The sequence below is a fragment of the Mesorhizobium sp. B2-3-15 genome (genome assembly GCF_006442875.1).
Lineage (GTDB): Bacteria > Pseudomonadota > Alphaproteobacteria > Rhizobiales > Rhizobiaceae > Mesorhizobium > Mesorhizobium australicum.
This window is the reverse complement of record NZ_VFVO01000016.1, coordinates 1-57,201: the sequence shown is the minus strand read 5'-3', so window position 1 is coordinate 57,201 and position 57,201 is coordinate 1. Positions and strand designations below refer to the sequence as shown.

General features: G+C 62.4%; 53 protein-coding genes and 1 pseudogene (1 of these 54 only partly in view). 33 read left to right on the top strand and 21 right to left on the bottom strand.

Annotation, left to right across the window (positions count from 1 at the left end; translation table 11 throughout):
• The 3 genes in view from FJ954_RS27255 to FJ954_RS27245 are tightly spaced (at most 19 nt apart) and all read right to left on the bottom strand, a layout consistent with a single transcriptional unit that may run on beyond the window.
• On the bottom strand, positions 1-706 hold the 5' portion of the coding sequence (locus FJ954_RS27255; protein WP_140664684.1) for a 23S rRNA (adenine(2030)-N(6))-methyltransferase RlmJ. The gene continues 161 nt to the left of window position 1, outside the view; the window shows 706 of its 867 coding nt (coding positions 1-706); its start codon is at positions 704-706; its stop codon lies beyond the left edge, outside the window.
• Positions 703-1,314: a hypothetical protein gene (locus FJ954_RS27250; protein ID WP_140664681.1), complete on the bottom strand. Its 612-nt coding sequence runs from the start codon at positions 1,312-1,314 to the stop codon at positions 703-705. Before FJ954_RS27250 ends, FJ954_RS27255 begins: the two co-directional genes overlap by 4 nt.
• Positions 1,315-1,333: 19 nt before the next feature.
• Complete coding sequence (locus FJ954_RS27245) at positions 1,334-2,011, bottom strand: TetR/AcrR family transcriptional regulator (RefSeq protein ID WP_140664679.1); 678 nt, start codon at positions 2,009-2,011, stop codon at positions 1,334-1,336.
• A gap of 85 nt (positions 2,012-2,096) precedes the next feature.
• On the opposite strand from FJ954_RS27245, the gene FJ954_RS27240 reads away from it, so the two are divergent.
• The 3 genes from FJ954_RS27240 to galE all read left to right on the top strand — a co-directional run bounded on the left by FJ954_RS27240 (position 2,097) and on the right by galE (position 5,784).
• Positions 2,097-2,567 (top strand): carboxymuconolactone decarboxylase family protein, encoded by a 471-nt coding sequence (locus FJ954_RS27240; RefSeq protein ID WP_015318481.1) that lies wholly within the window; start codon positions 2,097-2,099, stop codon positions 2,565-2,567.
• Between the two features lie 1,142 nt (positions 2,568-3,709).
• A complete protein-coding gene (locus FJ954_RS27235; protein WP_140664676.1) occupies positions 3,710-4,756 on the top strand; it encodes a UDP-glucuronic acid decarboxylase family protein in 1,047 nt (348 codons plus the stop codon).
• On the top strand, positions 4,753-5,784 hold the full coding sequence (gene galE, locus FJ954_RS27230) for a UDP-glucose 4-epimerase GalE (protein ID WP_140664673.1): 1,032 nt from the start codon (positions 4,753-4,755) through the stop codon (positions 5,782-5,784). The genes FJ954_RS27235 and galE overlap by 4 nt, the downstream gene beginning before the upstream one ends.
• A gap of 870 nt (positions 5,785-6,654) precedes the next feature.
• On the opposite strand, the gene FJ954_RS27220 is transcribed toward galE, so the two are convergent.
• Positions 6,655-7,281: a DUF995 domain-containing protein gene (locus tag FJ954_RS27220; RefSeq protein ID WP_167331129.1), complete on the bottom strand. Its 627-nt coding sequence runs from the start codon at positions 7,279-7,281 to the stop codon at positions 6,655-6,657.
• A gap of 192 nt (positions 7,282-7,473) precedes the next feature.
• Between FJ954_RS27220 and FJ954_RS27215 the strand changes: the two genes are divergently transcribed.
• The 3 genes from FJ954_RS27215 (at position 7,474) to FJ954_RS27205 (ending at position 11,253) form a co-directional block, all read left to right on the top strand.
• Positions 7,474-9,099: a glycosyltransferase family 39 protein gene (locus FJ954_RS27215; RefSeq protein ID WP_140664667.1), complete on the top strand. Its 1,626-nt coding sequence runs from the start codon at positions 7,474-7,476 to the stop codon at positions 9,097-9,099.
• A gap of 181 nt (positions 9,100-9,280) precedes the next feature.
• A complete protein-coding gene (locus FJ954_RS27210) occupies positions 9,281-10,207 on the top strand; it encodes a lysylphosphatidylglycerol synthase domain-containing protein (RefSeq protein ID WP_140664664.1) in 927 nt (308 codons plus the stop codon).
• 44 nt (positions 10,208-10,251) lie between these two features.
• Complete coding sequence (locus FJ954_RS27205) at positions 10,252-11,253, top strand: glycosyltransferase family 2 protein (protein WP_210241783.1); 1,002 nt, start codon at positions 10,252-10,254, stop codon at positions 11,251-11,253.
• Between the two features lie 262 nt (positions 11,254-11,515).
• Here the strand turns inward: FJ954_RS27205 and FJ954_RS27200 are convergent, their stop codons facing one another.
• Positions 11,516-11,932, bottom strand: a complete 417-nt coding sequence (locus FJ954_RS27200; protein WP_140664658.1) for a hypothetical protein — start codon at positions 11,930-11,932, stop codon at positions 11,516-11,518.
• Between the two features lie 342 nt (positions 11,933-12,274).
• A complete protein-coding gene (locus FJ954_RS27195; protein WP_140664655.1) occupies positions 12,275-14,143 on the bottom strand; it encodes a cellulose synthase catalytic subunit in 1,869 nt (622 codons plus the stop codon).
• A gap of 614 nt (positions 14,144-14,757) precedes the next feature.
• On the opposite strand from FJ954_RS27195, the gene FJ954_RS27190 reads away from it, so the two are divergent.
• Positions 14,758-15,681 carry a glycoside hydrolase family 26 protein gene (locus tag FJ954_RS27190; protein WP_140664653.1) on the top strand — a complete coding sequence of 308 codons (924 nt, stop codon included), beginning with the start codon at positions 14,758-14,760 and terminating at the stop codon, positions 15,679-15,681.
• 131 nt (positions 15,682-15,812) lie between these two features.
• Entirely contained in the window at positions 15,813-16,331 is a 519-nt protein-coding gene (locus FJ954_RS27185; protein ID WP_015318492.1) for a DUF995 domain-containing protein, read from the top strand.
• Positions 16,332-16,474: 143 nt separating this feature from the next.
• On the opposite strand, the gene FJ954_RS27180 is transcribed toward FJ954_RS27185, so the two are convergent.
• Positions 16,475-16,924 carry a DNA polymerase III subunit chi gene (locus FJ954_RS27180; RefSeq protein WP_140664650.1) on the bottom strand — a complete coding sequence of 150 codons (450 nt, stop codon included), beginning with the start codon at positions 16,922-16,924 and terminating at the stop codon, positions 16,475-16,477.
• Between the two features lie 9 nt (positions 16,925-16,933).
• Complete coding sequence (locus FJ954_RS27175; protein ID WP_015318494.1) at positions 16,934-18,481, bottom strand: leucyl aminopeptidase; 1,548 nt, start codon at positions 18,479-18,481, stop codon at positions 16,934-16,936.
• A gap of 363 nt (positions 18,482-18,844) precedes the next feature.
• On the opposite strand from FJ954_RS27175, the gene lptF reads away from it, so the two are divergent.
• The 6 genes from lptF to rsmA all read left to right on the top strand — a co-directional run bounded on the left by lptF (position 18,845) and on the right by rsmA (position 26,451).
• Positions 18,845-20,047, top strand: coding sequence for an LPS export ABC transporter permease LptF (lptF, locus tag FJ954_RS27170; RefSeq protein WP_015318495.1), 1,203 nt, complete (start codon positions 18,845-18,847; stop codon positions 20,045-20,047).
• The gene (gene lptG / locus FJ954_RS27165; RefSeq protein ID WP_181171237.1) at positions 20,044-21,129 is read left to right on the top strand and encodes an LPS export ABC transporter permease LptG; all 1,086 of its coding nucleotides are present in this window, start codon (positions 20,044-20,046) and stop codon (positions 21,127-21,129) included. The genes lptF and lptG overlap by 4 nt, the downstream gene beginning before the upstream one ends.
• Positions 21,129-23,567, top strand: a complete 2,439-nt coding sequence (locus tag FJ954_RS27160) for an LPS-assembly protein LptD (RefSeq protein WP_181177929.1) — start codon at positions 21,129-21,131, stop codon at positions 23,565-23,567. The genes lptG and FJ954_RS27160 overlap by 1 nt, the downstream gene beginning before the upstream one ends.
• Before the next feature lie 88 nt (positions 23,568-23,655).
• Positions 23,656-24,588: a peptidylprolyl isomerase gene (locus tag FJ954_RS27155; RefSeq protein WP_181171225.1), complete on the top strand. Its 933-nt coding sequence runs from the start codon at positions 23,656-23,658 to the stop codon at positions 24,586-24,588.
• Positions 24,589-24,601: 13 nt separating this feature from the next.
• Entirely contained in the window at positions 24,602-25,618 is a 1,017-nt protein-coding gene (pdxA, locus tag FJ954_RS27150; RefSeq protein ID WP_181177928.1) for a 4-hydroxythreonine-4-phosphate dehydrogenase PdxA, read from the top strand.
• A complete protein-coding gene (gene rsmA / locus FJ954_RS27145) occupies positions 25,615-26,451 on the top strand; it encodes a 16S rRNA (adenine(1518)-N(6)/adenine(1519)-N(6))-dimethyltransferase RsmA (protein ID WP_140664642.1) in 837 nt (278 codons plus the stop codon). The genes pdxA and rsmA overlap by 4 nt, the downstream gene beginning before the upstream one ends.
• A gap of 49 nt (positions 26,452-26,500) precedes the next feature.
• Here the strand turns inward: rsmA and gmk are convergent, their stop codons facing one another.
• The 8 genes and pseudogenes from gmk to fabD all read right to left on the bottom strand — a co-directional run bounded on the left by gmk (position 26,501) and on the right by fabD (position 33,252).
• Complete coding sequence (gene gmk, locus FJ954_RS27140; RefSeq protein WP_023773399.1) at positions 26,501-27,157, bottom strand: guanylate kinase; 657 nt, start codon at positions 27,155-27,157, stop codon at positions 26,501-26,503.
• A 21-nt stretch (positions 27,158-27,178) separates the two neighbouring features.
• A complete protein-coding gene (locus FJ954_RS27135) occupies positions 27,179-28,069 on the bottom strand; it encodes a YicC/YloC family endoribonuclease (protein WP_140664639.1) in 891 nt (296 codons plus the stop codon).
• Positions 28,070-28,229: 160 nt separating this feature from the next.
• Positions 28,230-29,540 (bottom strand): endolytic transglycosylase MltG, encoded by a 1,311-nt coding sequence (mltG, locus tag FJ954_RS27130; protein ID WP_140664637.1) that lies wholly within the window; start codon positions 29,538-29,540, stop codon positions 28,230-28,232.
• A gap of 102 nt (positions 29,541-29,642) precedes the next feature.
• Positions 29,643-30,905: a beta-ketoacyl-ACP synthase II gene (gene fabF, locus FJ954_RS27125; protein ID WP_023773396.1), complete on the bottom strand. Its 1,263-nt coding sequence runs from the start codon at positions 30,903-30,905 to the stop codon at positions 29,643-29,645.
• Between the two features lie 33 nt (positions 30,906-30,938).
• The gene (locus FJ954_RS27120; protein WP_006203723.1) at positions 30,939-31,175 is read right to left on the bottom strand and encodes an acyl carrier protein; all 237 of its coding nucleotides are present in this window, start codon (positions 31,173-31,175) and stop codon (positions 30,939-30,941) included.
• 212 nt (positions 31,176-31,387) lie between these two features.
• A complete protein-coding gene (gene fabG, locus FJ954_RS27115) occupies positions 31,388-32,125 on the bottom strand; it encodes a 3-oxoacyl-[acyl-carrier-protein] reductase (RefSeq protein WP_140664634.1) in 738 nt (245 codons plus the stop codon).
• A gap of 31 nt (positions 32,126-32,156) precedes the next feature.
• Positions 32,157-32,279 (bottom strand): annotated as a pseudogene (locus FJ954_RS32165) (type II toxin-antitoxin system RelE/ParE family toxin); the annotation flags it as partial.
• Between the two features lie 22 nt (positions 32,280-32,301).
• Complete coding sequence (gene fabD, locus FJ954_RS27105) at positions 32,302-33,252, bottom strand: ACP S-malonyltransferase (protein ID WP_140664628.1); 951 nt, start codon at positions 33,250-33,252, stop codon at positions 32,302-32,304.
• 243 nt (positions 33,253-33,495) lie between these two features.
• Here fabD and FJ954_RS27100 point away from each other — a divergent pair, with 243 nt between their 5' ends.
• Positions 33,496-35,457: an LTA synthase family protein gene (locus FJ954_RS27100; RefSeq protein ID WP_140664625.1), complete on the top strand. Its 1,962-nt coding sequence runs from the start codon at positions 33,496-33,498 to the stop codon at positions 35,455-35,457.
• Positions 35,458-35,509: 52 nt separating this feature from the next.
• Here FJ954_RS27100 and FJ954_RS27095 read toward each other — a convergent pair whose 3' ends face one another.
• Positions 35,510-35,758: a hypothetical protein gene (locus tag FJ954_RS27095; protein ID WP_140664622.1), complete on the bottom strand. Its 249-nt coding sequence runs from the start codon at positions 35,756-35,758 to the stop codon at positions 35,510-35,512.
• 275 nt (positions 35,759-36,033) lie between these two features.
• On the opposite strand from FJ954_RS27095, the gene rpsF reads away from it, so the two are divergent.
• From rpsF to FJ954_RS27030, 13 genes are all read left to right on the top strand, one after another.
• Complete coding sequence (gene rpsF / locus FJ954_RS27090; RefSeq protein ID WP_015318508.1) at positions 36,034-36,522, top strand: 30S ribosomal protein S6; 489 nt, start codon at positions 36,034-36,036, stop codon at positions 36,520-36,522.
• Complete coding sequence (gene rpsR / locus FJ954_RS27085) at positions 36,522-36,770, top strand: 30S ribosomal protein S18 (protein ID WP_006203718.1); 249 nt, start codon at positions 36,522-36,524, stop codon at positions 36,768-36,770. Before rpsF ends, rpsR begins: the two co-directional genes overlap by 1 nt.
• A 214-nt stretch (positions 36,771-36,984) precedes the next feature.
• Positions 36,985-37,569, top strand: a complete 585-nt coding sequence (rplI, locus tag FJ954_RS27080; RefSeq protein ID WP_015318509.1) for a 50S ribosomal protein L9 — start codon at positions 36,985-36,987, stop codon at positions 37,567-37,569.
• Between the two features lie 177 nt (positions 37,570-37,746).
• Positions 37,747-39,039, top strand: a complete 1,293-nt coding sequence (locus FJ954_RS27075; RefSeq protein WP_015318510.1) for a cyclopropane-fatty-acyl-phospholipid synthase family protein — start codon at positions 37,747-37,749, stop codon at positions 39,037-39,039.
• Positions 39,040-39,128: 89 nt separating this feature from the next.
• On the top strand, positions 39,129-39,452 hold the full coding sequence (locus tag FJ954_RS27070) for a YnfA family protein (protein ID WP_015318511.1): 324 nt from the start codon (positions 39,129-39,131) through the stop codon (positions 39,450-39,452).
• A gap of 3 nt (positions 39,453-39,455) precedes the next feature.
• Positions 39,456-40,421: a small ribosomal subunit Rsm22 family protein gene (locus FJ954_RS27065; protein WP_140664619.1), complete on the top strand. Its 966-nt coding sequence runs from the start codon at positions 39,456-39,458 to the stop codon at positions 40,419-40,421.
• Positions 40,422-40,667: 246 nt separating this feature from the next.
• Positions 40,668-42,158, top strand: coding sequence for a replicative DNA helicase (locus tag FJ954_RS27060; RefSeq protein WP_015318513.1), 1,491 nt, complete (start codon positions 40,668-40,670; stop codon positions 42,156-42,158).
• 139 nt (positions 42,159-42,297) lie between these two features.
• Positions 42,298-43,701, top strand: coding sequence for a DNA repair protein RadA (gene radA, locus FJ954_RS27055; RefSeq protein ID WP_140664616.1), 1,404 nt, complete (start codon positions 42,298-42,300; stop codon positions 43,699-43,701).
• Between the two features lie 47 nt (positions 43,702-43,748).
• Positions 43,749-44,408 carry a CvpA family protein gene (locus FJ954_RS27050; protein WP_015318515.1) on the top strand — a complete coding sequence of 220 codons (660 nt, stop codon included), beginning with the start codon at positions 43,749-43,751 and terminating at the stop codon, positions 44,406-44,408.
• A 104-nt stretch (positions 44,409-44,512) separates the two neighbouring features.
• A complete protein-coding gene (gene purF, locus FJ954_RS27045; protein ID WP_015318516.1) occupies positions 44,513-45,982 on the top strand; it encodes an amidophosphoribosyltransferase in 1,470 nt (489 codons plus the stop codon).
• A gap of 48 nt (positions 45,983-46,030) precedes the next feature.
• Positions 46,031-46,771, top strand: a complete 741-nt coding sequence (locus FJ954_RS27040; RefSeq protein WP_015318517.1) for an SDR family NAD(P)-dependent oxidoreductase — start codon at positions 46,031-46,033, stop codon at positions 46,769-46,771.
• 77 nt (positions 46,772-46,848) lie between these two features.
• Positions 46,849-47,490, top strand: a complete 642-nt coding sequence (locus FJ954_RS27035) for a hypothetical protein (RefSeq protein WP_181177927.1) — start codon at positions 46,849-46,851, stop codon at positions 47,488-47,490.
• Positions 47,491-47,660: 170 nt separating this feature from the next.
• Complete coding sequence (locus FJ954_RS27030; protein WP_127278756.1) at positions 47,661-47,879, top strand: hypothetical protein; 219 nt, start codon at positions 47,661-47,663, stop codon at positions 47,877-47,879.
• A 50-nt stretch (positions 47,880-47,929) separates the two neighbouring features.
• Here FJ954_RS27030 and FJ954_RS27025 read toward each other — a convergent pair whose 3' ends face one another.
• Entirely contained in the window at positions 47,930-48,433 is a 504-nt protein-coding gene (locus tag FJ954_RS27025; protein ID WP_015318520.1) for an OsmC family protein, read from the bottom strand.
• 195 nt (positions 48,434-48,628) lie between these two features.
• On the opposite strand from FJ954_RS27025, the gene FJ954_RS27020 reads away from it, so the two are divergent.
• The 3 genes from FJ954_RS27020 (at position 48,629) to FJ954_RS27010 (ending at position 52,588) form a co-directional block, all read left to right on the top strand.
• A complete protein-coding gene (locus tag FJ954_RS27020) occupies positions 48,629-50,146 on the top strand; it encodes an alpha/beta hydrolase (RefSeq protein WP_140664613.1) in 1,518 nt (505 codons plus the stop codon).
• A 162-nt stretch (positions 50,147-50,308) separates the two neighbouring features.
• The gene (gene aguA / locus FJ954_RS27015) at positions 50,309-51,415 is read left to right on the top strand and encodes an agmatine deiminase (RefSeq protein WP_140664610.1); all 1,107 of its coding nucleotides are present in this window, start codon (positions 50,309-50,311) and stop codon (positions 51,413-51,415) included.
• A 69-nt stretch (positions 51,416-51,484) separates the two neighbouring features.
• Positions 51,485-52,588, top strand: coding sequence for a polyamine ABC transporter substrate-binding protein (locus FJ954_RS27010; protein ID WP_140664607.1), 1,104 nt, complete (start codon positions 51,485-51,487; stop codon positions 52,586-52,588).
• A 13-nt stretch (positions 52,589-52,601) separates the two neighbouring features.
• Here FJ954_RS27010 and FJ954_RS27005 read toward each other — a convergent pair whose 3' ends face one another.
• From FJ954_RS27005 to FJ954_RS26995, 3 genes are all read right to left on the bottom strand, one after another.
• A complete protein-coding gene (locus FJ954_RS27005) occupies positions 52,602-53,309 on the bottom strand; it encodes a LuxR C-terminal-related transcriptional regulator (RefSeq protein WP_224593915.1) in 708 nt (235 codons plus the stop codon).
• A 166-nt stretch (positions 53,310-53,475) separates the two neighbouring features.
• Entirely contained in the window at positions 53,476-54,321 is an 846-nt protein-coding gene (locus tag FJ954_RS27000; RefSeq protein WP_140664602.1) for a glutathione S-transferase family protein, read from the bottom strand.
• 26 nt (positions 54,322-54,347) lie between these two features.
• A complete protein-coding gene (locus tag FJ954_RS26995; RefSeq protein ID WP_015318526.1) occupies positions 54,348-54,929 on the bottom strand; it encodes a VOC family protein in 582 nt (193 codons plus the stop codon).
• Positions 54,930-55,267: 338 nt separating this feature from the next.
• On the opposite strand from FJ954_RS26995, the gene FJ954_RS26990 reads away from it, so the two are divergent.
• Positions 55,268-56,155, top strand: a complete 888-nt coding sequence (locus FJ954_RS26990) for a DMT family transporter (protein WP_140664599.1) — start codon at positions 55,268-55,270, stop codon at positions 56,153-56,155.
• A gap of 60 nt (positions 56,156-56,215) precedes the next feature.
• A complete protein-coding gene (locus FJ954_RS26985) occupies positions 56,216-57,121 on the top strand; it encodes a DMT family transporter (RefSeq protein WP_140664596.1) in 906 nt (301 codons plus the stop codon).
• Positions 57,122-57,201 lie beyond the last annotated feature (80 nt).

The following is a 57,201-nucleotide window of genomic DNA, read 5'->3' as shown; positions in this document are numbered from 1 at the left end:
TGGGATCGGAAGAGGCTGGCCTGATCTCGAATTCTATGTCGAGGATTTTCGAGATGCCGGATTGCTTCAGCGCTTTCCTGAAGGCGATCACCGCCTTGCGGTCCTTGATTGGATACCACAGCGCGTAGATGCCACTGGGCCAGCGCCTGTGCGCCTTCACCAGCCCGTCGACGAGGCGGCCGAACTCACCCTCTTCCTCGAAGGGGGGATCGATGAGCACCAGGCCGCGCTTTTCCTTCGGCGGCAGGTGCGCTCCGAGCGCAAGCCAGCCGTCCAGTTCCATCACCTTTGTCTGAAAATCGCCGGCGAACTCGATCTTCAGCCTGGCGGCGTCTTTCGGGTGCAGTTCGATCGCCGACAACCGGTCCTGCTTGCGCAGGAGATTGCGCGCGAGCAGCGGCGAGCCCGGATATTTCTTTACGCCGCCCTCCGGATTGAGCGAGCGCACCGCCGCCAGATAAGGCGTCAGCAGCGCTGCCGCCTTCGCATCGAACGCGGCATCTATCAGCCTGCCGATGCCGCCCTGCCACTCGCCTGTCTTGTGCGCTTCGAGTGACGACAGATCGTAGCGGCCAATGCCGGCATGAGTGTCGATGACGCGAAACGCCTTGTCCTTCTGCTTCAGGTAGTCGAGCACGCGCGTCAGCACGACATGCTTGACGACATCGGCAAAATTGCCGGCGTGGTAGGCGTGGCGATAGTTCATGTGGGACCCCTGCCCCAACGTGGCGGCGGCGGCTGCGAGTTCGGATTTTCCGGTCGCCCGCCAGGAGAACGCAAGGACAGCAAGAAACCGATCAGGCCGACCGCCATCAGCGAGAAGCCTATCGGCCGCGCGCGGCCGTCGATTTCCCCGACACCGGAGCGCAAGACAAGGTCGACCGCTCGCATCGGTATGTCCTCGGCATCGCCCGGGCCGACCGTGAAGACGTAAGCGCCAGGGCTGACGGTGGCGATCAGGCCAGCCTCGTCGCGAAAGATCTTGTCGGGCAGCTGTGGGCTGGCCTGGCGCGGATTGTCCACATGGTTGAACTGCAGCGTCGAGGCAAGCACCGTGCGGCCATTGGTGGCCGCGGTCAGCGTCAACACAGTGCGCTGCTGCGAAACGATGCGTTCGGCCCTCGCGGTCAGGTCCACCAGCACCCGCACCGGCGCATCGCGATCCCTAAGCGATACGGTCAACGGCTTGAATCGGCCCTGCTCGTAGACCCGCCAGGTGCCGATTTCGCGGCCGGAAAAATTGGCCGTCGCCCAGGGATAGATGAGACCGATGCCGGTGCCGGCCAACAGGATCAGGACGAAGAGAAAGCGCATTCAGGCGGTCACCTTGCAATCAAACCCTGCCGGACGGTCGGCTTATATCGGCGCCGTCGCGCAGGCGTTCCATTTCGTCCAGCAGCATGTCGAGGCCGAGTTCGAAGGTCTTGTCGAATTCGGCGGCGCCAAAAAAGCGCCCGGCCTCCACGACGTTTGGATAGTCCCTGGCCAGTTGCTCGTCGCTGACGGTGTTCACCGCGGACGGGCCTCTGGAATAGCCCGCGTTCTCGTCCAGCACCGCGCCCATCAGATAATAGCCCACGGCGCGGAAGAGCCGCGCACTGAGTTCCGCGTCGAAGCCGCCATCCTTGAACAAGCCGATAATGCCGTTCAACCAGGCAAGGCAAACCGGCGAATTCATCCGGTAGGTAACAATGAAAGTGGAATAGGCGGGATGCTCGCGGCCGATGCGGCGGAAATCGTCGACGGCAACACGCATTCTTTGCCGCCAGGGAAGGCTGGTGTCAGGCACTTCAAGGGCGCCGATCAGCCGGTCGATCAGCGCCTCGTGCAGATGCGCCACCGAGGGAAAGTGATGATAGATGCTCATGGCCTCGCAGCCGAGCGCGGCGGCGAGCTTGCGCATCGAAAAGCCGAAAAGGCCCTCCCTCTCGATCACCTCGAAAGCCGCGTCCTCGATCATTTCGCGCGACAGACGCCCGCGCGCTCTCTGTTTCGTGATTGGCTGATCCATAGCGCCGCTTGACAACTTACAGTGTAAGGTTCATTTTCGCCGTCACCTTACATCGTAAGGCTAACAAAGACCAGAGGAGAAAACCATGTCGTACCATCGCATCGTCAAATCCGTGCAGTCTTCATCCCAGCATGTGTTCCTGTCCGCCGCAGCAGCCTGTGTCCTGTCGCTTGGCTCCGCACCTGCCCATGCCGACGACTATGATGCAACCCTCAAGGACATACAGTCGACCATGGGCGGCGTCCCAAGCTTTGTAAAACAGTTTCCCAAAACCGGTCTGCCCGGTGCCTGGGCCGAGGTCAAGGCCATCGAGCTCAGCGACAAGACGGCGTTGCCGCCCAAGGTCAAGTCGCTGATCTCCTTGGCCGTGGCGGCGCAGATTCCTTGCACCTACTGCATCTGGTCGGACACGCAGGACGCCAAGCGCGCCGGCGCTACCGACGAGGAGATCGAGGAAGCCGTGGCGATGGCGGCGCTGACGCGCCACTGGAGCACTATCTTCAACGGCATGCAGGTCGATTTCGACACATTCAAGAAGGAAATGGGCGGGCAGTAAGCCCGCCGGCAAGAAGGAAATGGGCGGGCAGTAAGCCCGCCGGGCGGGCAGTCCCGCCGGGAGTAACATAGCCAAGCTGGAGCATCGCGCCGCGTCAGGAGCGGTCTGCCACACGATAACAGGCGTCCCTGTTTTGTGGTTGCCTGAACGAGATGGCCCGCTGAGAAACGGACCATCTCGACCATTTTTGCGGCCCGCGCGCCAGTGCGGCGGTCAACCTGGATGCGTGGTCGCGCCATGGACAGCAGCTAGCCTATGCCCTCAAATGCCATTGCCGAGATGGTCGGCATTCCACTATGACTTCGATGCGCCTGCAGGCGAGAAGGGGATGTCGACTCATACCTTGGCGGATGAGGAACCTCGAATGCACAGAGGACACGGGCGGCCCGACAGAGAGAAATCGGCGTTAAAAGTCATTCCTGCGGGCCGATTTTGCCTTCTAACTTTGACTCTTGGTCTGCTCTGCGCCGCTGCCAGTTGCGACGTGGATTTCGTCAGCAGAGAGATACTGGCAAAGTATTCACGGCCAAGCGTTTATGTCTGCAGTCCCAGCGGATTTGGGCAGCAATCTCATTGCAACCTGAAGATTTGACGCCTTCTGAATCGCTCTTCATTTCAGACAGTGCCCAGGGGCTACCCACCCCAATGATCTCACAAGGACACTCCGCCCTGTTCCTCGACATCAGGCTTTTGATGGCTCCCGAGAAGAGATCGCGGCAGCCTGTGAAATTTGCTTGGATCGAGCCAATATGCTGATTCAAAATGAAGAACCCCGGCCGTGGCCATCCGCGCCCGCGCCGGGAACGCGTCGGCCATGATTAACCAATGGCAAACACAATTGGTTAAGGAATCTCTAATTTAGTTGACTTGAATTTCCACAGGTATATTTTCAGGGCGTTGGGATGTGCAATTTGGGCGAGCAATCGGCGATGATGGCATGGGGCGCGTGATCGCGATCTTGGGGCGCATGGACTGCTGAACGGCAGATACAAGCCGGGCGGCAGCGGCCTCGTAACTCAGCTAGTGACAAGCGCACATCAGTGATGGCGATCCGCGGATGCGGAGATTGCCGCGTTTAAGGACGTGGCCGGGCAGTGCTTTGCCCTGCCCGGCGGTAGCGTGTGCGGTGCGTGGAGGAAAGCATGAGTAAGGTCATCAAGGTTCTGAAACTTGGTTCCAGAAACGATCAAAGGGGCAACGGCAACGACCATAACCGAGGCCGTGCGCTGGTCGCTGGAGGCGCGGGCTTCCTGGGATCGCATTTGTGCGAACGACTTTTGCAGGACGGATACGACGTCGTCGCACTGGACAATTTCCATACCGGCAAAAGATACAATCTCAATACGCTGCTGCGCGATCCGAGATTCAGCTGCATGGAGCACGACATCGTCGATGCATTGCCTTTGGACCTTCGGTTCGACGAGATCTACAATCTAGCCTGCCCTGCTTCTCCGCCACATTATCAGGCAGATCCGATCCATACCTTCAAGACCAGTGTGCTTGGCGCGCTGAACCTGTTGGAACTCGCGCGTCGGAACAATGCCAAGATATTCCAGGCCTCGACTTCCGAGGTCTACGGCGATCCGTTCGTGCACCCGCAGCCCGAAAGCTATTTCGGCAATGTGAACACGCACGGACCGCGCTCCTGCTATGATGAAGGCAAGCGTTCGGCCGAAACCCTTTTTTTCGACTATTCGAGGACGTATGGCCTCGACATTCGCGTAGCCCGTATCTTCAACACCTACGGTCGCCGCATGCAACCCGATGACGGGCGCGTCGTCTCGAACTTCATCGTCCAGGCGTTGCGTGGCGAAGACCTGACCGTCTATGGCAGCGGCCTGCAGACCCGCTCCTTCTGCTACGCCGACGACCTGATCGAGGGTTTCATGCGGCTGATGAATGCGCCGAGTGCGCCTGCCCATCCGGTCAACCTCGGCAATCCCGGCGAATTCACCATCATGGAACTCGCGACACTGGTTGTCAGCTATACCAACTCCAGATCGAAAATCGTGCATCGGCCATTGCCGATCGACGATCCCAAACAACGCAAGCCGGATATTTCCTTCGCCAGAAGCAATCTCGGTTGGGAGCCGAAGATCAGCCTGGCCCAAGGGCTCGCGCATACCGTCGACTATTTCGACGCCCTGCTCTACGGGAGCCGGATTACCAAAGGGGCCGCGGCTTCATGAGCCAGCCGGCAGTCCTGGTGACAGGGGGAGCCGGCTTTATCGGCAGCCATACGTGCAAGCTGCTTGCCGCGGCCGGTTATCTGCCGGTGGCATTCGACAACATGTCCCGCGGCAATCGGAAATCCGTCGCCTGGGGTCCGCTTGTCGTCGGCGATATCCGCGACCGGGATGCATTGCGGGCGGCGATCGAAGCCTATCGGCCCGCATCCATCATCCATTTCGCGGCGCTCGCTTATGTTGGAGAGTCCGTCAATCAGCCGGCCGAATACTATTCCACCAATGTCACGGGCACCATCGCCGTACTCGACGCCGCACGCGCGCATTCGATCGAGAACATCATCTTCTCCAGCAGCTGCGCCACCTACGGCGTTCCGGAAGCACTGCCTATTCGTGAGACCTCTTCGCAAAATCCGATCAGCCCGTACGGGCGCACCAAGCTGATAGGCGAACAGATCATCAGCGACTATGCCAACGCATACGGAATGAAGTTCGCCATCCTGCGCTACTTCAATGCCTGCGGGGCCGATCCCGACGGGGAGCTCGGCGAGTGGCATTCGCCGGAAACGCATCTGGTTCCCAGGGTGCTGATGGCGGCGTCAGGCATCATCGACGAGATCGAGGTCTTCGGCACGGATTATGAGACATCGGACGGGACTTGCGTGCGCGACTATATCCACGTCAGCGATCTGGCCCGCGCCCATTTGAAAGCTCTTCAACATTTGGAGGGCGGGGGACAAAGCCTGGCGGTCAACCTCGGCACCGGGCGAGGCGTGTCCATCAAGGAGATTGTCCAGGCGGTCAGCCGGATGACTTCAAGACCGGTTCCGGCCGTCTTCAGGGCCCGGCGCCCGGGAGATCCGGCCGAACTCTATGCCGATCCGAGCAAGGCGCGCGCGCATCTTGGCTTTGTGCCGCAGCTTTCCGACATCGACACGATCGTCAGGACCGCCGCCCCATTCTTCGGGCTGCGGACGAAACCGGTGATACTGCCACCAAGCGACCGCGCGGTAGCGGTCGCTGCTCGATAGATCAGAGATAGCGCGGGTGGCAGCTTGCGCGTTGGCCAAATCCGCTGGGGCTGCAGATGTAAGGCGAGCCTCCTAACAACTCACCTTCATCGACAGGACTGAAAGCGACCTTCACGGGTCCCGTTGTGCGGATCGCGATCGGCGGTGGCGGAGCAAAAGCGTAAGTTCTTTCAGTGGTGCGGATAGTCCTTGTCATCAGCACCTCAGGCTCGATCCTGAGCGAACGCACGATGAATCCAGCCTGGACCGGTCGGGCTGAAGGCTTGCTCCGGAGCGGATGCGCGACCGGTGCAATGAGGACGGAACCGGTTCTGGTCGTATCCATCCCCTGACATCCTGCAACCAGAGAGGTCATCGCCACCACAACAATAGAGAGAGCTTTCTTGCTTAGGCGAGAAGCGCCCATTGCGGAATTGTTCCCCATGTGTCCCTTGCCTTTGAGTATAAGCTGGGGCGCGTTGCGACACCTGCGCCGCTTCACGCCGTTTCAGTGACCACTCGCACATCACACACAAATATTAGACATCACTAATTATTAAATTTCATGAAAACCATATGGTGTTGGATCCATCGTCTCGTCGTCTGTCAGAGAGAAGTGATTGCGCCAATCGGCGGTCGGTGCGCCGACAATTCCAGCCGGACTGCTCAGCGTTTTATAAGCGATTCGCAAGCTTCTTCACAGGCCTGGCAAAAGCGGCCTGCCTGAATCCGCCCCTCCGGACACGCCGTCACCGATGTGGTATCGGGAGGGGCCAACGGAGCCAGGAACGGCGCCTGCCGCGGCGAATAGGATTCGCCCGACCTGCTGTAAGCTTCTGATTTCGTGCATGTCGTTGTCCCGGAACCGAGGACACTTCCGAGCCATATGCATCAGTTCTTGGAGTCGATCAACTTGCGGGCCTCTTCGAACCGCGCGGCCTTGGTATCACCAGATTCGAATTTTCGGTATTCGTCGGAAGGACCTTCGGGAGTTCGTTTGAAACTGTACCATTCTCCGTCCGGATCCTTGCGTTGCTCGATCGTTCCATCCTTGATTCGGTGGCTGTAGCAGGTGCGGCGCTGTTTGCCCTTGTAGCTGTTGGACCGCCAAGCGACATCCATGCACATCTTGCCGTCTTTGGTCACCAGCCACCTGCCCTCTGCGACAGACGCTGAATCCTGCCCCGACGTCCAGGCCTCAAGGCGCCGATTGCCCTTCGCGAAATAGGCCGCTCCATTTTCCCATATCCATGTGCGATCGGCATACAGAAGCTGCAGCTCATAGGCAGTTGGAACAGTGGCGGCAATTGGAGCAATAGCGCTATCCGCTTTTGCAGGTGCGCTGTCCTTGGCGGCAGCCGCGTGGGACGTTCCCGGGAGGGCCACCTGGCCGCAGAGGGCCAGGACAAACAGGAGCAGCGTGAAACGTGCGGACCGACGACGTTCCCTGCGCCGCAGACGATCTACGCCATGCGGCGGCGACCTGGTCGGAGCTATCGGTACAATCAGCGTTGGCATGTCTGTGCGGCCCAGGGCAGCGCTATCGGCGCGACAGCCTTTGCGAATTATTTAACAGCCGCGGGAGCTGCGATGTCAACTTTCGCGGCGCCCGCTGTCGCCAAAATTAAGGATCGCGTCGTATACTCCCTCGCCTTTGACAATCGCGCGCAAAAGCAACATCCGCAGACGTCAGAGAGGACGCGGTTCCAAATGGGCGACGATCCGGAATTGAATCAGGCCGAGGTTCAGCAATACCTGCAGCAGCCGATCGCTCGGGACCCGGCTGCTCGCAATTACCTGAACCTCGACACGGCGGTCTTGCTGGGGATCCTGTTCATCGCGGTCGTGTTCAGGTTCCACAACATAACCTTGCCACTGGTCGACGCTTTCAGCTGGCGCGAGACAAGCACGGCAATGATGGCCGACAATTTTCAACAGCGCAGCTGGAATATCTTCTTCCCGGAGGTAAGTTGGACCGGGCCGGGCCCGAGTTATCAGGGCCGCGAGTTCCAGATCGTCAGCTATCTGACCGCCCTGCTCTACCAACTCTTCGGCTGGCACGACTGGTTTGGCCGCGTGGTTGCGGCCTTCTTCGGTCTGGTGACGGTGTTTTCGCTGCACAGGTTGACGGCGCTGTGCTGGGGCCAAACGCAAGCCCATGCGGCGGCGCTCGCCTACGCGCTGATGCCTGCGGCGATCATGATCGACAGCTCGTTCCTGCCCGATCCGTCGATGCTGGCGCTGGTGACAACAGGCGTTTGGCTGTTCGCCAAATACTGGGCCGGCGGCAGCCGACGGCTTATGCCGCTCGCCGCCGTCAGCTTCACGCTCGGTGCGCTGGCAAAGCCGCCGGGCGTGGCGGCGGGCGCCGTCATCTTCTACCTGATGGTCTGCTGGATTCTGCAGAAGAAGCGACGGCAGGCGACCGAGGTCTTCCTGTGGGGACTTTTGAGCCTGGCCATCATCGGCGCCTATTTCAGCTGGGCCATCTATCTCGGCCGCAGCTATCCACCCTATCACGTCGCGGGCAGCGGCTACATCTGGAACTCCGGATTGTGGACGTTCGTCAATGATGGCTTCTACTTCAAATCCGTGTGGAACACCTCTGTCTGGTGGTTCTACGGCTATCCGTTCATGGCGCTGATCGCGGTCGGTTTCTGGATACCGCCCGGACCCGCCGAAGACCCGACGCAGCGCACCCTTTCGGCCATTCCTTATATTTGGCTAGGTGCGGCCATGATCGTCTACCTGGCGGCGGCGCGCGAAATCACCAGCAATCCCTGGAATTACCACATTTTCCATGTGCCGTTCGCGATGTTCTGCGGCCGCGGCGCGCTTCTTCTGGCAACGTTTGCATCGGGAACCGTTCTGTCGCCGGTCGTGCTGCGTTCGATCTGTATCGTTGTCGTGACCCTCGTGTGGTCGACCTTTCCTCTCGTGAGGACAATGAAGGCGCCGGTCGCGATGAACGGCAAGCTGCTCGGCGAGGAGTTGGCGCGGTTGGCGCAACCGGGCGACCTCGTCGTGGCCATCGCGCCGGAGGTCGGCGATCCCGTCGCCGTCTACTACAGCAGGGCACGCGGCTGGGTGTTCCCGCCTGGCGGAGGCGATGTCGAATGGTCGAAATTCGTCGCGGACGACGCCACCGCGATCGCCCAGCTCGAGGAGTTGCGCGGTCAAGGCGCGGATCTGTTCGGCACGGCCAAGAACGCTGCCGACAATCAGGACCAGTTGTTCATCGAGCATCATGACGGCGTCGTCGACTATCTGGACAAGACCGCAACCAAGCTTGTGGATTCGGATGCTTTGCTGGTCTATAGGATCACCCGTCCATGAGAGCTGCGACAGCTGTGGGCCTTGACAGGATATGGCCCGACGGCTCAGCGGCCACGCATCCGCCCCGCGGAAGGCCGGCAAGGCGGTGGGCCAGGCGAACTGCCCCAGGATGACGTCTTGGACGTTCATTCGCCACGATGCCACCGCTGAAACTCGGTGGTGAAAACCGGCGGAGAATTGGTTGAAAAGAGCAATCTCGATAATCGTGACGCTGGCCCTGCTGGCCTGGCTGGCAAGCGACTCGCGCTGGCGGACGGTCGGCGATGCCTTCGACCGCATCACGCCAGCTACGTTCGCGGTGGCGACGATCGCCTTTTTCGTCACCTATGTCTTGCGTGCGCTACGCGTCTGCGACGAGTTCCGCGACGAGGTGAATGGCCGTTTCGGAGCCTGCCTGCGCGTCATTCTGATCCACAATGCGATGATCAACGTCGTACCCTTCCGGGGCGGCGAGACGGCCTTTCCCTTGCTCCTGCGCCAGGTCTTCGGCGTGCCGATCATGCGCGCCAGCGCCTCGCTGCTGTGGTTCAGGCTGCAGGACGCTTTCGTCGTCGGCGTGCTGGCGCTGGCGGTGTGGCCGGGCCTGCATGCGGCGATAAAGATCGCTGGGATCGCCGCCTTGATCGCTGCCGCCTGGTACCTGCCGCGTTGGGCGCGCGCGCCGCATGACTGGGCCGGGCGCGGCAGGATCGTGGCGAAGCTCGGCCTGCTGCGCGACACCTTCACCGAGGCGACCGGGCGCTCGCGTTACGGCTGGTGGTGGACGATCGCCAACTGGTCGCTGAAGCTCGCCGTGCAGGGATGGCTGCTGGCCCTGATACTGGGAACATCCTTCACGACGGCCTTTCCAGGCGTCGTCGGGGCCGAAGGCGCCGCAATATTGCCGGTGCAAGGCGTCGCCGGCTTCGGCACTTATGAAGCGGGAGCGGCGGCGGCGCTGCTCACATCCGGAATTGCGATGAAGAGCGGTCTGCAGGCGGCACTGGCGCTGCACCTGTTCATCTTCTGCTCGGCTATCGCCACCGGCGCGATAGCCTGGCTGTTTCCCTCGAAATCGACGCTGCCAGGGACTCCGGCCGTCGGACCTGCAAGGAAGCCATCCCAATGAACATATTGCCCATCCCTGCTTCGGGGCTGCCTGATGGCGCGCTGATGCCGGACCATACGCTGTCCATCGTCGTGCCCATGTACAACGAGGCCGAAAACGTCGAGCCGCTGCTGACGCGGATTCACCAGGCGATGGAACGCTACGAGCAGCCGTGGGAGGTCGTGCTGGTCGATGACGGCAGCACCGACGCGACGGTGAGCGAGATCAGGCGCCTAGCTGCGCATTATGGCCCGCATGTGCATGCGGTCGAACTCGTGCGCAATTACAAGCAGACCGCCGCGATGCAGGCCGGCATCGACGCGGCGCGCGGCGATGTCATCGCCACGATCGACGGCGACCTGCAAAATGATCCCTTCGACATCCCGCGCATGGTCTACCGCCTGCTGAGCGAGGATCTCGACTTGGTGGTCGGCTGGCGCAAGGACCGTCAGGAGGGGCTTTTGATGCGCAGGCTCCCTTCGCGTATCGCCAATGCGCTGATTGCACGCGTCACCGGCGTGCGCCTCAAGGACTATGGCTGCAGCCTCAAGGTCTATCGCGGCAGCGTCATCCGCAGCGTCAAGCTCTATGGTGAGATGCACCGCTTCATCCCGGCATGGCTGGCTACCGTGACGACCCCCAGACGCATCGCGCAGGAGGTTGTGACGCATCATGCCCGCATCCACGGCCAGTCCAAATACGGCATTTCGCGCACCTTCAGGGTCGTGCTCGATCTGGTGTTCATGTATTTCTTCATGCGCTATCGCACACGGCCCGGACATTTCTTCGGTGGTATCGGTATCGCGCTTGGCGCGCTAGGTTCGCTGATACTTGCCTATCTGCTTTGCCTGAAGCTGTTTTTCGCGCAAGACATCGGAACACGGCCGATGCTGTTCACTGGCTTCTTTCTGCTGATCGCCGGAGTGCAGATGGTGACGTCGGGCGTGCTGGCGGAAATGCTGGCCCGCGTCTATCACGAGGCAAACGGATCATCGGCCTATGTCGCGCGGCCACGGCCGGCGCCCGGCGACGATGACGGCTGGCTCCGCCCGAGCCGGCCTTCATGAGGAGATCGGAACGCCAGGGATATTCATGGCCACGAGCCCGTGGCGGTCGAAGGGCAAGAGATAAGGCGCAACCCTGCGCCCACCTCTCGCCCTCGACTCGCGCCCCCAGCGAAGACCTCGGCGGCAGCCCTCGGTCAGGCACCGCCACTTACACATGTCGCGGCGAATAGGATTCGCCCGGCCTGCTTTAAGCTTCTGATCTGCATGTCGTTGTCCCGGAACCGAGCACACGTCCGGGCGACATGCATTTAGGTCCAATGCTCTAGTAACGCGAACGGCAGCTGGCGCGCTGGCCGAAACCGCTCGGGCCGCAAATCCAGGGCGAATGACCGAGGAACTGACCGCCATTGCCCGGGCTGTAGGAAACCTTCACCGGTGCCGGCCTGGCAATCCGTTGCGGCCGCACGAAGGCCGCGTAGGCCTCCTCCCTGGTACGCGTCACGACACTCATCTGTGTAAGCGGTTTGCGGTAGAGAAGCTTTGTCTTGACGTGATGGACCTTCCCGGCGTGATGGGCCATTTTGCCGAACCCGTAGTCGATGGTTCGCCCGTTGATCGAGCCGGTCTTGGTTGTATCCATGGTCTGGCAGCCGGACACCATCGAGACGAGCACAAAAGCAGCAACAGCACAGGTATATTTTCTGCCGTTGTTGGCCAAACTTTCCATAACCCTGTTCATCTACGGCTCCCTACCCTTAAACATAATTCGGTTATGTGCGGGTGATATACTTTATAGTCGGCTTCTTTCCGCACTTTCTAAGTGATCATCGCCACTCAATCTGCATACGTATATTAGAACGAACTTATTAAAATTCGTGCAAACAGCATAATGAACACAGTCTTTCGGTGTTCGTTCGAATATGACGAAAATTCGATTGATTGCATCGGAGGCTGGCGGGGAGCCTGGCGTGGGGGTGCTTCGGCAAACGAAGCCTTCGCGCCGGTGGCAACGGCGATCAGCGCTCAGGCTGGCAGAGTCGGAAGGGCTGTTGCAGGTGTTAGGGGACGCTCAGCGCCGCGTTTACCAACCTGGATCGAAGTAGAAATTGCGGGCGCCGATTTCGCCCATGCCGGCGCCCGAAACGGGGAAAGCCATCCTGACGAGATGAACAGCGCCGGCACCCTGCTGCAGTCCGTAAATGCCCTCCAGGCCGCGGCCGTAAAAACCCGCGAGCGGAGCCGTTAAAGCCACGCCGGCGAGCGAAGCCTGCAAGACAAATTTGCCGATACTCGGCCGCAGGGAAATCTTGTTCTCGGTGACGTGCTTGGCGATGATCACGACGGTCAGCAGGCTATATAAAGCTGCATTGAACGCGGCGAACCAGTAAAAACCCGTGGCACTCTGCGGATTTTGTACAAGGAGCACGGGCAAGGACGCACCGACGGCAAGCGCCACATAGGGAATGACGACGCGAACCGGCAGGAGATCCTTCGGGCCGCGGCCCTTCGGCGTGACGCGGAAATCGACAAACGATTTGGTCAGATAGTCGCGGACGGCCGACAGCGTGCCCGCCAGCACCCACGGCCAGCGCGCGAAGAAATGAAACAGCATGCCTTCCCAGCTGAGTGCCTTGGCAGTTACCGGTCGCGAGAGCGCGAACGCCTTCAGCATCATCACCAGGATGATCGGCGTAACCGAACTCGGCGCGTAGTGGAGAATGAAATCCAGATACGTCACATTGGCGAAGTTCCGGCCAGAAAACAGCGCGTAGATCGGCATGAGATACGTGGAGAGCGCGAGCAGTGCGAACAGCGGGTACCAAAGCTGGCAGAAAACGAACTGCAACCTCAATCGCAGCCTCAGCTTGGAGAGATACACGGGCGAGTATTCGAGCAGGATGGTGGTCAGGCTCCTCGACCACTGGAATTCCTGGGTGACGAGGTCGGCGAAAGTCTGCGGGCCATCACCGTGCGCAATGGCGTCGATTGCATGCACGCCGCGCCAGCCCCCCGCGTTGATCAGCATGGAGGTCGAGTGGTCTTCGGCCAGTTCTGGGCCAAGCCCGCCCGCCTGCTTCAATGCGGCGGTGCGCACCGCATAGTGCGAGCCTATGCACAGTGGCGCTCCAACGCTCGTGTAGCCCGACTGCAGCAGACCGTGCAGCATTCCCTCCACGAACAGTCGGCCGCGGGCCGACCAACTCTCGGCGGCATTGTTGTCGCAAATGCTCGGCGCCGAGACGTAGCCGACAGCGGGATCGGCGAAGGCCGCCAGCATCTCGCGCAGATAGGTCAGCGTCGGCACGTGATCGGCGTCCATCTGGGCGACGAAGTCGTAGCGTTCATAGCCGTAGTGATCATAGAAGAACGCGAGATTGCCTTCCTTGCAACGGGTTCGGCGCGGCCAGGTCTTGCGATGATAGTCTTCCCGGCCTCGCCGCGTCGAAATCTGGATGTTTCGCGCCTCGCACCATGCGATCGTCTCCTCGGAAGGGTCCTCGTCGGCAAGCCAGGTGTCGTGAGGATAATCCTGCGCAAGCATCGCCTCTAGCGTGCGCGCAACCACGAAAAACGGTTCGGATGGCGCTTTCGTCACCACCATCGCCACCCTCGAACTCGCAGCGATCGTGTAAAATTTGGACGGCCTTTTCGACACAAGCACGAATAACAGGAAATACATCGGCATCAGCGTCAGCCAGGCCAGCACCGTCGTCGCGAAGGCGTATGGCCCGATGTACTCGACATGCTCGGGCCTTAGCCACCAGATCCAGAAAAAACCGAGCGTGACGAACCAGAATGCCAGCGCCAGCCTCAGGATCCATTGCTGAGCGGCAGACAGGACGGGAACCAGAAAAGGGCCCTTCTGCGCCGCCTTGGCCAGAGCCGCCCGAGACCGGCGTTTCGGCCTGTTCTTACCGCTGATGGTCGCCACGTCCGCGGAAACACTCATACACGTACCGCCGCCACTCTAAGCGTCAGCCGAAGACGGCCGACAACCTTCAACCCCGGCGCCAGAATCCATCGCAAATTTATTAGAGTCAACTACATTAAGGGCTTCTTAACTATGCTTCTTGGGAACTGGTTAACCTAGCGCCTTTGAAGCGCCGGGCCGATCCGGCGGTCGCGTGCGCCCGACCAGCGCTGGACAGGCAAGCCGGACGTTTTGCGTTGAGGAATTCACCGAGAGGGGGCTGGTCCCCATGTCTGGATGAGGACAAGCAGCGTTAACCACGTTGCGAGCGCCAAGGTTAAGCAACCGTTAATTGTGCTTGACTCTTGGCCCCGACCGGCTCTTAAATTAGCTAGGGATGATATATCGGGATGTTGACGCGAATTTGTGAGTATCGCGGCGAACTTTCTCTCTGAAGCTCTTCAGTATCGGAGCCTTGAGGGATAATTTTGGGTGGGTCCGTGCAAAGTTCGCACACTCGCCAATGGTCGCTCCGAAATCCCGCAGATTACGCCAATAGAGCCGATGGGTGCTGGATAGGCGTGTCGATCAGGCATCGACGCGCCGGGCGAAGCCTTGGCTTCCGTAGGAAGTCGGGCCTTGGGAGGCAAACAATGAAACGCTCCGCAGCAAATGCGCTTGTAGTCACGCTGGTTTTGGGCGGAAGCGCCGCGTTCCCCACGGCGGGAGGCGCCGGCTCCGTCCCCGCGACGGACCCCGTTCAGACGAGCAGCGCCGCGTCGGCATTCGGCTCGTACGATCCGTATGGCGATTTCACCAATGACAAGACCGCCAGCATCGAGGAACTGTTCCTGCCTTGGGAAGACGTTGATTTATCGACGCTGCCTCTGGCCGATGCTTATGCCCAGCAGCGCGGGCGCTCGCTGTTGATCACGATCGAGCCGTGGACCTGGTCGAAGGACTGGCGCATCACCCCGCCCGAGCTGCGAGACGGCATATTGGGCGGCAGATATGATGCCAATATGCAGGCGATCTGCGGCTTGGTGGGACAGATGAAAAGCCCGGTGACCATTCGCTGGGCGCAAGAAATGGAAGACAAGAACGGTCGCTTCACCTGGGCCAACTGGGCACCGAAGGACTGGATTTCCGCCTACAAGCGCGAAGTCGATATCTGCCGCAAGGCCGCCCCCACGGCCAAATATATGTGGTCGCCCAAAGGCGATGAAGGCTTGGAAAAATACTACCCTGGTGACGACTATGTCGACGTGATCGGCCTGTCGGTGTTCGGCCTGCAGAAAAAGGACAACGACGAGGCCGGTCACGACCGTACGTTCGCCGAGTTGCTGAAGCCAGGCTATGATCGCGTTGCGGGGTTCAACAAGCCGATCGTGGTGGCGGAACTCGGCTATGTCGGCAAGCAGGACTATGTTTCGAAGTGGCAGGACGATTCTCGCAAGTCCTATGCGGAGTTCCCGGCGCTGACTTCAGTTGTCTACTTCAACCAGAAGGAAGTGTGGCCGTGGCTGGGGGGCTATGGTCTGCCCGACTGGAGGGTGACCCAGCACGTCCTGCCGTAGACGCGTCGTCCCGATGCGTCCCGACACGATCGGGATGGATCTCCATCTTTCTGTTTGTTTGCCATCCATGCCGAACCAGCGTTTCGGCATGATGGTGAGGCGTGGCGTGAATCAGTCCGTGGAGTAGTTCCGTGAAACGAGTGCTGGGTAATTGTCTTGGAGCGGCATTCGCCTGCTCCGTTCTTGTTCTTGCCTTACAGGTCCCCGCGACAGCCAAGACAGCGGCCAAAATCGCCGAGCAGGCGCAAAAGGGCGCCGTGGTGCCCGACGAAGGCGTCTACCAGATCTATCAGAACCGTTCGTGGATGTGGGGCAATCACGGGGCCGCGTTCTTTGCCGTCAGGCAGCGGCAATTTAACGCCTGGTCGACGGAAAAGGGCCAGCCGGGCTATGGCGACGGGATATGGTTCATCCCCGGCGGCGGCAAGTTGTGCTACCGCGCGCAATGGCACGGCTCCTGGGGCGTGAAGGGCTCAATGACCTGCTTCGAGCATCGCCAGACCGGCAAGGCGATCTACAAGCGCAAGTCGCCTGATGGCGAGTGGTACGTTTTCAGGAGTTCGCATCGGAACCGGTCGGACGAGTCCGCGAAATTGAAATACGGCGACTACGTCACCAGGAAACAGACGCGGATTAAGGCAAGGCTTTAGAACCGTCATCCGCGAAAGCCGCCGGGCTGGAGTTGTTCATCGTTCCAGGCGAACGTCGAACTGCTCTTCGTTCTAGCGCAATTCGCCAGGCAAGGCGCTGCGCGCTTTTCCCGGGATAGGTCCACACTTTCCGTGGAATTGCTCTACGCCTTGCGCTCCCAGCGGCGGTCCGCGGCTTGCTGCCAGTAGGTCACGGCGTGGCCGGCGTCCTTCATCGTCTTCCAATGCGCCCGGGCCATCTCGACCTGGGCCGCGTCATGGCCGTCGAACAGGAACACCGCACGCTCATAGCCGCCGAGGTCGGGCGGAGCCGCGCCGTCTACGAGGAACCTGATCTTGGCTTGGTTGGGGTTGCCGTCGCCGGTGGTCAACAGGATTGGTTGTTCACCGGGATAAGCTTCGCGATCGGTCGCGTGCGCCAGGAAGGAATCGTCGCGGAAAGTCCACAGATGCTGGTCGAGCGCGTCGCGCCGCTCCTCGGTGCCGGTCTGCACCACGGCGCGCCAGCCGCGATCGACGCTGCGCTCGAGCAGGCCCGGCAGCGCATCCTCCAGCGTCGATTCGGTCAGATGGTAGAACAGCACATCGGCCATGGATGAACGTCAGCTCTCGTAGTGATCACGCACCAGCCGGTCCAGCAGCCGAACGCCGAAACCCGAACCCCAGGACTGGTTGATCTCGTTCAACGGCGAGCCCATCGCGGTCCCGGCAATATCGAGATGCGCCCAGGGCGTGTCCTTGACGAAGCGCTGCAGGAACTGCGCGGCAATGATCGCGCCGCCGTAGCGGCCGCCGATGTTCTTCATGTCGGCGTTCTTGGAATCGATCAGCTTGTCGTATTCGGCGCCGAGCGGCATGCGCCACAGCCGTTCCTGCGTTGACTGTCCGGCCGCGGTCAGCCTTTGCGCCAGTTCGTCGTCGTTGGAGAACAGGCCGGCATAATGCAGGCCGAGCGCAACCATGATGGCGCCGGTCAGCGTTGCCAGGTTGACCATGAATTTCGGCTGGAAGCGGTCGTTGCAGTACCACAGCGCGTCGGCCAGAACGAGGCGCCCCTCCGCGTCGGTGTTGAGCACCTCGATGGTCTGTCCGGACATGGAGGTGACGATGTCGCCGGGGCGCTGGGCATGACCATCGACCGCGTTTTCGACAAGACCGATGATGCCGACGACATTGGCCTTGGCTTTGCGCGCGGCAAGCGCATGCATCAACCCGGTCACGGCGGCGGCCCCGCCCATGTCGCCCTTCATGTCCTCCATGCCCGAGGCCGGCTTGATCGAATTGCCGCCGGTGTCGAATGTGACACCCTTGCCGACGAAGGCGACGGGCCTGTCCTTCGGCTTGCCGCCGTTCCACTGCATGACCGCCATGCGGGCGCCCCGGGGCGAGCCTTGCGCGACGCCGAGCAGCGAACCCATGCCGAGCTTCTTCATCTCCTTCTCGGTCAGGATCTCGACGTTGACGCCGAGTGCCTCGAGTTCCTTGGCGCGGGCGGCGAACTCGACAGGTCCCAGCACGTTTGCCGGTTCGTTGACGAGATCGCGCGCCAGAAGCACACCGTCGATCACCGCCTCGGCATCGGCGAAAGCTTTCTTGGCGCCTGCGGGGTCGGCGGTATGGATGGTCACCTTGACCGGCTTTTTCGGATCGGGCTTACCGTTCCCTTGGCCGCCCCCCTGGCCGCCTCCTTGGCCGTCGTCCTTATCCTTCCTGGTCTTGTACTTGTCGAAGGAATAGCTGCGCAAAAGAATGCCCGCCGCGAGGTTCGCGGCGTCCTTGCCATCGGGCGAAGCGCCGGCCAGGTCGAGCACCACGGCCACGTCGGTTGCCTTGCGCAGCGATGCCGCAATGGTGCCGCCGAGCTTCAGCCAGGCATATTCGTCGAGCCCCGCGACCTTGCCGGCGCCGATCGCGACCAACCTGTCGAGCGACGTCGTTTCCGGCGCCAGGATTTCAACGATGCCGGCGAGCTTGCCGGTAAACTCGGCGATCGGGAAAGCCCGATCCAGCGTCTTGCCCGGATCGTAAGCCCTGGCCGCATCGCTCAGGCCGCCACTATCCGCCGACAGCACGAAGACCGTGCCCTTCCTGCTCGCCGCCGCCTGGGGCGCGGCGAATTTCGCAAAGGCGATCGACGGTCTCGGGTTCATCATGTCCTGCTTTCGGGGATTGGGCGACTTTGCGCGAAGCGGTTGAAGTGATCCGCGACATTTGGTCGTTTTCCGGCATTTGGCAAGACTTTGCCAAAATGGCTACCCATATGAGACGTGGAATCGAAGGCGATTCGTCGCGGCACGGCCCCGCTTCATGCCGCAACCTGTTGTTAACCATCGATGTTCGTCCTTTCTTATCCATTGCCGCCGACACTCCGATCCGCTGCGGCACGCGACGTGGGACGGGAACCAGATCGCCTGCCTGATGCAGCCCAACGGAGCCAGTTGTGCGGGCGTCGCCGGACAGCTACCCTTAGCGTGGTGGCATGATGCCGTTCGAGAAAATCGAGTAAAGCCTTCATGAAGGTCATTGAACGCTACATCATGCGGCGCACTTTCGTTGTCTTCATCGCAGCGCTGGTCTGGACGCTGGCCATCGTGTGGACGACGCAGGTGCTGGCCAAGATCAATCTGGTCACGGACAGCGGCCAGTCGGCCTTGACCTTCTTCGAGGTCGCGTCTCTCATTCTCCCTTCTATCGTTCCGATCGTCGTGCCTTTCGCGCTCGTGGTGGCGGTCGCGCAGACACTCAGCGTGATGAATTCGGATTCGGAACTCGCGGTGGTCAATGCATCGGGTGCTTCGCGCTGGACCATCGTGCGGCCGATCATGCTGCTGGCGCTGGCCGCCAGCGTCTTTTCATTCGCCGTGGACAACGGCATCGACCCCTATGCACGACAGAAGAACCGCGCCCTGGTGGCGGAGTCGCGCGCCGACCTTTTGTCGCTGATCATTCAGGAAGGCACCTTCCGCAAGATCGAGGAAGGACTGTTCCTGCAGATTGGCGAGCGGCTTCCCGACAACCGGCTGGGTGGCATCTTCGTCGCCGATTCCCGTGAGGAAGGCGTCAATCTCGTCTATTATGCCAAGACCGGCAGCATCATCGAGCGGGGCGGCGAAAAGGTGCTGATGATGAATGACGGCGTCATCCATCGCAAGACGCTGACAGGCGACCTCAGTGTTATCCGGTTCACGTCCTATGCCTTCGACATGTCGGCCTTCATGTCGGCGGCCAACCAGGTGACGCTCCTGCCAAAAGACCAGACCACCCAGTACCTGCTCAATCCAAGCCCCAACGACAAGAACTACCAGCAAAGTCCGCAGGAGTACCGGGCGGAGATCGACCAGCGGTTTTCGGAATGGACATACTCCATGGTTTTCGCACTGATCGCGCTCGCGGTCGCGGGAGACGCGCGTTCGCATCGCGAGGCGCGCGTCAATCCGCTGATCACCGCCATCGCGATATCGCTGTTCGTACGCTGGCTGGGGTTCTTCGCCGCAAGCAAGGCCGACGAGGTCCCGCAATATTCCTATGTGGTGTATGGCATACCGATCGCGGCTTCCGCGGTGGCGATCTGGTTCATCGTGTCGAACCGGACCATGGAACTGCCGGTTGCCTGGGCGGACTGGATGACAAACCTGGCCAGCCGCATCGGTGACGGGTGGAATGCCCTCAAGTCTCGTTTGTCCAGGCGCGACACCTCGGGCCAGGGAGTCGGCTGATGGGCTGGACGCTGGGCCGTTACTTCTTCTTCCGTTACGTGGCGATCACGATCTGGTTCTTCATCGGCCTTCTGGCGCTGGTGTTCCTGATCGATTTCACGGAATTGTCGGGCCGCACCACTGGCCTGCCGGGCTTCACCTATGGGACGGCGATGGCCATTTCAGGCCTTCGAATGCCCATGATCATGCTGCAGACGGTGCCGTTTGTCGGCTTGTTCTCGGCGATGGCGACGCTGGTTTCGCTCAACCGGCGTTACGAACTCGTCATCGCGCGGTCCGCGGGTGTCTCCGCCTGGCAGTTCCTTTTGCCGTGCTGCATCGGCGCATTGCTGTTCGGCGTCGTGTCGGTCGGGATCATCAACCCGCTTGCCGCCCACGCTTTCTCCTTGTCCGAACAGATCGAGACCGAGCTGCGCTCCGGCAAGTCCAATACCGTTTCAGCAGATGCCGCGCCCTGGATTCGCCAGAAAACCAGTTCCGGCGACACGATCATCGGCGCGCGGGCTATCCTCGACCAGGGCCTGGAGATGGCCGACGCCGTGTTTTTCATCCTCGACCAGCAAGGCAACATCGTCGAGCGCAAGGACGCGGCACGGGCCTACCTGCGCGACGGCTATTGGGAATTGCAGGATGTAAAGACCTTCAGGAACGGCACCATCCAGCCCGTCGCGAGCGATCGTGTGCAGACCAATCTGAAGCCGGAATTCGTGCAGGAGCGGCTGGCGCGCCCGGAGACAATTCCCTTCTATGACCTGCCCGGAAAAATCGAGGTTGCCCGTTCCTTCGGCCTCAAGGCAAATGCCTTTGCCATGCAGTTTGATTCGCTGGTGGCGTTGCCGTTCCTGCTCGTCGCCATGACGCTGATTGCGGCAACAGTTTCAATGCGATTTGCGAGGATGGGACAATCGGCAACGATGATTCTGGGTGGCGTCGTTGCCGGGTTTCTGCTTTATGTCGTTTCGGTGCTGGTGAAGGCGTTCGGCGTGGCGGGGTTCGTGCCGACTGCCATAGCCGCCTGGGTGCCGGTCGTGGTAGCTATGTTCTTCGGGGTGACTTTCCTGCTATACAAGGAAGACGGCTAGTGAGGGAGGCGTTTTTGCCCAGCGACAGGCAGGCCCATTTGGCGCGCCTTTATGCGGCGAGCGCCTTGGCGTGCCTGCTTGCCTGCGGCGTCCCGCTGCCGGCCTTCGCGCAGGAGGTCGGCAACTTGGCGACCACCGTTCCATCCGGTTCGCAGATGCTGCTGGCCGCCGACACGCTGGAATACAACAACGACAACCAGACCGTGACCGCCGTCGGCGGCGTGCAGATCGACTATGGCGGCAACCGCCTCGTCGCCCAGAAGGTCGTCTACAACCGCAACACCAAGCGGATGGTTGCCAGCGGCAATGTCGAGATCGTCAACAGCGACGGCACCAAGATCAATTCACAACACATCGACATCACCGACGATTTCGCCGACGGTTTCGTCAACGCGCTGCGCGTTGAAACGGTCGACAAGGCCTATTTCGCCGCCGAAAGCGCCGAACGCATGGGCGGCGTGCTGACCACCTTCCACAATGGCGTCTACACCGCTTGCGAACCGTGCGAGGACAAGCCCGACAAGGCGCCGACATGGCGCGTCAAAGCCAGGAAGATCATCTGGAACGGTGAGAAGAAGACGGTTCGCTTCGAGAACGCGAATTTCGAGTTCTTCGGCTTTCCGCTGGCCTACCTGCCGGCGTTCGAGATCGCCGATCCCACGGTGAAGCGCAAGAGCGGATTCCTGATCCCCAGCATCGGCTACAACAGCCATCTGGGGTATAGCGTCAAGGTTCCCTATTATTTCGCCCTTTCGCCGACATATGATCTGACGGTGACCGGAAGCGGTTACACCAAGCAGGGCTTCCTCGGCGAAGCCGAATGGCGCCAGCGCTTCAACAATGGCGAATACACATTCAAGGTTGCCGGGATCCAGCAGCAGAATCCGGACGACTTCCTCGACAGCGCCGCGTTCCCCTCGACCGCTGGCCACAATATCGATTCCGGCGCGGTGGGCGATCCGAACAAGTTCCGCGGCATGATGGGCACGCAAGGGCAGTTCGCCATTAACGAACGCTGGAATTTCGGCTGGGACGTGTTGCTGCAGACCGACAAGAATTTCTCGAACACCTACAACATCGCCAAGTACAATTCATACGTCCACCAGTCGTCGGTCTATTTGACCGGCCTCAACGACCGTAATTATTTCGACGTGCGCGCCATGCATTTCGAGGTCCAGGAAGATACGCCCAACGACAATGCCGCCGCGCGGAGCGGCCAGCAGCCCTGGGTGCTGCCCTCGCTCGACTATGCCTATATCCCCGACACATCGGTCGCCGGCGGCCAGTTGTCGCTCAACGTCAACACGCGCGTCATCCGCCGCGAAGATCTCGACGAGACCTACTTTACCCCGTACGTTCCCGGCTCGGGTACGCAACGCGTGCGCGGCATCGAAGGCGAGTCCAGCCGCCTCACCGCCGAGGCCGAGTGGAAACGGAGCTTTGTCACCGACGACGGGCTGGTGCTGACACCGTTGCTGGCGCTGCAAGGCGACGTCGACTATGTCAGAGCGTCGTCGGCCTCGCTCACCGCGATCAACCAGATGGCGACGAATTTGGGCCAGCAGGACGACATGCGCTCGTCCTTTGCCCGCTACATGGCGACTGCCGGGCTCGAGATGAGCTGGCCGCTGTTGTTCTCGCTGGCCAGCGGCTCGAGCCACGTTGTCGAGCCGATGGCACAGGTGTTCCTGCGTCCGAACGAACAGTATGTCGGCGGCCTCTCCATTCCGAACGAAGACGCGCAGAGCATGGTTTTCGATGCGACCACGCTGTTCGAGCGCGACAAGTTCTCCGGTTATGACCGTATCGAGGGCGGCTCGCGTGCCAATGTCGGGCTGCGCTATTCCGGCTCCTACATCAATGGCTGGGGCACCAATGCCATCTTCGGCCAATCCTATCAAATTGGCGGCGAGAACTCCTTCGCGGCACCCGATCTGGTCAATGTCGGCGCAAATTCAGGCCTTGAGACCACCAAGTCCGACTATGTCGGCCTGTTTGGCATAACCAGCCCCAATGGATTCGCGGCTTCGGTCAGCGGCCGGTTCGACGAACAGAGCTTCGAGATCCGCCGCGCCGAGCTGAAAGCTGCCTATTCCGGCCTGCCGGTATCGTTGAGCGCCAAGTATGCCTTCATCCAGGCGCAGCCGCTCTACGGTTTCACCACCGACCGTCACGAGGTCACGCTCGGCGCATCCACGCATCTTGCCGAGAACTGGCGCGTGTTCGGGACAGGAACCTACGATTTGCAGGAGGGCCTGCTGGTCAAGGACGGGGTGGGCTTCGCCTACAACGATTCCTGCTTCACCTATCTGATGACGTACGCACAGTCGCGTGACCTGAACACCAGGGAAGTGACGCAAAGCATCGGATTCAACCTCTCGTTCCGCACCCTCGGCGACTTCGGCTCGTCGAGCAACGGAGTCGACACCATCCAATAGGCGGCGACATCGTTTCGCCGCATAGGGCTGGCACGGATTCGCCCATCCGGAAGGGGACGGAACTGGCGGAGCCGGGAATAGAATTGGGATGCCAAGGATGAGGAAATACCTCTTTTCAGCAGGGTTCGCGTTGCTTGTGGCGGCGACATCCGTGTCAATGACCGTCATGACGCCGCCGGCTTTCGCCAGCGAGATCAAATACGTCGTCAACGACATACCGATCACCACCGGTGATATCGCCCATCGTGCCGCCTTCCTGAAGCTGCAGCGCAAAAAGGGTGATGCTGGCCAGGAAATGATCGACCAGACGCTCCGGCTCGCCGAGGCCAGGCGGCTTGGCATCCGCATCAGCGATGCACAGGTCGAGGCCGCCTATCAGCGCTTTGCCACCAACAACAAGATGCAGCGCGGCCAGCTCGACGGCGTCATGGAAAAATCCGGCGTCGGCAAGGACCATTTCAAGGAGTTCATCCGCGCCCAGATGGCCTGGAACCAGGCCTTGAGCGCGCGCTACCGTTCCGGCGAAGGCGGCAGCGTGACCGAACAGGACGCGGTGCGACGCATGCTCGACAAGGGCGGCGCCAAGCCGAGCGCCATGGAATACATGCTGCAGCAGGTCATCTTCGTCGTGCCGGCGGCCGAACGCAGCGCGACGCTGGCCAAGCGCAAGCGCGAGGCCGACGCCATGCGCGCTCGCTTCAACGGCTGCAACACGACGCGCGAGTTCGCCAAGGGCCTGATCGACGTCACGGTTCGTGATCTCGGCCGGGTTCTGGCGCCGCAACTGCCGCCAGACTGGGCCGAGCAAATCAAAGCGACCAAGGTCGGCGGCGCCACCGTTACGCGCGAGACCGAACGCGGCGTCGAATTCATCGGCATCTGCTCGTCGCGCGAAGTGTCGGACGACAAGACCGCCCAGATGGTGTTCCAGAGCGAAGGCTCCAACGACAAGGCCGCCGACGATCTCAGCAAGAAATATGTCGACGAACTGAAGGCCAAAGCCCGCATCGTCAAGCGCTGACGTGAGTAGCGCGATGACCGCGCTGGCGTTGAGTGTCGGCGACCCATCCGGTATCGGCCCTGAAATAGCCATCGCCGCCTTCCTTGCGCGTGACGCTGTCGGCTTGCCCCCGTTCTATCTGCTGGCCGACCCGGCTGTGGTCGCCGCGCGCGCGCGCCACCTTGGCGTTTTGCTGCCCGTCGAGGAGGTGACGCCGGTGCAGGCGATCGAGGTCTTTGGCCACGCCTTGCCCATCGTTCCGCTGACGGCGCGCTTCATCGACAGCCCCGGCCGGCCGGACCCGGCCAATGCGGCCGGCACCGTCGAAGCGATCGACCGAGCGGTCGCCGCCTGCCTTGCCGGTGAGGCCGCCGCGGTCGTGACCTGCCCGATTGCCAAGAAGCCGCTCTATGATGCGGGCTTCCTTTTTCCCGGCCACACCGAATATTTGGCGCATCTCGCGGCTCGGCACAGCGGCGTCGAGGCGATGCCGGTAATGATGCTGGCAGGCCCCGACCTGCGCACGGTTCCCGTCACCATCCACATCGCCCTGGCCGAGGTGCCGAAGGTCCTGAGCACCGAATTGATCGTCGCGACCGCGCGCATCACCGCGGCCGACCTTGCCAGCCGCTTCGGCATCGCCAGGCCGCGGCTCGCCATTGCCGGCCTCAATCCGCATGCCGGCGAAGGCGGCTCGATGGGCACGGAAGACGAGCACATCGTGCGCCCGGCGGTCGACATCCTGCGCGCCGAAGGCATCGATGCTTTCGGCCCCCTGCCCGCCGACACGCTGTTCCATGCCCGGGCGCGGGCGGGCTACGACGCGGCGCTTTGCATGTATCACGATCAGGCCTTGATCCCGGCCAAGGCGCTGGCCTTCGACGAGGCGGTCAACGTCACGCTGGGGCTGCCCTTCATCCGCACCTCGCCCGACCACGGCACCGCCTTCGACATCGCCGGCAAGGGCATTGCGCGGCCCGACAGCCTGATCGCGGCGCTGAAGCTCGCCAGAAAACTCGCCGACACCGACGCAAGGGCGGCGGCCGCATGAGCATCGATGGGCTGCCGCCGCTGCGCGACGTCATCGAGCGTCATGGACTGCAGGCGAAAAAGGCGCTTGGGCAGAACTTCCTGCTCGACCTCAATTTGACAGGCAAGATCGCGCGCAGCGCCGGCGACCTGACAAATGCCACGGTGATCGAGGTCGGGCCCGGGCCCGGAGGGCTGACGCGAGCGCTGCTTTCCAACGGCGCCCGCCGGGTCGTCGCCATAGAGCGCGACGAACGCTGCCTGGCAGCGCTTGCCGAAGTCTCGGCTCATTACCCCGGCCGGCTGGAGGTGATTTCGGGCGACGCGCTGAAGACCGACTTCGCCGCCCTCGCCGCGGCGGCTGGAGATAGTAGGCAGGTGCGGATCGTGGCCAATCTGCCCTACAACATCGGCACGGAACTGCTGGTCCGATGGCTGACGGTCACGGACTGGCCGCCCTTTTACGCCTCGATGACATTGATGTTCCAGCGCGAGGTCGCCCAGCGTATCGTCGCAGCGCCCGACAGCGACGCCTATGGCAGGCTGGGTGTGCTCGCTGGCTGGCGCACGCAGGCCAGGATCGCCTTCGACGTGCCGCCTCAGGCCTTCACGCCACCGCCCAAGGTCACCTCTTCGGTGGTGCATCTCGAGCCCCGCGCGACACCCCTGCCCGGCGATGTGAAGAAACTCGCTCGGGTCACGGAAGCCGCCTTCGGCCAACGCCGAAAAATGCTACGGCAGAGCGTGAAAAGCCTCGGCGGCGAGGCCTTGCTCGAACGAGTGGGGATCGACCCGACACGACGCGCCGAAACGCTTAGCGTCGAGGAGTTCTTGCGGCTGACCAATGCGGTGTAGCTCTCTTCTCGCCGCTCACGCAGGGCTATCCGGGAGAAGGAAAAAGCGGTCAATCCGTCTTCTCGTCCAGCAAGCCCGACACGAAATCGAAAAGACCTGGCCGGCGGTCGCGGCGCAGCCGCTCTGCCACGACGATGCCGCGCACTTCGGCGAAAGCACGGTCTAGATCGTCGTTGACGATGACGAAGTCATATTCCTTCCAGTGCTCGATCTCGTTGCGGGCGTTCTTCAGCCGCGTCTCGATCACCGCTTCCTGATCCTCAGCGCGGCGCTTCAGCCGCGCCTTCAATTCCTTCATCGACGGAGGCAGAATGAAGATCGAGACGATGTCGGCGCGCATCTTCTCCTTGAGCTGCTGGGCGCCCTGCCAGTCGATGTCGAACAGCATGTCGCGTCCCTGCGCCAGCGCCAATTCGGCAGGTTCGCGCGGCGTCGCATAGCAATTGCCATGCACCTCGGCCCATTCGAGCAGCGCGTCGGAATCACGCAGCCGCTCGAATTCGCGCATCGTGCGGAAATGGTAGTGAACGCCCTCGATTTCCGAGCCGCGGCGAGGCCTTGTGGTGACCGAGACTGACAGTTCGAGGCTGGAATCGCTCTCCAGAAGGTTGCGAGCGATCGTCGACTTGCCGGCACCCGATGGTGACGACAGGACGAGCATCAACCCCCGGCGGCGGATGCGGGACCCCAAATCCCTGGCAACCATCGGTTCCTTGGCAACCATCGGCTACTCCAGATTCTGGACCTGTTCGCGAAACTGGTCGACGACCGCCTTCAGTTCCAGTCCGATCGCGGTGACGGCGGCGGCATTCGACTTCGAACACAGCGTATTCGATTCGCGGTTAAATTCCTGTGCCAGAAAATCGAGCTTGCGGCCAACGGCGCCGCCGCCCTCGAGTAAGGCCCGGCCAGACGCGACATGCGTTTTCAGCCGGTCGATCTCCTCGCGAATATCGGCCTTGGTGGCAAGAAACGCCGCCTCCATGTGCAATCGGCTTGCATCCAGATTGGCGGATGCATCCATCAACAGCCTGACCTGCTCGGCGATGTGTTCGCGGATCGCCGCCGTATCGCGCGACGGATCCGCTTCCGCGCGCAGGGTCAGTGTCTCGATGACGTCGATATGACCGGACAAAAGCAGGGCCAATGCGGCACCTTCGCCCTGCCGGGCCTGTTCCAGGCCGTTCAGCGCCACGTCGAGCGCGGCCATGATGGCGGTGTCGAGCGCGGCCCGCGCCTCGTCGGTTTCGATGGTTTCGGGAACGTCGAGCACACCACGCAGCGACAGCAAACCGTCAGCCGTTGCGGGCGCGACGCCGAACTGTTCCTGCAATCGCTTGGCCAGGCCGGCGAGATCTTTCAAAAACACCTCGTTGACGACTGGTTGCGCCTGCGCGCCGGCGGCACGGCCGATGGTCAACGTCGCCTGGAAGTTGCCGCGCGCGAAACGCTTCTGCAGCGTTTGCCGAAGCACAGGCTCCAACCGCTCGAACCCCTGAGGCAGCCGCAATCGCACCTCGACGCTCTTGCCGTTGACGGATTTGACTTCCCAGGCAATGGAGGTGCCGTCATGCTCGGCGACGGCGCGCGCAAAACCGGTCATGCTCTGCAAATTCATGTCGCCTGCACATCCCTGGCGCCTCACCCCGAAACCGGTTTTCCGGAGGGACGAGTGCGGCTTAACTTAAAATGACCATTCCGCGAATACGTCGAAATTAGACGCCTGGCGTTCCTTCAAATGTCAGGCCGCCGCCTTCCAGGCAACGCTTTTCTTCGCCTTACTGGGCCGCGCCCGCATCACCGCCAGCATCGCCATTGTCGCCATCGATGCCGCTGTCAATGGCAGGCTTCTCGTCAGCTGGCTTCTCGTCAGCTGGCTTCTCGTCAGCTGGCTTGTCGTCAGCAGGCTTGTCGGCACTGCCGCTGGCACCGGCGGCAGCAGCGGCCTTGGCTGCCTCATCGGCCTGCTTCTTCTGCAGCGCGCGATAGCGGGCGACGTTTTCATTATGCTCGTTCAGCGTCGAGGCAAAGACGTGACCGCCCGTGCCGTCGGCGACGAAATAGAGATCGTCGGTCTTCGACGGGTTGGCCACGGCCTCGAGGGCCGCGCGGCCTGGATTGGCGATGGGCGTCGGCGGCAAGCCGCTGATCACATAGGTGTTGTAAGGCGTCTGCTTCTGGATGTCGGACTGATAGATCGGGCGATCCGCCGGCTTGCCCTTGCCGCCAAACAGACCGTAGATGATGGTCGGATCGGACTGCAGGCGCATGCCCTTGGCCAACCGGTTCAGGAAGACGGCGGCCACGCGCGAGCGTTCGTCGCCCTTGCCGGTTTCCTTCTCGACGATCGAGGCCAAGGTGACAAAGTCCTCGACGCTGGCCAGGGGCAGATCCGGCGCGCGCCGCTGCCACACCTCATCGACCAGTTTCTTCTGATCGGCGAGCAGCTTGTCGACCATCTGCTGACGCGTTGCGCCACGTGTGAAGCGCAGCGTGTCGGTGGCAAGGCTGCCTTCAGGGGGTGTCTTCGCCGGCATATCGCCGCTCAAAGCCGGTTCGTCGGCGATGCGCTGCAAGGCCTGCTCGACCGTCAGCCCCTCGGGAATAGTCAGCGAATACATCACCGACTTGCCGCTCTTCAGCAGTTCCATGATGTCGCGCATGGATGCCCTGGGCTTGATCTCGTACTCACCGGCCTTGAGCGCGGAATCGTTGCCGAAGGCACGCACCCCGAGGCGGAATACGCGGGCGTCGCTGATCAATCCGCGGCGCTCGAGCTGGTCGGCAATGTCCTGGACGCCGGTGCTGGGCTTGACGAGGAAAGTGTCGCCATTGGCGGATGGGCCGGGTTCGGTAAACTCCTGCTTGCCGAAATAGAGGGCCACGCCCGCCGCCAGAACGATCAGCATCACCGCCGAGATGACGAAGTTCATGAACACGACGACCTGGCTGCGCGAAGCACGCGAGCGTTTCGGCGGCGGTGTTCCGGCTTCCGGCCGCAAGGCTTCGCTGGCCGTCTTCGGCACGATCGGCCCGGTGTTCGCCGGCCTTTGCCCGAATTCTCCGTTGCCCGACGGATTAGTGTTCATGTCGCCCTACCGTTCGATCTCTCAACGAATCCCCTGCGGCAGAGTAGGGGCGAATATGGCAAAATTGACGACACGCCAAAGCATTGCCCGGTAACCGGACCGTCAGCCATTATACCGCTGGAAGACGAGCGAGGCGTTGGTGCCACCGAAGCCGAAGGAATTGGACAGTGCCACGTCGATCTGGCGGGCGCGTGGCTTGTTCGGCACCAGGTCGATCGCCGTTTCGCGTTCTGGATTGTCGAGGTTGATGGTCGCCGGTGCGATATTGTCGCGGATGGCGAGGATCGAAAAGATCGCTTCGGCCGCGCCTGCCGCTCCCAGCAAATGGCCGATCGACGACTTGGTCGACGACATCGAAATCTTCGACGCCGCATCGCCGACCAGCCGCTCGACGGCGCCGAGTTCGATCGTATCGGCCATGGTCGAGGTGCCGTGCGCATTGATGTAGTCGACATCGGCCGGCGTAAGCTTTGCCCGGTTCAACGCCGCCGTCATGCAACGGAAAGCGCCATCGCCATCTTCAGCCGGTGCGGTGATGTGATAGGCGTCGCCGGTCAGGCCGTAGCCGGTCACCTCGGCATAGATCTTGGCGCCGCGCGCCTTGGCATGCTCAAGCTCCTCCAGCACGAGGACGCCGGCGCCCTCGCCCATGACGAAGCCGTCACGGTCGCGGTCATAGGGCCGCGAGGCCGTTTGCGGGGTATCGTTGCGCTCGGTCGACAGCGCCCGGCATGCGGCGAAGCCGGCGAGCGACAGCCGGGTCACCGGCGATTCGGCGCCGCCAGCCAGCATGATGTCGGCATCGCCGAAGATGATCAGCCGGGCGGCGTCGCCAATGGCGTGCGCGCCGGTCGAGCAAGCGGTGACGACAGCGTGGTTGGGGCCTTTCAACCCGTGCCGGATCGAAACCTGGCCCGACACGAGATTGATGATGTTTCCGGGAATGAAGAACGGGCTGATGCGACGCGGGCCGCGTTCCTTGAGGATGATCGCGTTCTCGGCGATGCCCTCAAGACCGCCGATACCGGAGCCGATCAGCACACCGGTGGCGCAACGCTCCTCCTCGGTTGAAGGCTGCCAGCCGGAATCCTTCAGCGCTTCATCGGCGGCCGCGATCCCGTACAGGATGAAGTCGCCGATCTTGCGAAGTTCCTTCGGCTCAAGAATGGCTTCGGGATTGAGCGTGCCGTTGGAGCCGTCGCCGCGCGGAATGACGTGGGCGATCTTGCAGGCAAGATCGTCCACCTCGAACTCGGTGACGCGCTTGGCAGCGCTGCGGCCGGTCAGCAGTTCCTTCCAGCCGTGCTCGAAGCCCATACCGAACGGCGAAACCAGGCCAAGGCCCGTGACGACGACACGCCTCATCGCAGGTCCTCCCGGTGACGACTGCGAAAAGCGTCAGGCCGAAGCCTTGTCGATGTACTTCACCGCATCGCCGACCGTCAGGATGGTCTCGGCCGCGTCATCGGGGATCTCGACGCCGAATTCTTCTTCAAACGCCATGACGAGTTCAACCGTGTCGAGGCTGTCAGCGCCCAGATCATCGATGAAGCTCGCCTGCTCCGTCACTTTGTCGGCATCGACGCCAAGGTGCTCGATGACGATCTTCTTGACGCGCTCTGCGGTGTCACTCATTTGGGGCATCCTCGTCTATTGTTTGTCTGTCTTCGTTAGCGGGCGGAATGCCGCTAATCAAGCTGAAAGATGGTCCTGCCGGAAACGCAACGGCCACGGACCGGTTTTTGCCCGAACCGCCGGGTTGCGGGCCGCATTACACGAAAAATAGCCGAGGTCCAAGCCGAAATGGTGGGTTTTCACAGCCCGTCGGCGTTGCTGTCGGGCCTCGCTCAGATCATCGCCATACCGCCATTCACATGTATGGTCTGCCCGGTTACGTAGGCGGCCTCGTTCGAAGCCAGATAAGCAACGGCGGACGCCACTTCGGCACTGGTGCCCATGCGCTTGGTGGGGATCGCCGCCATGATCGCCTCCTTCTGCTTGTCGTTGAGCTTGTCGGTCATCGCCGATTCGATGAAGCCCGGCGCGACGCAGTTGACCGTGATGTTGCGGGTGGCGATCTCCTGCGCCAGCGATTTGGACAAGCCGATCATGCCGGCCTTGGAGGCGCAGTAATTCGCCTGGCCGGGATTGCCGGTCACCCCGACCACCGAAGTGATGTTGATGATACGGCCATGGCGGCGGCGCATCATCGGGTGAGTGAGTTCACGGGTCAGCCGGAAAACGGCGGTGAGATTGACCTCCAGCACCGTATCCCAGTCGGCGTCCGACATGCGCACGAACAGGCCGTCCTTGGTGATGCCGGCATTGTTGACCAGAATGTCGACGCCCTCAAGATCGGCCTCCGCCTTCTGGCCGAGTGCCTTGACCTCGTCACGGTTCGACAGGTTGGCCGGGAACAGCTTGACCCGGTCGCCCAGTTCGGAGGCCAGCGTCTCCAGTTTCTCAACGCGCGTGCCGTGCAGGCCAACGGTCGCGCCTTGCGCATGCAACACCCTGGCGATCGCCTCGCCGATGCCCCCCGATGCGCCGGTGACAAGCGCCTTGCGGCCGGTCAGTTCGAACATCTCTTGTCCTCTTCTCAAATCGTACGGACGGTTATCGATAAACATCACCCCGATGGCCAATCGTTACCACCAGAATGACCAGCCGCTTGTCCTTTACGTCGCAGATTACGCGGTAATTCCCAATCCGATATCTCCAAAAACTCGTCAAAGAAGATGTCGGCGGCGAAGAATTCAAGTCACAGCGCAGCCATAGCCGCCTCGACCTCGGCTGCGGAACCCACGGAGGCGGTGGCGATGTCGCGGTTGATGCGACGAGCCAGTCCTGAAAGCACCTTGCCGGCACCGATCTCGTAAAGCGTGGTGACGCCGTTGGCGCCGAACCACTCCACCGTTTCGCGCCAGCGGACGCGACCGGTCACCTGCTCGACCAGCCGCCCGGCGATCCCGTCGGGATCTGTCGACGGCTGCACCGATACGTTGGACACCACGGGAACGATTGGCGCGGTCTTTGTCACGCCGGCAAGTGCCTCGCGCATGACATTGGCGGCTGGCGTCATCAGCGCGGAATGGAAGGGCGCCGAAACCTGCAGCATCAGCGCCCGTTTGGCGCCTTTTTCGGTGCACAGTTTCGCTGCCAGTTCAACCGCCGCCTTCGCCCCTGATATGACCAGTTGGCCGCCGCCATTGTCGTTCGCCACCTGGCAGACGGCCCCCTTGCCGGCCCCAAGGGCGGCCTCAGCACAGGCGGCTTCGACATCGGCCTGCTCCAACCCGATGATCGCCGCCATGGCGCCCTCGCCGGCCGGCACCGCTGCCTGCATGGCGTTGCCGCGGATGCGCAGCAGGCGGGCGGCATCGGCAACGGAAACGAAGCCGGCGGCGGCGAGTGCCGAATATTCGCCCAGCGAATGGCCGGCGACATAAGCGACCTTGTCCTTCAGCGAGAAGCCGCGCGATTCCAGCGCCCTGATGGCGGCAAGCGACACCGCCATCAGCGCCGGCTGCGCGTTGGCCGTCAGCGTCAGCGTCTCTTCGGGCCCTTCCCAGATCAGCTTCGACAGGTTTTCGCCGAGCGCGTCATCGACTTCCTGGAAAATCCTGCGTGCCTCGGGAAAGGCATCGGCAAGATCCTTGCCCATGCCGACAGCCTGGCTACCCTGTCCCGGAAAGGTGAATGCAACGGCCATGCGAGGGCTCCCCTGACTGGTTTTGCTTGCCTGATACTACGAATTTTCCCTGCCTGTGACGCAAGGCAGGCCGCCAAGTCAAGCCACTTCAGCCCATGCCAATGGGCCCATCCCCGCGCGAGTGCCTGTTCCGAAAGGCTTTTTGGCGATCACACCTGATGAAAACCGCTCACGAATCGTTCGCTGGCTCTTCTTATTTCCGCCACAGGCGCTAGCTTTGCGTGACAATTATATGACAATCGAATGACGTGGGTTGTCTTTGGGCGGGAAGTTGAAGTGGCAAAGAGTTTCAAACGTGCCGGCAACGCGGCGCCGCAGTTCCTGGAAGACGATCCGTCCACCGGCTATCTGCCGGGCCGTAGATGGCCTGTTGTCCGCTACGGGCTGATCAGCCTGGCGATCTCGGCCGTCTTGGTGTTCGCCATCGAACTGATCGTGCGCGGCGATGTCGCCGGCACCGTTTTCTTCTTCCTGCAGCCGTTCAAGCCGGGCTGGACAACTATCGTCGTCTTCGCGCTGGTCCTGATCGGTCTCGACGCGGTGCTCGGCCGCAGCCATCAGAGCCTGATGATCGTCGCGCCGCTGACCTTGTCGCTGGCCTTTGTCGGCCACCAGAAGTCGCATTATCTCGGCGATCCGCTCTACCCGACGGATTTCCTCTACGCCCGCCAGATCTTCGCCCTGCTGCCGCTCTTGGTGCGCGAGCGGCCAATGACAGCGCTGGCCATGGTCGCGGGCATCGTCGCCGGCCTGTCCCTGCTCGTCTACGGCTGGCGGCTATGGCGCCGCAAGGTTCCGGCCCTCAGCCGCAAAGGCCGCCTTGCCCGGCTGACGCTGGCGGTGCCGCTGCTCGCCTTCTTCGTCTCGATCATGGATTACGCCACCTTCTCGTGGACCAGGGACCGGCTGCAGATCATCCCGATCATGTGGGACCAGAAGGAAAACTACGCCTCCAACGGCTTCGCGCTCGCCTTCGCGCTCAACGTGCCGATGGCGCATGTCTCGGCACCGCCGGGCTATTCCGACAAGGCGATCGCGGCGATCGAGCGGCCCGAGGTGACCGCCTCGGTGCCGGCCCAGAAGCCGGACATCATCATCGTCATGAGCGAATCCTTCTGGGATCCAACCAAGCTGCCCGGAGTCACCATCACTCCCGATCCGATGCCCAATGTGCGGGCGCTCCGCTCGGGCTCGATGTTCTCGCCCGAATTCGGCGGCATGACCGCCAACATCGAATTCGAAGCGCTGACCGGCTTTTCCAATGCTTTCCTGCCGGCCGGCAGCATCCCCTACCAGCAATATGTCCGCACCCCGACGCCGTCGATGGCGACCTTCCTGAAGAGCCAAGGCTATAGGGCACGCGCCATCCATCCAGGCACGAACTGGTTCTGGAACCGCGGCGCGGTCTATGCCGATTTCGGTTTCAACGACTTCAAATCGGAAGAGACGCTGCCGCCCATGGAAAAGCGCGGACCGCTGGCATCCGACGCGGCGATGACCGACGAGATCATACGCGAAGCGGACGCCAGCGAGGACCCGGTGTTCTTCTTCGCCGTCAGTCTGCAGAACCACGGCCCCTATGAACCGAACCGTTATTCGAATCCGACCCATTCGGTGCAAGCGCCGATCAGCCAGTGGGCGCGCGACTCGCTGCTCTCCTACGCCGAAGGTTCAGCCGACGCGGACCGCGGCCTTGAACGGCTGATCGAATGGGCCAAGAGGCGCGAGCGGCCGACGATTGTCGCCTTTTTCGGTGACCACCTGCCGCCGCTCGGACCGGTCTATGTCGAGACCGGCTTCCTGAAGGACAACGTCGCGCCGCGCAAGGAACCAACGCCGGAGGCCGCCCTCGAACATCACGCGACACCGCTGATCATCTGGTCGAACCGCTCCGGCCCGGTCGAGAATCTGGGCACGGTCAGCCCCGCGTTCCTGCCCTATCATATCCTCACCGCCGCCGGCATCACCCACCCTTACTACACCGGCTTCCTTGGCGAGATGCGGGAGCGCTATCGTGTCGTCGACCGCAACCTGCTGCTCACGCCGGCCGGGGCGGCCACGCCAGACTGGTCGCGTCAGAAAGAGATTGACCCGGCGATCAGCGACTTCCGGCTGATCCAGTACGACATGATGTTCGGCAAGCGCCATGCCGCGCCCGACTTCTTCCCCGAGACGGTCGACAAGATCGTCGCCCATACGAGTTGAGCCGATCGGCGGGCGCTTAATTTCCCCTGCCGCCCGCCCTCGGATCAGCTGCTCAGTTCGTCAATTGCAGCTTCGAAAATTTGTTGGCGATCTGCAGAAACACGTTCGGCAGCTTGGCCGGATCATTGATGGCATAATAGTCGCTGGGATTCGAGGCGGAGGCGCTGTAATGGGTGCGGTTAGCGACCGTTGACGACGGGCTCGACCCTGTGCGACCTGACATTGCGGTTAAGGGCCGGTTGCCGGGAAAATCGCCGGCCTTGCCGGGCGCTGCCACGTGGGTTCCTGCGGCCTGCGACATCAGGGATGCCGCTTGGCCTTGCTTTATCAGCGGATTGCTTTATAGACGCCGCCAATCTGCCGGTCCCAGCTGGGGGCTGAACGGAGGGCCGGAGGTTTTTTCGAGAACCTTCGTGTGAAGCCAGAAGCGTTTCCGCCTCCCGTGTCTCCGCTCTCGACCGTCTCGTCATGCTCCTTTCTTCCCCGCGCCTTTCGAGGCACATGCGGGTCAGAGAAGTTGCAGAGGCTTTTGCCGCCGGGAACCGGGAGAGAAACGAAGAAAGGCACCAAGACATAATGGCTCTTTACGAACATGTGTTTCTTGCCCGGCAGGACCTCTCGCAGCAGCAGGTCGATGCGCTTGTCGAACAGTACAAGGGCGTCATCTCAGCGAATGGCGGGTCCGTCGGCCGGGTCGAGAACTGGGGACTGAAGTCCCTCACCTACCGGGTCAACAAGAACCGGAAGGCATACTACACGCTGATGGACCTCACCTGCCCGCCGGCAGCGCTCAACGAGATGGAGCGCCAGATGGGTCTGTCCGAGGACGTGCTGCGCTTCCTGACCATCAAGGTCGAGGCGCATGAGGAAGGCCCTTCGGCCATGATGCAGAAGCGCGAAGAGCGCTCCGAGCGCGGTGGCTTCGGCGATCGCGACCGTGGCGATCGGCCGGCCCGCAGCTTCGGCGACCGCGGCGATCGTGGCCCGCGTTCGTTCGGCGATCGCGAAGGCGGCGACCGTGGTCCGCGCCGTCCACGCGAAGGTTTTGAAGGGGGTGCAGAATAATGGTCGACATCAACCAGATCCCGACCCGGCGCCCTTTCCATCGCCGCCGCAAGACCTGCCCGTTCTCCGGCGCCAACGCCCCGAAGATCGACTACAAGGACGTGCGTCTTTTGCAGCGCTACATTTCCGAGCGCGGCAAGATCGTGCCGTCGCGCATCACCGCGGTCAGCCAGAAGAAGCAGCGCGAGCTCGCCAAGGCGATCAAGCGCGCCCGTTTCCTCGGCCTGCTGCCCTACGTGGTTCGCTAATTCTTCCGAACGGGCGGTTCGCCGCCCGTTCCTGTCACCGGCCATGACGGGCATGACCGGTTAGCGCCAAATCCCGAGTTGAGGTCAAAACCCTCTAACTGCCGCGACAGGCAGGACAGCGACACCGGCGGCAACGCCCTTTTGCTTCCTGACCTGTTCCAAAGAATTCGGCGTCGGCCTTGTGGACGGACGCCCAACCAAAAGGAACATAATCATGGACGTCATCCTTCTCGAACGCGTCTCCCGCCTCGGCCAGATGGGCGATACCGTCAAGGTCAAGGACGGTTTCGCCCGCAACTTCCTGCTGCCGCAGGGCAAGGCGTTGCGCGCCAACGAAGCCAACAAGAAGAAGTTCGAAGGCCAGCGCGCCCAGCTCGAAGCCCGCAACCTCGAGCGCAAGTCGGAAGCCGCAGAGGTTGCCGAAAAGCTGGACGGCAAGAGCTTCATCGCCGTTCGCTCGGCCGGTGAGACCGGTCAGCTCTACGGTTCGGTGTCGACGCGCGACATCGCCGACCTGCTGACCGCGGAAGGCTTCACGGTCAACCGCAACCAGATCCAGCTCAACCAGCCAATCAAGACCATCGGCGTCACCAATGTGGCGATCGCGCTGCATCCGGAAGTCGAAGTCACCATCACGCTCAACATCGCCCGCACGGCTGACGAAGCCGAGCGCCAGGCCAAGGGCGAGACGCTGACCACCGCCGAAGCCATTTATGGCGACGACATCAACGACAATGCGCGGCCGGAAAACTTCTTCGATCCGAATGCCGAGTTCGAAGGCGGCGAAGAAAACGCCTGATCACATACGCTCCGAGCGCCGGACCGGCGCTCCGATCGTGCTGTCGATTTCCAGTCATTTCTGGACCAATGCCCGGGCCTCTCGCCCGGGCATTTTTGTGCCAAAAGGAACTTTTCGAAACCCTATATATTGATGCAGAGTAGGACAGCCTGTCTGACCGTGAGGGGACACCGGACCATGAATATTCTGTTGAAGCGCGTTCTCGACCGCCTGGTGCGCACGGGCAGCCTCAAGGTAACCGGGCCGAAGGGCACGACGTTCATCTTCGGCGACGGCAGCGGCGAGCCGGTGCACATGCACATCAAGACCAGGCATGCCGAGCGCGCCATCACCTTCGATCCGATGCTGGCGGTGCCTGAATCCTACATGGACGGCGAGCTGGACATTCTCGAAGGCGGCGTGCTCGGACTGATGCGCATTGCCTTCCAGAACATGGGCAGCGGCGGCATCGACGCGACATGGTCGAAAGCCATAGAGGGCCTGCGCCACGCCTTCCGCCGCCTGCAGCAGATCAACACCGCCGCGCGCTCGCGCCGCAACGTGCAGCGCCACTACGATCTGTCGGGCGAGCTTTACCGGCTCTTCCTCGATGAGGACATGCAGTATTCCTGTGCCTATTTCGAGCAGCCGGACATGACGCTCGACGAGGCGCAGGCCGCCAAGAAACGTCATATCGCCGCCAAGCTCAGGCTGAAGGCCGGCCAGACGGTGCTCGACATCGGCTCCGGCTGGGGCGGGCTCGGCCTCTATCTGGCCAAGGCCTTCGATGTCGACGTGCAGGGCGTGACGCTGTCGACGGAACAGCATGGCGTCGCCACCGACCGGGCCCATGCGCAAGGGCTGGAAAACCACGTCCATTTCGAGCTGAAGGACTATCGCGAGCTCAACGAACGCTTCGACCGCATTGTCTCGGTCGGCATGTTCGAGCATGTCGGGGTCAACCATTACCGCACCTTCTTCGACAAGGCGGCAACATTGCTGAAGCCTGATGGCGTCATGCTTTTGCACACGATCGGCCGCTCCGGCGTGCCGTGGGCGACCAGCGCCTTCATCCGCAAGTATATTTTCCCGGGCGGCTACATCCCGGCAATGTCCGAGGTGCTGCCGGCGATCGAGAAGTCCGGCCTCGTGGTCACCGACGTCGAAATCCTGCGGCTCCATTATGCCGACACGCTGAAGCATTGGGGCCAGCGCTTCGCCGCCAACCGCGACAAGGCAAAGGCGATCTATGACGAACGCTTCTGCCGCATGTGGGAGTTCTATCTGGCTGCCTCGGAAGCTGCCTTCCGTTGGCAGGACTTGGTGATTTTCCAGTTCCAGATCACCAAGAAGAACGACACGCTGCCGATGACGCGCGACTATATGGCCAAATGCGAGAAGGCGCTGGAGTTGCGCGACATGGGCCGCCGCGAGGCGGCTCCTGTCGAGAAGTCCGCCAAGCCCGCCCGCCGACGCAAGGTGGCGGAATAGGAACAGCGCTGACAGGACGCATTATTGGCGCTTGCCATTATAGGCTCCTGCCCCGAAAAAGGCCTCGTGATCGTCGCGAGGCCTTTTTTATGACCTATCTCCTCTACACAGCCGCGGCGCTTGCCGAGATCGCCGGCTGCTTTTCGGTGTGGGCGTGGTGGCGGCTGGAGAAGTCGCCGCTCTGGCTGCTGCCTGGCTTTGCCTCTCTGATTGTGTTCGCCTGGCTTCTGGCGTTGGTCGACACCAATGCAGCCGGCCGCGCCTATGCCGCTTATGGCGGTATCTACATCGCTGCCTCGCTCGCCTGGTTGTGGCTGGCCGATGGCGTGCGGCCCGATCGCTGGGACCTTGCCGGCGCGGCGCTCTGCATGGCCGGCGCCTCGATTATCCTGCTTGCACCCAGGGGGGCATAGGCCGTGGAGCTGCCGGCCGCTCTTCGACAGGCTGTCGATCGCCTTTTGGAAAAGGTGCCGCTGCCGGACCTGAAGCAGGCGGCGAAAACCCTGTCCGACCGCTACCGCGCCGAATTGCGCGACGGTCGCCTGCATATGGCGCAGGACATGGCGGTCAAGGCCTATCTGACGACGCGCATGCCGGCGACCTACGCCGCGGTCCGCGCCAGCCTCGATGCGCTCGCCGAAGCCCGGCCGGATTTCGCACCCGCGACGTTGCTCGACGTCGGCGCCGGTCCCGGCACCGTGCTTTGGGCCACCAGTGATCTCTGGCCTGAACTGGAACTGGCCACGCTGCTTGAGGCGAGTGCCGCGGTGCGCAAGGTCGGTGAGACGCTTGCCGCCGATGCGATCACGGCCCGGACCGTCTGGCGGGCCGGCGATGTCACGACGGACATTGCCGACCTCCAATCCGCCGACCTCGTCACATGCGCCTATGTGCTGGACGAGATCGCGCCGGCGTCCCTGCCCAAAATGGTCGACCGGCTATGGCAACTCACCAAGGACACGCTGTTGATCGTCGAGCCGGGCACGCCGGCGGGCTGGCTGCGCATTCTAGCTGTACGCGCACAATTGATCGCGGCCGGCGCGCATGTGCTGGCGCCCTGTCCGCACGAGGCGCCCTGCCCGCTCAACCCGCCGGACTGGTGCCACTTTTCCCGCCGCGTAGCCCGCTCGCGCCTGCACCGCCTGGCCAAAGAGGCGGAAGTACCGTGGGAAGATGAGAAATTCATCTATGTTGCCGCTTCGCGCCAGCCGGCTGCCTTCAGCGCCGCGCGGGTCATCGCGCCGCCGAAATCCGGTTCCGGCAAGGTTGGGCTCAAGCTTTGCGAGGCAAACGGCAGCGCCGGCGAAAGGCTCTTCACCAAGCGCGACGGTGACGCGTTCAAGGTGGCGCGGCGGGCGGATTGGGGCGATGCACTGGCATGAGGATGTAAGAGACGCGACCAGCCTCGCAATCCGGTGTCACCAGCGCTCACTTTCCTGTTTTGTTCTCATGCGAGAAACGCTAAGTTCCCAACTCTCGATTCGAGTCAATTGCGATTCTTTCCACGGAAAAATTTTGGCTGTGAATCGCGAGCACCAAAGCCGCTTCTTCACGGGCTGTTGCAGATAAGTCAGCACTGACTTGTCCAGTTCTGATATCGACAGACGGGGATCGAAATCGGGGACATCATGGCAGAGGCAGCACGAAAATTCGGCGTGGCAGAGCAACCGCTCTATCGCGAATCGCCCAACAACATCGAGGCCGAGCAGGCGCTGCTTGGCGCTATACTTGTCAATAACGATGCCTTCTACCGGGTGTCCGACTTCCTGAAGTCCGGCCATTTCTACGAACCCCTGCACCGCAAGATCTTCGATGTCGCGGCCGAGTTGATCCGCATGGGCAAGGCGGCGACGCCGATCACGCTGAAGACCTTCCTGCCCGCCGACGAAAAGGTCGGCGACATGACGGTGGCGCAGTATGTGGTGCGCCTGGCGGTGGAAGCCGTCACCGTCGTCAACGCCACCGACTACGGCCGCGCCATTTATGATCTGGCGACCCGCCGGGCGTTGATCACCGTCGGCGAGGACATGGTCAACATCGCTTATGACGCCCCTGTCGACATGTCGCCTTCCGAACAGATCGAGGACGCGGAGCGCCGCCTGTTCGAGCTGGCCGAGACAGGGCGCTATGACGGCGGCTTCGAGAGCTTCACCGACGCGGTCAAGACCGCGGTCGACATGGCCAACGCCGCCTATATGCGTGACGGCGGTCTGTCGGGCCTCGCCACCGGCATGCGCGATCTCGACCGCCGCATGGGCGGCCTGCAGTCGTCCGATCTGATCATCATCGCCGGCCGTCCGGGCATGGGCAAGACATCGCTCGCCACCAACATCGCCTTCAACATTGCCGAGATGTATGAGCCGGCGCAGCAGGCCGATGGCTCATTCAAGGCGGCCAATGGCGGCGTGGTCGGTTTTTTCTCGCTCGAAATGTCGTCCGAACAGCTGGCAACCCGCATCATTTCCGAACAGACGGAAATTTCGTCCTCCAAGATCCGCCGTGGCGAAATCAGCGAAATGGACTTCGAAAAGCTGGTCGCCTGTTCGCAGACCATGCAGAAGATCCCGCTGTTCATCGACCAGACCGGCGGTATTTCCATTGCCCAGTTGTCTGCCCGCGCGCGTCGTCTGAAGCGCCAGCGCGGCCTGGACCTGATCGTCATCGACTATATTCAGCTGATGCAGGGCTCATCCGCCAAGTCTTCGCAGAACCGCGTGCAGGAAATCACCGAGATCACCACGGGCCTGAAGGCGCTGGCCAAGGAACTGGCCGTGCCGATCATCGCGCTGTCGCAGCTGTCGCGTCAGGTCGAAAGCCGCGACGATAAGCGCCCGCAACTCTCCGACCTGCGCGAATCCGGTTCGATCGAGCAGGACGCCGACGTCGTCATCTTCGTCTATCGCGAGGAATATTACCTCAAGAACCGCGAGCCGAAGCTCGGCACCGAGGAATACGTCAAGTGGGAAAACGAGATGAACGAGATGCGCGGCAAGGCCGAGGTGATCGTGGCCAAGCAGCGCCATGGGCCGACGGGCTCTGTCACGCTCGCCTTCCACGGCGAATTCACCCGCTTCTCCGATCTCGCGGAAGAGCACCACATCGCGGAAAGGTTTGAGTAGCCTCTTGCCAGCGATCTCACCAATAGCAACGGGTCTCGGCGCCCTACGGCGCCCCCCTCTGTCCTGCCGGACATCTCCCCCGCACGGGGGGAGATTGGCTGTCGCGTGCGGCGCCCGCCAGAGGGCGGGAAGGTAAAGCGTGGTCAAATCCCGCGTCCAGTTCATCTGCCAGAATTGCGGTTCGGTGCATCAGCGCTGGGCCGGCAAATGCGATGCCTGCGGCGAGTGGAACACACTGGTCGAGGAAGGCACATCTGGCGGCATCGGCTCGGGTCCTGCCAACACGCGCAACGCCCGCAAGGGCCGCGCGGTGATGCTGACCACACTTTCAGGCGATATCGAGGACGCGCCGCGCATCATCTCAGGTATCGGCGAACTCGACCGCGCCACCGGTGGCGGTTTTGTTCGGGGCTCTGCACTTCTGGTCGGCGGCGATCCCGGTATCGGCAAATCGACGCTGCTCACCCAGGCCGCGGCCGCACTTGCCTCCAAGGGCCATCGCATCGTCTATGTCTCGGGCGAAGAGGCAGTTGCCCAGATCAGGCTGCGTGCGCAGAGGCTCGGCGTCGCATCGGCGCCGGTGGAACTCGCGGCCGAAACCAATGTCGAGGATATCCTTGCCACGATCGCCGACGGCAAGCGGCCCGATCTGGTCATACTCGATTCGATCCAGACGCTGTGGACCGACCTTGCCGATTCGGCGCCGGGCACCGTCACACAAGTGCGCGCCGCCGCGCAGGCGATGATCCGCTACGCGAAATCCACGGGTGCCGCGATCGTGCTGGTCGGCCATGTCACCAAGGAAGGCCAGATCGCCGGTCCGCGCGTGGTCGAGCACATGGTCGACGGCGTGCTCTATTTCGAGGGCGAAGGCGGCCACCACTTCCGTATCCTGCGCACGGTGAAGAACCGCTTCGGACCGACCGACGAGATCGGGGTCTTCGAAATGTCGGACAAAGGTCTGCGCGAGGTCTCCAATCCCTCCGAGCTTTTCCTTGGCGAACGGCACGCGAAATCACCGGGAGCAGCGGTTTTCGCCGGCATGGAAGGCACCAGGCCGGTTCTGGTCGAAATCCAGGCGCTGGTCGCGGCCTCCTCGCTCGGCACGCCGCGCCGGGCGGTGGTCGGCTGGGACGGCGCGCGGCTGTCGATGATCCTGGCAGTGCTGGAGGCGCATTGCGGTGTGCGTTTCGGGCAGCATGACGTCTACCTCAACGTCGCCGGCGGCTACCGCATCAGCGAGCCGGCGGCCGATCTCGCGGTCGCAGCCGCACTGGTTTCCTCGCTCACTGGTCTTGCCCTCCCCGCCGATTGCGTCTATTTCGGCGAAATCAGCCTTTCGGGCGCGGTGAGGCCGGTTGCGCATGCGCAGCAGCGTCTCAAGGAAGCCGAAAAACTGGGTTTTGGTAGCGCGGTTCTGCCCTTGGGCAGCGAGGAACTTGCTGGGGGGATTGGGGCCGGCGCTTTCCAGCCCACCGAGCTTGCCGACCTCGTGGCGCGCATAGCCGGCTCACGGCGCAGCCGTGCCGACGATGAAGAATGACGCGGCTCGTCGAGTCGTGAACAAGAGATCGGAGTGGGGCCAAAGACATGCCGATTACGCTGCTTGACGGAATTCTCGTCGGCTTCACCCTGGTCTCGGCGATGCTCGCCATGGTTCGCGGCTTTTCGCGCGAGGTGCTTTCGGTCGTCTCCTGGGCGGCGGCGGCGGCGGCGGCCTTCTTCTTCTACAAACCGGTCCTGCCCTACCTGAAGCCCTATATCGACAATGAGAAGATCGCCATGGCGGCGGCCGCAGGCGTGGTCTTCATCATCGCGCTGATCGTCGTCTCGGTCATCACCATGAAGCTTGCTGACTGGATCATCGATTCGCGCATCGGCGCCCTCGACCGCACGCTCGGCTTCCTTTACGGCGCCGCGCGCGGCGTCCTGGTCGTCGCTGTCGCGCTGCTGTTCTTCAACTGGCTGGCCGGCGCCAAGGCCCCGGCTTGGGTCACGGAAGCCAAGTCGCGGCCGCTGCTGGAACAGATCGGCGCCAAGCTCGAGAGCCTGCTGCCAGAGGACCCGGAAAACGCCATCCTCAAGAAGCTCAATCCGAATCAGCCGGCCGCCGAGACCCCCGTCGCGCCCGACGCACCGGCGGCGGATGCACCAGCCGGCGGCGACGACGCCAATGCGCCGGCTCCTGACGACAACGACGCCGGTCCTGCTGACAACACCGCCAAGCCGGCGCCAGCGCCGGCGAACTGAGGTCGGAACGGGGCGTCTGACGATCGATCCATGTGAACGATCGCATGCAGTGCGTTGCTTTCGACGTGCGACCGCCTTATATGGCGATTTTAGCGGAGCTTAAGATGGCAGACGCAGACGACGTGCTTTCCGCCGAGGCTGACGATCATTTCCATGACGAGTGCGGCGTGTTCGGCATCTTTGGCCGGCAGGACGCGGCGGCCATCGTCACACTCGGTCTGCATGCGCTGCAGCATCGAGGTCAGGAAGCGGCCGGCATCGTCTCCTATGACGGCACCCAGTTCCATGTCGAACGCCATGTCGGCCTGATCGGCGACACCTTCACCAAGCAGCGCGTCATCGACAGCCTGCAAGGCAACCGCGCCATCGGCCACACGCGCTACGCGACCACCGGCGGCGCCGGCATGCGCAACATCCAGCCCTTCTTCGCCGAATTGGCCGATGGCGGCTTTGCCGTCGCCCATAACGGCAACCTCACCAACGCCATGACGGTGCAGCGCGCGCTGCAGAAGCAAGGCGCGATCTTCTCCTCCACCTCCGACACAGAGACGCTTTTGCATCTGGTCGCGACCAGCAAGGAGCGCGACCTCAATTCGCGCTTCATCGACGCGGTGCGCCAGGTCGAGGGCGCCTTCTCGCTGGTGGCGATGACGGCCAAGAAGATGATCGGCTGCCGCGATCCGCTCGGCATCCGCCCGCTGGTGCTGGGCGATCTCGACGGCGCCTGGATCCTGGCCTCCGAAACCTGTGCGCTCGACATCATCGGCGCGCGTTTCGTGCGCGACCTGAAGCCCGGCGAGATGGTCGTCGTCACCTCCAAGGGCATTGAGAGCCTGTTCCCGTTCGAACCGCAGAAGACCCGCTTCTGCATCTTCGAATATGTCTATTTCGCCCGACCCGACTCCTCGGTCGAGGGCCGCAATGTCTATGAGGTGCGCAAGCGCATCGGCGCGGAACTGGCTCAGGAAAATCCAGTCGACGCCGATATCGTCGTACCGGTGCCGGATTCCGGCACGCCGGCGGCAATCGGCTTCAGCCAGGCGGCGGGCATTCCCTTCGAACTCGGCATCATCCGCAACCACTATGTCGGCCGCACCTTCATCCAGCCCGGCGATTCGATCCGCCATATGGGCGTCAAGCTCAAGCACAACGCCAATCGCCGCATGATCGAGGGCAAGCGCGTGGTGCTGGTCGACGACAGCATCGTGCGCGGCACCACCAGCCAGAAGATCGTGCAGATGGTGCGCGACGCCGGCGCCAAGGAAGTGCACATGCGCATCGCCTCGCCGCCGACCAGCGCATCGTGCTTCTATGGGGTCGACACGCCGGAGAAGTCGAAGCTGCTGGCTTCGCGCATGTCGGTGGAAGAGATGGCCGAGTTCATCCGGGTCGATTCGCTCGGTTTCCTCAGTATCAACGGTCTCTACCGCGCCGTCGGCGAGGCCAGCCGCGACGACGAGCAGCCGCAGTTCTGCGATGCATGCTTCACCGGCCAGTACCCGACCCGCCTGCTCGACTTCGAAGGCCACGACAATGTGCGCACGCTGTCGCTGCTGGCGACAAGCGGCTCGTAGAATTGCCGGACCGTCATCAGCCTTAGCCAGAGTTCCGGAAGCCATCGCATGACCCTCGACCTTACGGGCCGCGTCGCGGTCGTCACCGGCGCCTCCCGCGGCATCGGCTATTTCATCGCCAGGGAATTGGCTGCGGCCGGCGCGCATGTCATCGCGGTTGCCCGCACCGTCGGCGGGCTGGAAGAACTCGACGACCAGATCAAGGCGGCCGGCGGCCAGGCGACATTGGTGCCGCTCGATCTCGCCGACATGGCCGGTATCGACCGGCTGGGCGGCGCCATCCACGAGCGCTGGGGCAAGCTCGACATCCTCGTCGCCAATGCCGGCGTGCTTGGCGTCATCTCGCCGATCGGCCATGTCGAGGCCAAGACCTTCGAAAAGGTGATGACCATCAACGTCACCTCGACCTGGCGGCTGATCCGCTCGGTCGACCCGCTGCTGCGGCTTTCGGATGCCGGCCGGGCGATTATCCTGTCGTCCAACGCGGCGCATTCGGCGCGCGCTTTCTGGGCGCCTTACGCGGCATCAAAGGCGGCGGTGGAGACCATGATGCGCTCCTGGGCGCATGAGACGCAAAGTCTGCCGCTGCGCGTCAATGCAGCCGACCCCGGCGCCACCCGCACCGCGATGCGCGCACAAGCCGTGCCCGGTGAGGATCCCGAGACATTGCCGCACCCCTCCGAGATCGCCAAACGCATCGTGCCGCTGGCCAGCCCGGATCTCAAAGAGACCGGCCTGATCTTCCAGGCCAAGCACAACCGCTTCGTCGCCTACCGGCAACCGGAATAAAACGCGGGTTCGAAACGGATTAAAACAGCCTTCGGCTCGTTCTTCTGACGTAGGACATTCGAAACCGGAGGACCGACATGCCAAGACTCGCCACCGTTGCCGCCACCGCCCTTGCCGCCGCTCTTGGAGCTACGGTCGGCGTGGCCGTTTCCCAAGATACCAAGATGAGTTTCTTCGTCACCAGCGTCGGCTCCGGCAAGGGGGGCGATCTCGGCGGCCTGAAGGGCGCGGATGCCCATTGCGCGTCGCTGGCGGAAGCCGCCGGCGTCACCGGCAAGACCTGGCACGCATATCTCTCGACCAGCGCGGAGGATGCGCGCGATCGCATCGGCAAGGGTCCCTGGTTCAACGCCAAGGGCGCCAAGATCGCCGATGATGTCGCCTCGCTGCACAGCGACGCCAACGGCATCACCAAGCAGACCGCGCTGAACGAGAAGGGTGAGACGGTCAACGGCCGCGGCGATACGCCCAACCGACACGACATGCTGACCGGCTCCAAGCCCGACGGCACCAGCATCGCCGACCAGACCTGCGGCGACTGGACGATGAGCGGCTCCGAAGGGGCGGCGATGATGGGCCATCACGACCGCACCGGTCTCGACGATTCGGCGGCGGCGAAGTCGTGGAATTCTTCGCATGCCTCGCGTGGCGGCTGCAGCCAGGAGGCGCTGAAAGGCACAGGCGGCGACGGCCTGTTCTATTGCTTTGCGACCGACTGAACCATGGCGGAGGCAACACGCCAGCGAGGAAACCCGACGGATCATCACGCGGCTGTGATTTGAGGGGAGAAGGCCGCTGGGCGGTCATGCTTTCGTCATTTCCGAGGAGTTGTTAGGATCGAGCGAATCCCGCAACGAGAGCCCGAGCTGGGCAGAACAAGGAAAATTCCATGGCTACGACCGCAGCATTGGTCTGGTATCTGGTAATCGCCGGCCCGCAGGGCGGCATGGTCGTGCTGCCCAGCACCTTCGACAAGCGCGAACAGTGCGCCGCCGCCATCACCGAGTATCAGAAGCAGCCGACACCCGCCGGCTGGTCCGTGCAGTGCGTGCCGAGCGCCTCGCCCTTCACCGACGAAGGCGACGCCGAAGAGCCGGCAGCTCAGTAAGCATCAGATATCGCAAGGCCCGCGACCGCTGCCGCGGGCCTTGTGATTCATCACCGCGCGCTCACCGTCAGTTCCGGCTTCTGGTTGATGGTCTGGAACACCACGCAATAGCGCTCGGTCAGCTTCAGCAGCGAATCAATGCGCTCCGGAGGCTCCGCCGTGTCGAGATTGAAATTGAGCCGAATGGCGCGAAAGCCGACCGGCGCATCCTTGGCGACACCAAGCGTGCCGCGAAAATCAAGGTCGCCTTCGGCTTCAACGGTAGCGGCGCCGAGCTTGAATTCGAGCGCCGTCGCGACCGCCTTCAGCGTCACCCCGGCGCACGCCACCAGCGCCTCGAGCAGCATGTCGCCGGAGCACAGTTCGAGCCCCGAGCCGCCTGTTGCCGGATGAAGGCCGGCGATTGCCAACGCCCTGCCCGTCTCCACCTTGCAGGCCACCGACTGTTCGTCGATCGAGCCCTTTGCCCTTAGAGTGATCAGTGCTTGCGTGGCGTCGTCGCGGTAGGCCTGCTTCAGCGGCGCCTGCATGGCCTTCAGCTCGGTTGCGTCCATTTTCGTTCCTCCGACAGGCTTTCTGCCTTGATAGCATGGTCCTGCGAGACGTGTGAGGCAATCCAAACATGACGACCCAAGCTGTCAGGAACTGGTTTCGGCGGAAACAACAGCAGTGGGCGCGCCATCGTCTGATCCCTTTGACTTCATCCGCCTCGGCCATAGCTATGCGGGAGTCTTTTCCGCGGAGGTCTCATGCGTTCCAAGCTGAAACTCGTCTCCCTTGTCCTCTTCATGCTTGCCGGTTTCGCGCAGCCTCTCCTGGCCGAAACGGCGGAGCGGCCGGCACCCGCGGGCGGCGTGCTTTCACTGCTGCCGTCACCTGAGATCACCGACCATTCGATCACCATTGGCGGACGCAGCCTGCGGTATCAGGCAAAGGCCGGCACGCTTCCGCTGCTCTCCGGCAAGGGCGAGATCACGGCGGAGATCTTCTATGTTGCCTATACGCTGAAGCCGCGGGAGAGCGTGGCGACGGAAGCACCGCGGCCAATCACCTTCGTGTTCAACGGCGGCCCGGGCGCCGCTTCAGCCTATCTGCATCTCGGCGCGCTCGGACCGCGCGTCGTGGCGACCGGAGCCGGCGGGGAATTCCTCCCCTCGCCGCAAAAGCTCATCGACAATCCCGACAGTTGGCTCGACATGACCGACCTCGTCTTCGTCGACCCGGTGGGAACCGGCTACAGCCGCGAGGCGCCCGGCCAGGATACGCACGACTTCTGGGGCGTCAGCCAGGATGCCAGTTCGATCGGCGCCTTCATCAGGCTCTATCTCGCCCAAAACAGCCGCATGGGATCTCCGCTGTTCCTCGCCGGTGAGAGCTATGGCGGGTTCCGCGCGGCACTGCTTGCCAGGACGCTGCAGGAAGATGTCGGCATCAGCCCGAGCGGCATCGTGCTGATCTCGCCGGCGCTGGAATTCACCCTGGTGCAGCCCGACGAATTCGAGCCGCTGCATTGGGCTCTCGAACTACCCTCCCTCGCCGCGGTTCGCCTGCGCAGTGAAGGTGTCAACGGCGACACATTGCGGAAAAAGCTCGCCGAGGTCGAGCATTATGCACTTGGCGAGTACCTCAGTGCGCTCACCAGTGGGCTGGAGCAAGGCGGACGGCTGGCGGGCGACCGCGTGGCCGAGATCACCGGCCTGCCGCTCGACCTCGTTCACCGCAACTTCGCCCGCGTCCCGACCTCGCTCTTCGCAAGGGAGTTTGGCCGGGCCATGGGTAAGGTGCTCAGCCCCTATGACGGCATGATCGCGACGGCGGACATCGCTCCCCAGAGCGCCGGTATCGCTGGCCCCGATCCGGTGCTGGACCGTAGCGTGCCGGCGCTGACCTCGGCCTTTGTCGCTTACGCGCGCGACGAGCTGAACTTTCGCACGGATGTCAGCTACCGCTTGCTGAACGGCGATATCAGCCACAACTGGGACTATGGGACGAGCGCCTCGCGCCAGGGCTATGCCGGCGTGATGGATGACCTGCAACGGGCGCGGTCCTTGAATCCCGCGCTGGGCGTCGTCATCGTCAACGGCTACACCGATCTCGTCACTCCCTATCTGGCGTCGCGTTATCTGGTCAGCCAGATCCCGTCGCTCGCCGGCGCCAGGCAGATCCGCCTCGACGTCGTTGAAGGTGGGCACATGATGTATCTCGAACCGGACGGACGGCGCGCGCTGAAGCAGGCCGCTTCAGAGGTTTACCAGGCAACCCAGTAGACAACGGGACATCGAGTCTCCGGGCAACCAAGGCCCGGCGCCGATGCAGGACCGGTGGCCGGTGCAGTGATCAAGCTGTCCCAAATGGGACATTGACGGACAAGGTCCCAAAACCGTCTGATCGGGCGAGGTTTCGTCATTCCATATCCCGGTGGTCCCACAATGTCACATACGCTCTCGACCACACCGAGGCAGGATGGGTTTCGCGCCCCTGGCGAATTCGAGCCCAAATCGGGCTGTTGGCTGATCTGGCCAGAACGGCCGGACACCTGGCGGCTGGGCGCCAAGCCCGCGCAGAGGCTGTTCGCCAATGTCGCTGCGGCGATCGCGCAAAGCGAGCCGGTGACGGTGGCGGCATCCAGCCGCCAGTGGCAGAACGCAAGAGCGCGATTGCCCAGCCATGTGCGCGTCGTGGAAATGTCCACCAATGATTCCTGGCTGCGCGACAGTGGCCCCAATTTCGTCGTCAATGATCGAGGCGAAGTGCGCGGCGTCGATTGGATCTTCAACGCTTATGGCGGTTTCGACGGCGGCCTCTACTCGCCTTGGGATCTCGACGACCTCGTGGCGCAAAAGGTTCTCGAGATCGAGAGGATGGACCGTTATCGCGCACCGCTGATCGCCGAGGGCGGCGGGCTGCAATGCGACGGCCAAGGCACGCTCATCACAACCGAGCAGTGCCTGCTCAATCGCAACCGTAATGCCCATCTCGGAAAGGCGAAGGTGGAACAACAGCTTGGCGACTATCTCAGCGTCGACAAAATCATCTGGCTGCCGCGGGGTTTTGCTTTCGACGAGACGGATGGCCATGTCGACGACCTCTGCTGCTTCGTTCGTCCGGGCGTCGTGGCGCTGAGCTGGACCGACGAGCGGGATGATCCGCAATATGAGATCGTACGCGAAGCCGAAGAGGTGCTGCGCTCGGCCCGCGACGCGCGTGGCCGTCGCCTGGAGGTTCATCGGCTGCACCATCCCCTGCCGATCGAGATGACGATGGAAGAAAGCGAGAGCGTGGACCGGGTCGATTCGACCTGGGCACGGCCGACCGGCAACCGGATCGCGGCGAGTTACATCAACTATTATCCGGGCAACAGCGTCGTGGTCGTGCCGGAATTCGGCTGCAATCTCGACGGGAAGGCAAAGCAACAGCTGGCCACGCTGTTTCCCGATCACAAGCTCGTCGGCATCGAGAACTCCCGCGAAATTCTGCTCGGAGGCGGCAATGTCGCCTGTATCACGTTACCCGTTTATGCCCCCCACCGGCGTTGAGCGGCAAGCGTGCCGAAGTGAAATCAGAACGGTGCGCCGCGTCGGCCCGCCAGGCAAAAGGAGATACCCATGCGCGCTCTGCTCTTCCCAATCCTGACCGCCGCGCTTGCCTGCGGCATCAGTTTCGGCGTCGCCCGGGCGGACGATGAGAAGGTGGTCAACGTCTACAACTGGTCCGACTACATCGCCCCGGACACGGCTGAGAAATTCGAGAAGGAGACGGGCATCAAGGTCCGCTACGATGTCTATGACGGCAACGAGGTCCTTGAGACGAAACTGCTCACCGGCGGCTCGGGATATGACGTGGTCTATCCCTCGGCCTTTCCGTTCCTGAAGAACCAGGTGAAGGCAGGCGCTTTCCTGCGGCTCGACAGATCGAAGCTTTCAAACCACTCGAAAATCGATCCGCAAGCCTTGTCGCTGATCGCGGGTGCGGATCCGCAGAACCTGTACGCCGTGCCTTATATGGCCGTCACAGACGGGATCGGCTACAATGTCGCTGCCGTCAAGCAACGGATGCCGGATGCGCCGACAGGTTCCTTCGCCATGGTCTTCGACGTCGACGTCGTCAAGAAATTCTCCGATTGCGGCGTCGCCATGATCGATGCTCCGGCGGAGATCATTCCTATGGCTATGAACTATCTCCACATCGATCCCAGGTCGACCGGTCCGGACGACCTCGCCAAGGTCGAAGAGCTGATGGGCAAGGTGCGTCCCTATATCCGTTACTTCCACTCGTCGAAATACATCAACGACCTGGCGAATGGCGACATTTGTGTCGTGCTGGGCTGGTCGGGCGACATATTGCAGGCCAAGACCCGTGCGGCGGAATCCGCGAAGAAGCTGGAGATTGCATATTCCATTCCAAGGGAAGGCACGCTGGTAAACTTCGATACGATGGCCGTGCCGAAGGATGCGCCGCATCCGGAGAATGCCCAAGCCTGGATCGATTTCAACTTGCGGCCCGATATCGCAGCGGCCAATTCCAGTTATGTTTCCTATGCCAATGCGATCCCGGAATCCCTGCCGCTGATGGATCAGGCCGTCGCCAAGGATCCCGGCGTTTTCCCGTCCGACGATGTAAAGGCCAAGCTGTTCGTGGTCGAAAACAACGACGCAAAGCTGCTGCGGCTGCAAAACCGCATGTGGACACGCGTCGTGACGGGACAGTGAAGCTGGCGAACCATCAGTTGGGCGAGGCCTTCCAGCCTATGGCCAACAGCTCGACCTGGGAGTGCACGCCGAGCTTGCGGTAGACCTGCTTGATGTGGTTGCGCACGGTGCCGGGTGAAATTGACAGGTTTCGCGAAATCGTCTTGGCGCTGCCACCCTCGATCAGGAGCCGCGCGATCTGCCTTTCCCGGGCGCTGAGTTGCGACCCCGCGGCTTCGATTGCGGAACCCTTGTCGCGAAGACGGCACAAATGAAGCAGCCTTTGCAGAATGAGCTTTGTCGCGCTGCTCGCCGCGCCGGCCACAGCCAGATCACGCTCGCCAAAACGCGGTGCGCCTTCCCGGCGAAGAAAGGTTACATAGCCGGCGGTCAGTCCGTCGAGGTTGAACACGCCGGTTATTTCATCGAAGCTGCCGGAGGGCCCGTAGAATTCGCGGTAATACGGCGTGCGCTGGAAATCGCCTTGGCTGAGAGCCGACAACGGCAGCAGGAAATCCTGTCTGGTGCTGGCGAACCTCTGGAAGAACGGATCCTGGCGATAGACGCGCGCATCATAGTCGCGGTTCCAGCGATCGGGTCCGGCATCGTCGATGGTCAGGGATGTTATGTCGCGACGATAGAAGCCAACATAGACACGATCCGAGCCAAGCAGCACCCTCGCCGCCGCGCTGAAGCGGGCCGACAAGTCTTCGGGCGTTGCCGCCAAGGCCGCGGCGGCCACGCCACCACTCCAGCGTTCAAGCCGGTCGAGAGAAAAAATCGACTGCATCCGCGCCCAGACTAATGCAAGCCCCGCCAACTTCAAGCTGGCGGGGAACCGCGAGGGAGCCGGTAAGATCAGTCCCGCGGCCGCTTCCGCACCTCATCGCCCCATCGACTGGTTGGACTCACGCCTTGGCCTGCGACCTCACATGGGCGATGTAGCCGCGCACGTCGCTGGCCGGACCAGCATAGGCCTTGCCGAGCTTCTTCTCCATCGCAGCCATGTATTCCTTCGCCCATTTGGGCAGGGCGTAGTCAATGACGGCGAGGAATTCGAGCGTCGCCGCAAGACGGATGTCGGCGATCGACGGGCTCTTGCCGCCGATGAACGGCTTGCCGTCGCGGAAGAAGGAGTGGAAGACCTCGAGCGGCTCGGCAATGGCGGCGACCGCGGCCTTCTGTGCCTCCGATTTCCTGTCCGGGTGGGCGTCGCTGTGACCGACTTCGCCGGCATATTGCGGGAAGCCGAGCGCCGGATAGGTGGCGCGCGCGACATAGGGATAGAGCGTGCCGATCAGATAGAACATGGCGCTGTCTATCATCGCCCGCTTGGCTGGCGCCTTCGGGTAGAATTTCTCCAGCCCATGCTTGTTGGAAAGATATTGCATGATGGCGCAGCTCTCCCACAGCACGCCGCGCGGCAGGCCCTTGTCCTCGATCATCGGCGTCAGGTGGGCCGGATTACGCGCCATGTATTCGGGCGAGCGCGTCTGCCCCCACGCATCGGTCTCCGCATGGTCGAGCCCGGCGGCGCGGGCAAAGACGCGAACGGTCATGTTGTTGACGCTCGGCTTCAGCATGCTGATGGTCAGCGCCGATTTCCTTGCCGGTTTCGCCTTGGCCTTGGCCGCGGTCTTGCCGGCGGCCTTTGACGCCGTCTTGGTCGCAGCTTTTGCTGCCGGCTTCGCGGTCGTTTTTGCCGCTGGTTTGGCGGCCGGTTTCCCTGCGCTTTTCGCCACTGCTTTTGCCACGTGTTCCTCCCTTGCCTGTTCAGCCTTCAGTATGGATTTTTGGGCGCCCGGTCCGCCGACAATGTCGCGCGCGCGCGTTCCACCAGCGCCTGGATCGCATCAGCCAGATGCACCTCGGCGATGTTGTAGTCGCCACGCGTGACGCGAAGCTTATGCGCCTCCATCAGCACATCGGCATGGGTGAAGCCTGCAGGCGGCTCGAAACGATAAGAGGCAAGCTCGATCAGAAGGCCGAGCGGATCCTCGAAATAGATTGAATCCATGAAGCCGCGATCCTTGACGCCACTGTGTTTGATGGCGCGCTCGTCGAGCCGGGCGACCGCCTGCAGGAAAGTGACGCGGGACACCGAAAAGGCGATGTGATGCACGCAGCCCGGGTCGGTCGGGGTGCGGCGCTGCACGGCCGTGCGGGTCTCGTCGGTGAAGATGGTGATCAGTCGGCCGTCGCCCGGATCGAAATAAAGATGGCTTTCGCTCGGCTTGTCGAGATTGGGCTGCTCGAAGATGAAAGGCATGCCCAGCACCCCTTCCCAGAAATCGATCGAGGTCTGGCGACCGGCACCGACCAGCGTGATGTGATGGACGCCTTGCGACTGCAGTTTCTGCATCGGCCTTCTCCCCGCAATATCCGCTCTGGCAGAAGCGGCCCGTCACGCCGCGCCCGCACAAGCTACATCTGGCATGAGCTGAGCGCCAATTCGATGTCCGTCCCTCGGCGTTCTGCGCGCCTGCCTTCGTCTCCGGCTTTATAAGATGATGCTAAACCAATCGACCCTGCCGCGCCAGAAGCCGCATCCGGGACAAGCTTGCATTTCGCGCCATTGCCGCCTGCCCCAAAAGCAAGCGCGGTGCTGGAGCAGCGCCGTGCGGGATTTCGCCCGTATAGCTGGCAGGTGCGGAGCCGCCGGGGGCTGGGGCCGCCTTCACTCAAGCAGGCGCACGCCTTATGGCCGATATCGCCATTCTCGATACACGCGAAAGGGTCTTCGCCGGAATCCTGCTGACGGGCGCCGCCTATTTGCTGTTTTCGACGCAGGACGCCTCGATCAAACTGCTGGTCACCGGCATGACCGTCTGGCAGATCATGTTCTTCCGCAGCATCACCATTCTTGGCGCCTGCGCGGTGATCGGCGGGCGGCCGCTGTTCGCCGATACGGTGCGCTCGCCGATCGTGCGGCCGATGCTGGTGCGCAGCGCCTTCACGCTCGCCGCCTGGCTCTGTTACTACAATGCCGCCCGCAGCCTGCAACTCGCCGAACTGACCACCGTCTATTACGCGGCTCCGATCATCGTCACCGTGCTATCGGTGGTCCTGCTCGGCGAAAAGGTGCCCGTTCTGCGCTGGCTGGCGGTTCTGATCGGCTTTGCCGGCGTCTTTGTCGCCTGCGATCCCGCCCATCTTGGCCTGTCCGTGCCCGTGTTGCTGGTACTGACGGCGGCCTGCCTTTGGGGCATCGCCATCGTGCTTCTGCGCAAGACGGCGCTTGCCGAGCGCTCGACGATCCAGCTCCTCCTCAACAATTTCTATTTCCTGGTTTTTTCGGCGGTGCCGGTGCTGTCGTGGTGGCATACGCCGGACCCGGCACAATTGCTGCTTCTTGCCAGCGTCGGTGCGCTCGGCGGCTTGGCGCAATATCTTCTCTTCGAGGGCATGAAGCGTACGCCGGCATCGATCCTGGCGCCGCTCGAGTACACCTCGCTGTTGTGGGCGTTCGCGCTCGGCTTCGCGATCTGGGGCGACGTGCCGCGCCGCGAAGTGTTCCTGGGTGCCGCCCTTATCGTCGCCGCCGGCCTGCTGATCGTCGGCGGCGAACATTTCCGCAAGCGGCTTTGACTTGGATGGTCACTACTCCCGACGCGACGATGTCAGGACGAGGCAAGGTAGGCTGCCGGTATGAATGAGATCACGGCCACCGCGGAAACCACCGAACGCACGCTGGGTATCCTGCTGGTATCATCCTCGGCGGCGGTATTCGGGCTGACCGGCGTGTTGACCAAGTCGATCCATGCCGATCCGCTGACGATCACCTGCTGGCGCGGCTTTGTCGGCGCGATCCTGATCAGCCTCTACGTATTGTGGCGCCGCCGCCGTGCCGGCAACCGTGAACCGCTGCGGCTTGGCTGGCGCGGCTGGCTGCTAGCCGTCGAAGGCGCACTGGCCAGCATCGCCTTCATTTCCGCTTTCAAGTTCACTTTCGTCGCCAATGTCGCGGTCATCTACGCGACGTCGCCCTTCATTGCCGCCGTACTGGCCTGGATGCTGGTGCGCGAACCTTTCCGGCTGCAGACGATGGTGGCGGCGGCGGTGTCGCTGTGCGGGGTCGCCATCATGGTGTGGTCGGGTTTTGCCACCGGCAATTTGTTCGGCGACGGGCTGGCGCTGCTGATGACGGCCGGCAGCGCGCTGTACATGATCATGGTTCGCGCGTTCCGTGATACGCCCGTTGTGTGGGCCGGCGCGGTTTCGGCCTTCCTGCTGTTCATACTCGGATGGTTCGTCACCGATCCCCTGGCGGTCTCATCAAGGGACGCTATCCTGCTTGCCACCTTCGGCGCGTCCTTCGCACTGGCTTCCATTCTGTGGACGGAAGGCTCGCGGCTGATCCCGGCGCCTGAATCGGGCCTGCTCGGTTCGGCGGAAGTGCCGTTCGCGATCCTATTTGCATTTCTGTTCCTGGCCGAAATCCCGCCGATGGCCAGCATCGTCGGCGGTGCCATCGTGCTCGGCGCCGTCTTTGCCCATGCCGGCCGCGACTGGCTGAAGGCACGCTCGCGACAGGCGTCTTCAAATATTTCTTAAAAAATTTCGGAAGTCACGGAACCATCACCGTGCCCGGACATTATTAGTGTGACGGGCCACCCCCCAAGTCCCCCCAAACC

Excerpts from the sequence above, each read along its gene's own strand:
- rplI (WP_015318509.1), top strand. The coding sequence starts at position 36,985 with ATGGACGTCATCCTTCTCGAACGCGTCTCCCGCCTCGGCCAGATGGGC.
- FJ954_RS27190 (WP_140664653.1), top strand. The coding sequence starts at position 14,758 with ATGAAACGCTCCGCAGCAAATGCGCTTGTAGTCACGCTGGTTTTGGGC.
- pdxA (WP_181177928.1), top strand. The coding sequence starts at position 24,602 with ATGACCGCGCTGGCGTTGAGTGTCGGCGACCCATCCGGTATCGGCCCT.
- FJ954_RS27030 (WP_127278756.1), top strand. The coding sequence starts at position 47,661 with ATGGCTACGACCGCAGCATTGGTCTGGTATCTGGTAATCGCCGGCCCG.
- FJ954_RS27220 (WP_167331129.1), bottom strand. The coding sequence starts at position 7,281 with ATGCCAACGCTGATTGTACCGATAGCTCCGACCAGGTCGCCGCCGCAT.
- FJ954_RS27215 (WP_140664667.1), top strand. The coding sequence starts at position 7,474 with ATGGGCGACGATCCGGAATTGAATCAGGCCGAGGTTCAGCAATACCTG.
- lptF (WP_015318495.1), top strand. The coding sequence starts at position 18,845 with ATGAAGGTCATTGAACGCTACATCATGCGGCGCACTTTCGTTGTCTTC.
- purF (WP_015318516.1), top strand. The coding sequence starts at position 44,513 with ATGGCAGACGCAGACGACGTGCTTTCCGCCGAGGCTGACGATCATTTC.
- FJ954_RS27135 (WP_140664639.1), bottom strand. The coding sequence starts at position 28,069 with ATGAATTTGCAGAGCATGACCGGTTTTGCGCGCGCCGTCGCCGAGCAT.
- FJ954_RS27180 (WP_140664650.1), bottom strand. The coding sequence starts at position 16,924 with ATGGCCGATGTGCTGTTCTACCATCTGACCGAATCGACGCTGGAGGAT.
- FJ954_RS27010 (WP_140664607.1), top strand. The coding sequence starts at position 51,485 with ATGCGCGCTCTGCTCTTCCCAATCCTGACCGCCGCGCTTGCCTGCGGC.
- rpsR (WP_006203718.1), top strand. The coding sequence starts at position 36,522 with ATGGTCGACATCAACCAGATCCCGACCCGGCGCCCTTTCCATCGCCGC.
- FJ954_RS27040 (WP_015318517.1), top strand. The coding sequence starts at position 46,031 with ATGACCCTCGACCTTACGGGCCGCGTCGCGGTCGTCACCGGCGCCTCC.
- FJ954_RS27050 (WP_015318515.1), top strand. The coding sequence starts at position 43,749 with ATGCCGATTACGCTGCTTGACGGAATTCTCGTCGGCTTCACCCTGGTC.
- FJ954_RS27250 (WP_140664681.1), bottom strand. The coding sequence starts at position 1,314 with ATGCGCTTTCTCTTCGTCCTGATCCTGTTGGCCGGCACCGGCATCGGT.
- mltG (WP_140664637.1), bottom strand. The coding sequence starts at position 29,540 with ATGAACACTAATCCGTCGGGCAACGGAGAATTCGGGCAAAGGCCGGCG.
- FJ954_RS27035 (WP_181177927.1), top strand. The coding sequence starts at position 46,849 with ATGCCAAGACTCGCCACCGTTGCCGCCACCGCCCTTGCCGCCGCTCTT.
- FJ954_RS27100 (WP_140664625.1), top strand. The coding sequence starts at position 33,496 with ATGACGTGGGTTGTCTTTGGGCGGGAAGTTGAAGTGGCAAAGAGTTTC.
- FJ954_RS26985 (WP_140664596.1), top strand. The coding sequence starts at position 56,216 with ATGAATGAGATCACGGCCACCGCGGAAACCACCGAACGCACGCTGGGT.
- FJ954_RS27120 (WP_006203723.1), bottom strand. The coding sequence starts at position 31,175 with ATGAGTGACACCGCAGAGCGCGTCAAGAAGATCGTCATCGAGCACCTT.
- FJ954_RS27245 (WP_140664679.1), bottom strand. The coding sequence starts at position 2,011 with ATGGATCAGCCAATCACGAAACAGAGAGCGCGCGGGCGTCTGTCGCGC.
- FJ954_RS27060 (WP_015318513.1), top strand. The coding sequence starts at position 40,668 with ATGGCAGAGGCAGCACGAAAATTCGGCGTGGCAGAGCAACCGCTCTAT.
- FJ954_RS27240 (WP_015318481.1), top strand. The coding sequence starts at position 2,097 with ATGTCGTACCATCGCATCGTCAAATCCGTGCAGTCTTCATCCCAGCAT.
- rpsF (WP_015318508.1), top strand. The coding sequence starts at position 36,034 with ATGGCTCTTTACGAACATGTGTTTCTTGCCCGGCAGGACCTCTCGCAG.
- FJ954_RS27075 (WP_015318510.1), top strand. The coding sequence starts at position 37,747 with ATGAATATTCTGTTGAAGCGCGTTCTCGACCGCCTGGTGCGCACGGGC.
- FJ954_RS27155 (WP_181171225.1), top strand. The coding sequence starts at position 23,656 with ATGCCAAGGATGAGGAAATACCTCTTTTCAGCAGGGTTCGCGTTGCTT.
- fabD (WP_140664628.1), bottom strand. The coding sequence starts at position 33,252 with ATGGCCGTTGCATTCACCTTTCCGGGACAGGGTAGCCAGGCTGTCGGC.
- FJ954_RS27175 (WP_015318494.1), bottom strand. The coding sequence starts at position 18,481 with ATGAACCCGAGACCGTCGATCGCCTTTGCGAAATTCGCCGCGCCCCAG.
- rsmA (WP_140664642.1), top strand. The coding sequence starts at position 25,615 with ATGAGCATCGATGGGCTGCCGCCGCTGCGCGACGTCATCGAGCGTCAT.
- gmk (WP_023773399.1), bottom strand. The coding sequence starts at position 27,157 with ATGGTTGCCAGGGATTTGGGGTCCCGCATCCGCCGCCGGGGGTTGATG.
- FJ954_RS27020 (WP_140664613.1), top strand. The coding sequence starts at position 48,629 with ATGCGTTCCAAGCTGAAACTCGTCTCCCTTGTCCTCTTCATGCTTGCC.
- FJ954_RS27200 (WP_140664658.1), bottom strand. The coding sequence starts at position 11,932 with ATGAACAGGGTTATGGAAAGTTTGGCCAACAACGGCAGAAAATATACC.
- FJ954_RS27195 (WP_140664655.1), bottom strand. The coding sequence starts at position 14,143 with ATGAGTGTTTCCGCGGACGTGGCGACCATCAGCGGTAAGAACAGGCCG.
- fabG (WP_140664634.1), bottom strand. The coding sequence starts at position 32,125 with ATGTTCGAACTGACCGGCCGCAAGGCGCTTGTCACCGGCGCATCGGGG.
- aguA (WP_140664610.1), top strand. The coding sequence starts at position 50,309 with ATGTCACATACGCTCTCGACCACACCGAGGCAGGATGGGTTTCGCGCC.
- FJ954_RS27095 (WP_140664622.1), bottom strand. The coding sequence starts at position 35,758 with ATGTCGCAGGCCGCAGGAACCCACGTGGCAGCGCCCGGCAAGGCCGGC.
- FJ954_RS27070 (WP_015318511.1), top strand. The coding sequence starts at position 39,129 with ATGACCTATCTCCTCTACACAGCCGCGGCGCTTGCCGAGATCGCCGGC.
- FJ954_RS26995 (WP_015318526.1), bottom strand. The coding sequence starts at position 54,929 with ATGCAGAAACTGCAGTCGCAAGGCGTCCATCACATCACGCTGGTCGGT.
- FJ954_RS26990 (WP_140664599.1), top strand. The coding sequence starts at position 55,268 with ATGGCCGATATCGCCATTCTCGATACACGCGAAAGGGTCTTCGCCGGA.
- FJ954_RS27025 (WP_015318520.1), bottom strand. The coding sequence starts at position 48,433 with ATGGACGCAACCGAGCTGAAGGCCATGCAGGCGCCGCTGAAGCAGGCC.
- FJ954_RS27235 (WP_140664676.1), top strand. The coding sequence starts at position 3,710 with ATGAGTAAGGTCATCAAGGTTCTGAAACTTGGTTCCAGAAACGATCAA.
- fabF (WP_023773396.1), bottom strand. The coding sequence starts at position 30,905 with ATGAGGCGTGTCGTCGTCACGGGCCTTGGCCTGGTTTCGCCGTTCGGT.
- FJ954_RS27205 (WP_210241783.1), top strand. The coding sequence starts at position 10,252 with ATGCCGGACCATACGCTGTCCATCGTCGTGCCCATGTACAACGAGGCC.
- galE (WP_140664673.1), top strand. The coding sequence starts at position 4,753 with ATGAGCCAGCCGGCAGTCCTGGTGACAGGGGGAGCCGGCTTTATCGGC.